The organism is Holdemania sp. Marseille-P2844, from assembly GCF_900120005.1.
Classification (GTDB): domain Bacteria; phylum Bacillota_I; class Bacilli_A; order Erysipelotrichales; family Erysipelotrichaceae; genus Holdemania.
The window spans coordinates 230,686-288,356 of record NZ_LT635453.1; the positions used below are offsets into that span (position 1 = coordinate 230,686).

The following is a 57,671-nucleotide window of genomic DNA, read 5'->3' on the forward strand; positions in this document are numbered from 1 at the left end:
GGCGCCGAAACTGACTCCGGAAGAACGGAAAATGTTGAATAAATCGTTCTACTTCTCCTTAGGCACCAATATGGCAAGCAGTAAGGTTTCCCAGCAGTCCAAGTGCTTCGCGATGGCGATGGCGCCGGGATTGGAAATGTTCTATGACGATCCCGAAGACCGCCGTAAGGCTTTCTACCGCCACGCCGGCGAATTCTTCAATACCCATCAGGTATTCTTGGGTTTGTTGGTCGGCATCGCGCTGGCGATGGAAAAGCAGCAGGCTGAACATCCGGAAGACGATATTACGGAAACCATTTCCACGCTGAAAGCGTCCCTGATGGGACCGACTGCCGGCATCGGCGACAGCTTCTTCTTCAACTGCTACCGCGTCATCATCGCCGGTCTGTGTATTGGATTATCCGCCAACGGCAGTCTGCTGGGCGTCATTCTGTTCGTCCTGTTGTACGGCTGCCTGCTGCTGGTCTACAAATATATCTTCTTAACGGCCGGCTACCGCTACGGCACCAGCCTGATCACGGAAGCCTTTGAACGCGGCATCGTTCCGTTAATTACGGAAGCAGCGGGCATCCTGGGTGCGATCATGGTCGGCGCGCTGATCGCGCAGAACGTTTCGATCAAAATTGCGCTGCAGCCGGTGATCGGCGGTGCGACGATCGACTTCCAGGGCATGCTGGACTCGATTATGCCGGGCCTGCTCTCCCTGTTATTGTGGGGCTGGAGCTTCTCCCAGGTCCAGAAGGGCTGGTCGCCGACGAAATTGATCTTCATGATCATGGGCGCCTGCGTCGTGCTCGCTTTCTTCGGCATCCTCTAAAAAACCAAAGGCTGTCACGCAAATTCCAACCCGTGACAGCCTTTTTTAAAGCACATGGAAAATCCCGACGACATCCTTATAGGAGCGGTCATACAGAGTGTTGATAAACAGCTCGTTCTGATGGATGAACTGCTTCAGCAGGTAGGAAATGATCTGAACGTTCTCTTTGCTTCCATTGCCCTGTTGATAAAAGATGTAGACGCTCGCTTTCGCCCGTTCCCACAGCATCGGCTTCTTGTTGACGAACACCTCGAAGACCGGCTGCGCGATCCGCAGCGCCAGCGGCGTGATCAGGATGATATTCTTTTCCTTCTCATAGCTGATGAAGCTGCTGCGCATCTTTAAATCATGGATGAAATGTTCATAATCGCCTATTTCATTCTGATACAGCTTGTAGATTGCGTCATAGACCTGCATCTGCGAGGTGAAGCTGCATTTGTGGAAGTTCTTTTCACGGAACAAGGTCCGCGCTTTCGCGTTGAAGCGCTGAATCAGAAATGTGGAAAGAGAATTGAGATCCGACTGGATGTGATTCAGGTTGCAGTCGATCAAGGCTCCGGCGTAATTCTCCGGCAGGATGTGTCTGTTGACGTCTGTAAGCAGCGCGTCATAAGCGTCAAGCTCATGATTGAACAATTCCGTATATTCCAACACGTCAATGGATTGGATATAGCGCCCATACTGCATGCGTATTCGATCGGACAGATTTTCGCTGTAATACCGACCATGCCGGGAAACGACCGCAAATTTCATTTTGTTATAATAAGTGTTATTTTTAAATAGCGCGGAATTGAAGATGTAATAGGCATCCACTAAATCGACCTCCTGCAGATACACGCCGTGTTTCACCTTGTAAAACAAAGCGAACAGCGAGCTGATATCCGCGGATAACAGGCCGATTTTTGTCGAACCGGGAAGCTTCTCGGAATCGGAAGTGAAATCAAACTCTTTTTTCAAATTCAAGCCGTACAGATAACAGGCAAAATCCCGATAAAAAATCGTGTCGAATATGCCGTCGACTTCGTAATATTTGGCAATAAAATCGACAACCTCCTGGACTTCCTCCTGAATTGCGTGCCGGTCTGCGTCAGGAATCCAATCCGGCTGTCTTATCGTCATACAACAGGCGATCAGCGCGGCAAAAGATAAAATGTCAGTTTCGCTTACGCCTTCCTGAAAATAAACTGGAAGCTGAGCGTAGATTGCCTGGGCAGCTGGATAAACCGGCAGCGAATGCAGCCGCTGGATCTGGGAGGGGGGTCAAGTGAAGATCTTTGCTGAAAGGGGAGCGGGTTCTGGCAAGCAGAAGATACTGCGCCAGTTTGATAAAGTGGATGTTTGGAATGGTGATCGCCTGTTGAGCGCTGAAATAACGCAGCACGCAATCGCGGACTGCCGTGGGATAGTCGGTATGATTGAGAAACAGCGCGTTGAAAATACTGGTGCGGACAAGCTGCGGATTTTCATGAACGAAGACCTTATGCATAAAAATCAGGCAGATTCGTTTCGACCATTCGGTACCTTCAATATATAACCCGTAATTGCGTTTGTTTTTCAAGTCGAGATGGAATTGATCGAGGATCAGCTGTGTCGAATCCAGCGTGCGCAGCACGGTGCTTTTGGAACAATATAAACTGTTCATCAGTGAGTCAATCGTCGTATAGGATGAAGCTGTTAACAGCTTCATCGCAATCGTATATGCGGTAGAAAATTCAGAGTAGTTCAAGTAGCGAAACTGGCGGAATTCTTTCAGGATCTGCGCTAAAAATGGCTGTGCCTGTTCCGGCCGGACCATCGTTAAACAATAACCGGAGGCAATCTTGGTGTCGATGAAGCAGCCATGTCCGCGGAGATAATCGTTGATCAAATCAATTTCCTTGCGGATCGTGTTGATCGAAACGTTGCATATTTTACTGAGTTCTTCGCTGCTGATGTAATCATGACAGGCCGCGATTTGCTGCAAAAGTGTTTTTCCAAGTTCGTTTAGCATCATTATTTCTCCTGAACTTCATTATAAAGGATTTTCAGGATTATTGCATGTGCATGGTGAGCAGACGGGTTATTATGGCCGTTTCGTGGTTTCGTTTGTTTCCGATTCTCCTGATCGTATTTCCAAGAACGCAGGGATCAGGAAGTGAATTTTTGAACAGCTGCAGGCTCTGCAAAATAAAAATGACGAGGCATATCGCAAATGGATTCATGTCCGGAGCGCGGCGCTTTTTCTCAAACTTCAATTTGATCCTGCTGCTGTAAAGTCTGACAAGGATGGATCTAAGCCATTTAGACAATGAAGCAAAATAGTCTTTTTACAAACAACGCCGTAAAATTTTACTGCGCCCATCGAAGAAACATTGCAGATCTTACTTCCTTTCACTCACCGCTGGCATCATTGCCGCAAAAGAAGAGGTGTTGTAAGATTTTATCTTCTGATTGTTATAACATTGTTTTCCCCGAGGCATGTTACTATAACACATTCCGGATGAGTTTGGCAGAGGAAAGTCAGGAAGAAAGCAGGGACTTAAAATAAAACAAAAATCATAGGTCCAAGTGAGGAAAATGATTTTCGAGGCTGTGCTTAAAGCGCTAAATAACGGATTGTGCAGGGAGATCAAGGAAGTTATAATAAGTTTAGATGAAGAATCTGGGCATGGGAGAAACAGCTGATGATTGATATCCGGGACAGAACCGCTTGTCCAACTTTGGAAGAAATTGGAGAGTACGTCAAGAATCCCCTATTTATTCAATTTTGCGAAGACATTAAAAACAGATATAAGGGCAAAGAAAAAATAGAATTTAGTTCCTGCAGTTGGAAATTCGGTTGGAATGTTAAGTGGAGAAAGGCGGGAAAGAATCTATGTACGATCTATCCTGAAAAAGGATATTTTTCCGTTTTAATCGTTATTGGACAAAAAGAGAAAGAAGCGGTTGAGGCTGTTCTGGAAGAATGTACCGCAGAATTAAGAGAGCTTTATTATCAGACGCAAATGGGGAATGGACAAAAATGGCTGATGATCGATTTAGAGGAGAAATCAAAAATGTATGCCGATATATTTCATTTGCTTGATATTCGCAAAGGCAGATGATTTCGGTTCAGTTGGACCAGCCCTGCATCTGGGAATTGAAATATAAATGGAAAAGAGGCAGATGAAAAGGCTGTCGAAAAGTATGGGGCAATTATATCGGCGGCACAGACGACAGTTTGACTTTGCTGGATTATCTCATTGGAAAGCAGAAAGATGAAATTTCATTAAGTGAAATCTTGGCGGATACAGGTCTGGATTAGCTGAATTGGAACTTCCAAATTACGGAATGGCCGCTTGAATTGAAAGACGAAGACGGTCTGGAACATGAATTTGATTTTTCGATCAGCCTTATAACCGATCTGGCCGCTCTTTTGTTGGAGTGTCAGGTTAATGGCAATGTGCCTTTAGGGCTAATTCAAAACAATGCGGATGACTGTACAATTCGAATTATTTCCACTTCCAAGGAAAAAGCTTGTATGAACAAAACACTGGCTGATTTGTCGAAGGACCCGCTGGCTCATGATCTCTATGAAATGGTTCCAGAGGAAGAAATGAAGGAAATAGCTCGCGACTGCGAAAATCTGCGTAAGGAATTATTTGGGTAAGCGGCCAGTCAGAATGAAAGGATGAAGAAAAGATCTGATTGAAGAACTTGCCGAGGTTTTGATGGATTTTAACGATGTTCTTCGATGTTATGGTATCTCTTCGGAAGAATTAAATCGGCTTATATCACAAAGTTTGAAAAAAATATGAAGCGTGGGTAAGCAAACCTCAGAAAAGAGAACCGGGCTCTCTAAAAGCAAGGTAACTGCTACACTACGGCATAGAAAGGAATGGAATTCGATGAAGACTGAAGAAGAATCCGGATGGGTTGAGAAAATTAACAAGATCTCAGGAAAAGAAGCTTTCATTCAATTTCTTGAAGACCTGTCTTTAGATTATCAACAACATCTTGAAGCATGGGAAAATACGACAATCCCTGACTATTTGCAACAAATGGCAAGCTGGATAGAAGACGATTCAGCCAGTCCCACCAAGAATATAGTCTGGGCGGAAGTGGATTTTCAGGTTTTGGCTAAAATTCTCTATATGGGAAAGCTCTATGAATAAAAGCTTTGCCCGGATTTCATCCTTCTCAATACGTTGGTTTCAAAAACATAATCAATTTGAAGCTGACGGACTGCAGCGAATCAATTCATTCGCTGTTTTTTATGGAAAAGAATGCGGCGAAGCGCTCAGTGTTCCGGAGGTCTTTTCTAGTTCAAAGCTCAGCTCATTGTTGAGTCGGAAAAGCAAAAGGAACGTTTTAAAATTGAGTTCAGTGGAAATCAGTTTCCGGATGTTTTAGCAGAAACCCAAACATGAACGCTTATCCGGATCCCATAAAAAAAGCGCCGCCGTTTATGGCTTTGCGCTTTACGAATTCAGTTCAGGCATGCTTTGCATTATAATCAAGACACCAGTTGATCGCATCCGCTGCGGATTCTACGATGTGCCCGGCGATGCGCTGCAGCTTGGGACTGCCGCTTTGCATCGCGAAGGTATGTCCCGCCCCGGCAAACATTTCCGCATCGTTCTGAGCGTCGCCGATCACCGCGATTTCCTCCGCTTTCAGCTTATATGCGGTCTTCAGATAGTCGATAAAGACACCTTTATGCGCCGCTCCGTTTCCAATTTCCAGAAGCTGTTTTCCGCTCTGAGTGACAAAGCATTGTCCCTGCAGCCGTTCACGCAGCCGCAGAAGGGCCGCAAGACAGACTTCCGGCGAAGGCAGCGTCAGCGACAGCTTGCCGGCGAGAATCCCGCGGTCATCGTTGAGGAACTCATCCAGTGTAAAATCCATGACCTGACCGATTCCAAGCTCAGCGCATTCCTTTCGGTAACGCTGCGCCGTTGGATGAAGAGGATCCGCAAAGATCCGTTCGGAATTCATGCCCTGAACCTGAATCATAGTCCATTGCGGAAACTCGCCGTCAAGGATGGCGACGATTTCGCGAAGCTGGCGGACCTGCAGCGGATCAGTGACGACGAACTGTCCCTGATCATAACAAACGGCGCCGTTAAATCCCGCGGCCCGGATGGCGCGAAACCCATATTTTTCTAACAAATGAATACCGTAGCCGATCATCCGTCCGCTGGCAACGCAAAACTCGATCCCCTGACGCTGAAGTGCTTTCAGCGCCGCTTCATTGGCCGGACATAAATCAAAGACCGTTTCTCCATGCCCTTCAAATAATGTGCCGTCAAGATCGCTGACAATCCATTTAATCATAATCGCTCCTTCTCCCCCCCCCTGTTTTTTTTCTCTTTGCTTCTTATTTTACTCTGAAATCGGGCCTGAACGGAAGTTGAGATTTCCGCTTATCCGTCGCCGTTTCCGCTTCAGTATGCAGCTTATTCATCTTCATCATCATACTGCGGGAACTGATAATCGTTCATGCAGACGACCGCTTCTCTGCCGACGTCGGCCAGCGCTTTGATCTCAGCCTCCGTTGCATTTTCATCCAGGCAGGTCAGCTGCAGCAACATGGGAAAATTCATTCCGGTAAACAGATAAGTGTTCGGCCGGGAAAGGTAGGGCAGAGCCAGCTGATTGACGCTGCCGCCCAGAATATCGGTGCACAGGATGACCTGATCGTCGTCGTTAACACTTGCCCAGAACGATTCCAGTTCCGCCTTGGGATCACAATCGTCAACATAAGCACTGATCGCTGTGATCTGGTCGATATTGGCTGTGAAAATACTTAAGGTGTTCAGGAGGCCCTTCGCCATCCCGCCGTGACTTAAGAGTACAATTTTACGCATCATTCTTCCTTCTTTCTTTCATTTTTTCAGTTTTATGAGCTGAAGCCCGCAAGGCAGCGCAGCCGCAGCTCGCCGATGCCGGTTTGGGGTCTGGATCCGATGAAGACCGATGATCGGAAATGAATGAAAATCATTTACCGGAAGCTGCTTCCCAGCGTCAGCACCGCGAAATGATATTCCAGAATTACATCCATCAGATGCTCATAATCCGGATTTTTAACCAGTTCGTCGATCACAAGCCGGTCGTGAAACACCGTTTCCAACAGATGCGGCACGTATTCATTTTCAAACCGTTCCGCATCCTTCGCGACCTGTCCGCGATCCCAATACACGATGATCTGCGCTTTATGCAGGCTGTGATTCCAGGGGATCGGCCGTTTCAGGACAAAGACGCCGATGATGACGTTGGCGGTGTGAGAATGCAGGCCGCTGAGAATGACGACGTTATCCCGCGGCTGTGACGCCATGATCTCCTCGCAGGTACGCAAGTCCTCTTCTAACGCCTGAGGGCTGTCCAACAGAACCGGCTTCAGCGATTCACTGATTTTTTTCAGACAGGCGTCCTCGCTGGCCGCCTCTACCCCGGTAAAGATCAACTCTGGCCGCAGATCACTGCGAATCTTGAAATTGCTGTGATGATTGCCGTTGACGAATAAGGAACGGATCTTGCGCTTGGTGCTTTCATCAAAGAACAGATCCAGCTGGAAAACCGTCAGCGACTTGGGAAGAAACGTTAATTCTTCAGGACTGTAAGAGGTAAATAACAATTCATACAGGCTTAAGTCAGCGTCTTTTAATTCATACAATTCCAAAACGTCGATCTGTTCCATGAACCGGCCGAAATTGCGCATCAATCGTTCCGCGATTCCGCGGCCGACACTTTTGTCGATGTTGGATACGCAGCAGGCGCGGATCTTTTTAAACTTCCATGGGAAGCGGCCGAAGACCGGGTGGATTACCAGCGCCAGCCGCGTGATTTCCTCCGCGCTGATTTCGATTTCATACTTCTCATGCAGATACACCATCGCCTGCATCGCCATTTTCCGCGACATCAGCGAGCTTTCCACCTGCACCTCGCTGGCAAACTGCGTCGTGCGCAGATGATAGCGGGAACGGGTAAACAAACCGTCAAGGTGCAGCGCGATGTCGTCGACCAGCTTGATATCCTTGTTGATCGAGCTGAACTGATTGGTCTGCGCCAGATGCTGAACGAGATCGAATGCGATATCCTTGCTTTCCAGAAACCCGTCGCGAAACATTTCGTCCGGACTCAGCGCGATCCGGAAACCGACGAAACCGATTGCCAGTAAAATGATATCTTCACGGATAAAGGTGCATTGAAGTAATTCGGCGCACTGGTTCAGCACCAGCTTGGCGACGTAATACGAATTCCGGTTCGTGAACCGGATAATGGTCGATTCAGGATAGTCCAGCGGATGACCGTTCTTGCTGCGGACGGCGGAGATCAGAATCAGCCGGCTCAGGGAAGCCAGACTGGAGACCGACAGGTTGTAGCTGATGAACATTTCCTGCAGCGACCGGATGATCCGCTCAATCCGCTGCTGAATCTGCGGATCAAATCGGTAAAGCCGGCCATATTCTTCCGGTTGGGCCAGGTGCAGTGAGGTCGTGGAATAATTGCCGTATTCATAATTCAGGCACAGCCGGAGATCATGTTCCCGGCCGCTGATTTTCATTCCGTGGCGGCTTTTGGAAACGATCTTTAAATCGAACAGCTTCAGGATTTCACGAGCCCGGTTCAGAATCTGTTTGACACTGGTCAGGTTCATGAAAAGCAGATCTTCCAGCTCCTCAATGCGGGTGTAATCCTGCCGGCAGAGCAGCGTGCGGATAATGAAATGCGCGCGGTCAACCTGAATCGGATTGAGGATATGCTGCGAAGGGCGAACGGATGTGTTCTGCATAAACTGCTCGAAGCGTTCCCGATCTTCAATGATCAGCCAGTACCCGCTGCCCGTTTTGGAGGCGATCGCCGCACCCTGATCGCTCAGCGCAAGATTCAGCTGGCTGAGGTTTTTACGGATTGTCTTGCTGGAAACGCCCAGACTGTTGGCAAGAAATTGGGAACTGACGGGTTCCTTAGTCCGGTTCAGCCGGTCGAGCAGCTGTATTTGAATCGGAAGCAGTTTTTCCTTCATCCGTTCACCTCCTGTTGTTCAATCAATCCAGTTCAAGGACTTCCAGCTGCGCATGCGCTGCGGCCCAGGTCTTTATGGCATCCAGGGCGGCCGGGTCGTAGACCAGAAAATCAACGTAACTATGCGCGTTGCCCAGCGCGGCGTTGATCAACATCCCGCTTTGTCCCTCGCTCAATATCCGGCTGACTTCTTTTTCCACCTGTTCCCGATGCGCGATCTTTTCCTTTTTCGCCAGCGCAGGCGCCTCGTTGACGACAACGCTGCAATAGCCTGCCTGACACGCACGGACAAGGTTTGTTGATCCTTGTTTTTCAGTCGCTTCGCCTTCTTCGTTTAACAGCGGCAGGCAGAAGCTGATGCCTTCGATGATATCCTGCCGCAGCTGCAGCTTCTTTGTCCGGCGGGTGTAATTCTCAGCGATAAAGACGATATCGCGAGGATCAATCCAGCCACGTTTTTCCCATTCTTCATGCAGCACGGCTTCCAATTCGAGCAGCGACACCCGTTTTTTCCCCCGGCTTGTCAGCTTCCCGACCCCGTCCAGAAACTGAAGGGAGCCAAGATAAGCTTCGACCACAATTTCCCCCAACGCGTCAGAAAGCATCATATATAATATCATGAAGCAGTCTTCCTCACGGAGGTCTTTAAATTTCGGATGTTTTTCGACTTTGAGGTTCAGCCGGTGACGCTTGTTGTCCAGCGTGGGGATAACCTGAATTTCTTCTGGTCTCCAGGTCCGGCCGTTGTATGTGAAATTGCCTTTGAGCGCCGGGTGGCTGGCGTCGAAACACCAGCGGGATTTCAGACTGTCAGGCAGCCGGGAACAAAAATAATAGGCCAGAATCCTGCGCACCGGATCCAGCGTCGTTGTCAGTTCCAGATGAATTTCCCGGCTGTTCTGCGGTTGGAACAATCGGAATGCAAAGCCGGGCAGCACCCGTTCCATCATTTGCAGCAGCTCCGGGTTCACCTCTTCAAATCGCCCCTGGCCGATCAGGCGTTCAAAGCGGTCATGCTTCTGGACGAATTCGTCCATAAATTGTGCAACGTTTTCTTTTAATCGAATCATCGGGTTCTCCTTTAAGAAAGGAAGCACGCAAGAGTCCTGCGTGCTTCCTGTTCATCCTGATTTTGCGGCTCAGGCAAGAATGCCGATCGCCGAAAGAACGATGGCGGCCACCAGCACGATGACGATCATCTTGCCGGACGTCATGCTCTTGCGGCCTAACCCCCAGTAGATCAGGGCGACGGTGACCACGTTGCCGAAATGCGGAATGATCGAATCCAACAGATCGTTGACCGGCTGGACGACTTCGCCATAGCTCATCGTAATGCCGAATTTGACGTTGACGGTCGAAGCGACCAGCGCGCCGACAACGGACAGGCCGAGTACAGACGCCGCTTCCGTGATGTGCTGCAGCTGCGCGCTGCGGGTGGTGACGAAGGTAACGCCTTGTTCATAGGCGACGAAGAACAATTTGTAGAAGGCAAACCAGATGACCAGCTGAATCACTTCGGCGATGACCCAGCCGACAATGCTGCCTTCCAACGCCATATACGCGGCAATCGCGCCCAGGATTGTCATAAACATGATCCAGATGATCGCATCGCCGATGCCGGCCAGCGGTCCCATCAGCGCGGTCCGCATTTCAACGGCCTGTTTGGTTGCGTCCGGATCCTTCGTGGATTCGATCGCGATGCATGCGCCGAGGATGATGTTGCCCATCCACGGATGTGTATTATAGAATTTGAAATGATCCTTGTACTTTTCCGCTAACAGATCGGCGTCGCCGTCATAGATCTTTTCCATCGCCGGATGGATGGAGTAGACCCAGCCGCCCGACTGCATCGTTTCATAGTTAAACGGCGACTGACGTGTGAAAATATAACGGTTTAAGCAGCGCCGGAGATCTTTTTTGGTTAATACATTACTCATCGTAGTTCCCTCCGTTTCCGGCCGCTGCGGCGGTATTGCCCTTTTCCAAGCCTTTATAGACCATGTAGGCGGCGACGAACGCGAACATTGAAATCGCGACCATCGACAGTCCCAGGTAGGAGGCGGCGGCGAAGCCGAAGATCATAAAGACGCCGTATTCGCGGATCGGCAGATATTTCATCAGGATCGCGAAGCCCACGGCCGGAAGCATCCCGGCGGCGGTATTCAGGCCCTTGGTCAGCCAGACTGGCATGTTCGCCAACAGGGTGGTAATAATCCCGGAGCCGACGGTCATAACCAGTAAGATCGGCAGCGTGTAGAGCGTAGCGCGGAAAATATTCCAGCCGTGCGCCCAGATACCCATTTTATCGAACTGGTGTTTTTCAACGCAGTCCATCTGTTTGTGAATGAAGAAGGAACCGCACATTTTCGCAAGGATATCAAACTGCGTGCCTAAGGTCGCAACCGGAATTCCGGTCGCCAGGCCCGCTTCGACCCCGCCGCCGGTCGCAATCGCGAAGACGGTACCGACGACAGTACCCATCGCGTAATCCGGAACGGAGGATCCGCCGTAACCGCCGACCCCCAGACCCATTAAGCATAACGTGCCGCCGACGGTCAGGCCGGTCGCAACGTCGCCCATGATCAAGCCGGTAACGAAGCCATGCAGAACCGCCACGCCGTAGCTGAAAAGCTGAACGCTCATTCCGATCACGGTGAATCCCCACATCCACGCGCAGACCAGAATGATTTGAATTGGAGTAAACATTTCTCTCATCCTTTCTTAATCCAGTTTATTGATTGAGTTGTAAATGAAACCGAGATAAATTGAAGCTAAGAGTCCAGAACTTCCTTGCAGACTTTTACCGGATCGTCGGTGCGGAATTGACAGGTGATCTGAATTCCGGCATCGCGCATTTCGCGAAGCATCGCTTTTTCTTCGGCGTTGACCCGCACGGTTTTGTCAAGGATCAATGTTTCCCCGGTATTCTGGGTGACGTTGCCGAGATTGACCCGGGCAAATTGGACGCCGGCCTTATATAAGGCGTAAACATCCTGAATTTCACGACCGACAATAAACACGCGCTGATCGGCGTAATTGCCGTTTTTAATGTTGCCCGCGGCTTTTTCCGGAGCTAAGACCGACAGGCTGACGCCGGCCGGCACGGACATTTTCAGCGTGCTGCGAATCACCTGATTGTTGGAAGCATCTTCATTCACAACCATGACCCGGGTGCAGTGATTCTCTGGAATCCACATGGTAGCGACGATACCGTGAACCATCCGGTCGTCGACACGGACGTCTACAATACCGCTGCTCTGTAGATATTCGTTCATAAATAATCTCCTTTCGTATCAATCAAATATGCATATTTATCTGATAGGTTAATTATAAACGCTTACATTTTCTAATTATAGGATATCAAGTTCCACTAGGATTTAGCCTTTTCCAAGCTTGTTTTTAAGCGTCTGATGCCAAATAATGGAAAACATTTCCATTCGGACAGAAAAGTTCCGCACCGTTGTGATCTTGGACTGATCAAGCGGCAAATTGCGGGAAAACGGATGGCGGAATGTGTCGTTTCCCTGAAAAGGGGGAAGCGGGATATCGTTCCTTTTTGTCGAAGTTGTCGGGAAAGTCAGTCCGCGCACTTTGTCATGGATGTTCAGAGACCATGAAAATCTGAGGGTGAGCGTATCGGGATATCCATGCGCTATCCGTTCATCGCAAGCCGCAAGAAGCTGCAAAGGCGGAAGACTGCGATTTTGCGGCAGAAACAAGCTCACGGCAGCACTGCGCGGTCGATTCGGTTTCATGGATAACAGGGTCAGAAGCACAAGGGGAAATCCCTCCAGCAGTGTTTCAAAAAGGATGACGGCGGCGATCAAACGGGCTAGTCTTTGGAAGAGACTTACAAAGAGACTCTTACAAAGAGACTTATAAAGAGACTTACAAAGAGACTTACAAAGACACTAAAAAGGCGCAGGAATGGAATCGGGATCAACGAAAACGGCAAGATCCAGAACAAAAAAGTTCCGGAAGGACACCGGGATGGGATCCTTTCAGAACTTGATTGTCAGGAAGCGTCAGGGAAAAAGAAATCAGAACAGATTCTGGATCAGTCTGGCGACGTATTCCTCGGCCTGTCCGCGCAGAAGTCGGGTGGAGATGCCGTCGTGACCACCGTTAAACTCGCTCGCTTCAACGACATAGGTGCTGCAGCCATTGGCGTAACCCCAGACTAAGCAGAGTTTGGCGTTGGAGCTGCGCTTGATCTGACGGCCGAAGGCGCTGGCCAGCTCACAGGGAACGATCACCAGCTCCAGATCACCTAACCGCAGGATTGTACTGTTGAGGCAGACGTGCACATGATCCTGAGCCAACTTGCGCCGGGTACCGGAAATTTCCGAAAGCAGCCATTTGCGGGCGTCGAATTCCGTGGCGAAAGAAAGCTGCCGCTCAAGCTTTGCCAGCGCCTCCGTCAGCGCTTCTTTATCAGTATCATAGTCGACTTCAAAGCCGACTTCATGGTATCGGACCGGCGTCAGGCACAGGGAGGCGCCGTCATGGAAACCAGCGATATGCGCCGCAATCCCGGAGGTCACGCGCTTCAGTTCGTTAAAATCATTGCCATGCCGGTACAGCCGGTTGGACAGATCGCCCGCATTGCCGTTGCTCATGAGCGGAACGACGCCCAGATACGGCGCTAATTCCCGCCGGACATTCCCCAGCATATCGGCGCTTAATCGGGTTTCCAGCGGATTCATGATGGTGGAGTGGCACGACATGTTGACGAAGGCCGCGACGGTCTTGCCGTTTTCATCGCGGAATTCCAGAACGGTGATGACTTCGTCGCCCGGTTTATCCAACCCGTTGCGGTTGCCATAGAATCCTTTAACTTCACCCTGACGCACGACGACATCGCTAAAGGGCACGAAGTGTTTCGCGGCGTCCAGCACCGCTTCAATCGTTTTATCCAGCACTTCGTCTTCATATTGAGCTTCCGCTTCGGTTTTGGTTCCCGTCATTGCGGAAAGTCCGAAATAAGGCCCAGTGTGGGTATGGGTGACGCTGAAGATGGTCAGGGCCGGATCAATACCCAATAATTCATGGACGGTCGCCTGAACACGGCGGGCAAAGTCAAAGCCGACGCCGATCACATCGGCATTGATGAAGCAACATTTTGTATCTTCAAGATTGAGAAGCAGGACATGAACTTCCAATTCATCGTGGACGCCGGTGGAACTTTCCGTCCGCATTGCGTGGCCGGCGATTGGCACAGAGCCGGCAGGGGTGATGGCGCGGGAACTTTTTGCGACTTCTAACATGATTTTTTTTCCTCCTTGAACTAACGGAGATCTCCGTTGGTTTTTCTGATTGGAACTCTGATGATGACTTCGCCGGTCAATCGTAACTCTGCCGATCAGGGGCAATTATTTTTTATAACCGGGATTTTATGAATCAATTCTTATCGGGAGCGTCAGCGAAGGGCTTCTCAACAGAGCTGAAGGATTGCGGAACATTTCTGTTTTGTAAGAAATAATGGTATGAAGGCGCAGCGATCAGCGCAGGGCCGCGATTTCATTGAGAATTTCAGCGACGATTTCCTCAGTTGTGCCTTCCGGGATGGATCCCGCAGCGCTTTCAAATGATCGCCCATATTCGGCGCGGTCGACCAGATAACCGACGGAATAATTGGAATATCCCCAGACGATCGGACACACGGCGGCCATCGCCTGTTTCATTTCCAAACCGAAGCGAGAAAACAGCTCGGCCGGGATCGTCAGGATAAATAAATCATTCATTTTATATAACGTGTATTCCAAGTCGAAATCCGTTTCCTCTTCCCCTGTCTGATGGCAAAGAACCGCCAGACTGGAGGTATAAACTTTCTTTTCATCGAAGGTCTTCGCTTCGGCAATTCTTTTTTCCACCTCCGCGATCAAGGCTTTCTGCTTCTGCGGATCTTTTCTGAACGTGCGTTGGAATCGCCCAGTTCGCATCGTTACCGGCGCGAGGTTCAGCGACGTTCGCTCCGGATGGGCGTCCCATTGCGCCATGATCGCCTCGCTGATTCGCTGCAATTCATGAAAATCGTTACCCTGGCGGTATAACCGGTTGGACATATCGCCGGCCGCGCCCTGCATCACTAAAGGATACACGCCCCAGCGCTGCTGCAGAGAACGCGCCAGACTGCCGGCCAGATCGCCGCTGACAAAACAATTCTGCGGTCCTAACACCGTCGGATGGCAGGTGAAGCTGAGAATGCCGCCGACAATCCGCTCGCCAGATCGGAATTCAATCGTCGTCAGGTTTTTATCCGCCGGCTTGTCCTTACCGTTGCGGTTGCCGTAACACCCTTCAATCTGGAGGGTGGACGCATAAGCCTGAACTTCCTCAAAGCCCTTTTCAAAGCATTGGGCAACTGCTTTGAGAATCTGAGACTGGACGAATTCCATATATCCGGGAATCCCGGCTTTTTCCGTTCCGAAAAACGGGGAGACCGAATCATATTCCGGTCCGGAATGGGTGTGGGTGAAGCTGATCGTGATCGCTTCTTTCGCCACGGAATACTGATGGGAAAGCTCGGCGCGAAGGTGATCACTGGCGGTTTTGCTGAAGCCGGCCAGATCGACGGTGACCCAGATCAGGGTCGTTTCTTCGATCTTTAAGACGAGGGCGGTAGCCCAGAGATCGTCCGCGACGCCGGTGGCTTTTTCTGTTCGGATCGCATGGCCGAGAAGATAACATGGGAAAAACGGACCTTCCGGCGTGATGCGGGTGCGGCTGCTGCTGATCTGCATTTCTTTTCCTCCTTTAACCAGGCAAAACAGCGGCGCTGCAGCTTCTGTTTTAATCCTGTTTGTTATCCAAATTATAAGCATTTTAAAAATCGGATGAAATACACTTTAATTCCAGAAGCTTACGGACCTGAAGCGATGGTCTTGTTCTGAAATGGGAAGGAGTATCGGATGAAAACGCCAGATTTCGGCGGACTTTCTAACGAATGGATGAGTTCTGAAAACGAACATCGTTGAAATCAAATCAGGAAAATGCCGTACTCCCCTTCGATTCCTTTCAGGGGATGATGAAAATTTCTAATTTCATGGTCATGATGAATTACTTATTGAAATTTTAGTCGAACAGATCCTTGTTAAAATAAGCCTGTTTATGGGAGGTGTTTCATTTGTGACACAAGTGATAAAAAAAGGCCAAGTCGGAATGAACCTGACGGAAGGTTCCATTCTGCGCTGCCTGTTGATTTTTGCGATTCCGATCGTGCTGACCAATCTGGTCCAGCAGCTGTATTCGATGGTCGATCTGGCGGTCATCGGTCAGTATGTCGGCACGCTGGGAACGATCGGCGTCAATACCGGCGGCGAGATCGCCGATCTGGTTGCGCCGGTTGCGATGGGGTTTTCCACAGCGGGGCAGATTTACATTTCCCAGCTGTTCGGGGCTGGGGAAGAGGGGAAGATCAAGAAAACCGTCGGTACGTTGCTGAGCTTCATGATTCTCATTTCAATCGTGCTGGCAATCGTGGCGATTTTCTTTCATACACCGATTCTGAATCTGATCAACTGTCCGAAGGAAGCGATGGATCAGGCGAGCGCCTACATGGTGATCACGGCAATCGGATTTCCGTTTATCTTCGGTTATTATGCCGTCTGCGGAATCTTGCGGGGGATGGGTGAATCCAAGCGTCCGCTGATTTTCATTATCGTAGCGGCGGCGATCAATATCATTCTGGATCTTGTACTGGTCGCGGGCTTCCACATGGAAGCGGCCGGGACGGCCATCGCGACCGTGCTAGCCCAGATCGGATCGTTCGGCGCGGCGTTGATTTTCATGCTCAGAAACCGGGAAAAGTTTGATTTTGAAGCCAAGCTGTCCTATTTTAAACTGGATGGCGAAGTCATGAAAATTATTATTAAGCTCGGTATTCCGCAAGTAGTGCGCAGTCTGTTAGTCCGGTTCTCCATGTTGTGGGTCAATTCGACGGCCAATTCCTACGGCGTCATCGTTTCCAGCACTAACTCCATCGGCAACAAGCTGCAGAAGTTCCTGGAAGTCTTCGTTCAGGGCGTCGATACCGCATCCGCTTCAATGGTGGGGCAGAATCTGGGGGCGCATCAGGTGGAAAGGGCTGGCAAAACGACGATCTATACGCTGGGCTGCACGTTAGTCTGCGCGACGGTGACCAGTCTGTTATGCCTGTTCTGTCCAAAGGTGATCTTCGGTCTGTTTACTAAGGATCCGCTAGTGCTGGATCTGGGCGTGACCTTCTTACGCATCTTCATCCTGCATTTCTTCGTTTCCGCGGTGATCGGAGCGTTTCAGGCCATGGTTACCGGCTGCGGTTTCGTCGAGCTGGGATTTGCGATCGGTATCCTTGACGGCGTTGTCTGCAAGATCGGTCTCAGCCTGATCTTCGTCAATCTCTTCCAGATGGATTATCAGGGCTTGTGGTGGGGCGTCGCCTGTTCGCGGATTATTCCATGTCTGATCTGTATCGGCTATTACTGCAGCGGGAAGTGGAAAACCCGGAAACTGCTGACATCCGGTTCCTGAAGGGAACGATCAAGCGGTCAATCCGGGATCGGCGAATGAACCTCCCTTTCTAAACCGATCCCGGTTCCGACTGACTTGACAGGCAAAGGAATTGAAGAAGAATTCTAGAAGAAAAAAGGAAAATCAGAGAAAAATATGGAAGGCGCGGTCTGTAACAAAACAGCCCGCCTTTTTTCCTGGCTTTTAGAATTCGGCGGAGGCGGGATGAGGTTAGCGGCGTTAATCTTAACTTTTCCTGTTCGCAAGTGTCAGATCCTACAAGAAAAAAGGAAGGAAACGGCGTACAATAAAGCCAGAAGAAAAAAGGGGGAAGTCCATGCCATCGACACAGGAACAGCGGCATGTCTACTATGACCGCGATTTGGAAATCGAAGCGTACAATCTGGGCGGGATTGTTCAGAAGTTTCCCAATCATTTTCATGAATTTTATGTCCTTGGTTTTATCGAAGGGGGAAAACGGCATCTGTGGTGCCGGGGCGAGGAATATGACGTGAGTGCCGGGGATCTGATTCTGTTCAATCCGCGGGATAACCATTACTGCGCGCCGATCAACGGCGAGATTCTGGATTACCGGGCAGTGAACATCAATCCGGACGTTATGCGCAAAGCCGTCAGGGAAATTACCGGACACGATCAGCTGCCGCGGTTTACGCGGAATGTCGTGCCGCAAAGTGAAATCGCCGCACTGATCGGGGATTTGTACGACGCAATCTTAAGCCGTGCGCCGAAGCTGAAAAAAGCCGAAGCTTTTTACTTTCTGATCGAACAGGTGCTGCAGGAGTGTGCGGTGGATTATGATCAAAGTCCAATTCCGCAGCCCAATCCGCTGATTCAGGCGTTATGCCAATATATTGAGGAACACTTTGCGGAGAATATCACACTGGAAGAACTGGCCGCTCGGGCCGGGTTTGGCAAGTCGTATCTGCTGCGCTGTTTTACCCAGCAGATTGGCGTGTCTCCGTACCGCTATTTGCAGACCATCCGGATTGATCGGGCAAAGAAACTGTTGGAACAAGGCGCAGCGCCGGTGGAGGCGGCAGGAATGACGGGATTTGCGGACCAGAGTCACTTCACTAATTATTTTAAAGAGTTTATCGGTCTGACACCGAAGCAGTATCAGCGGATTTTTACCCCGCCGCAGGAAAGCGCAAAAACGGATGAGGAATAACAAATCGCTGCGGTCAGGTCAGGCTGCGGCGCTGGTGACAATTTTAATCTGGGGCACGACGTTCATTTCCACTAAGGTCCTGCTGAACACGCTCTCCCCGGTGGAAATTCTGTTTTTACGGTTTGGCATCGGCTATCTGGCTTTGTGGCTGGCCGCTCCGCGAAGGCTGCGGTTAACAGAGGGGCGGCAGGAAGGCTTATTCGCATTGGCTGGACTGTGCGGCGTTACCTTGTATTATGGCTTTGAAAATCTGGCGCTGAGCGCAACCCGGGCATCGAACGTCGGCGTGATCATTTCCATCGCACCCTTCTTCACCGTTCTGTTCAGCAGTGCTTTCTTAAAAGAGAAACGGCCGGGCCTGCGGTTTTTTCTGGGCTTTGTGATCGCGATGGCGGGCATCATGTTGATCAGCTTCCATCAGGATGCGGTTGAGCTTCATCCTTTAGGCGATGGGCTGGCGGTGATCGCCGCGATGATCTGGGCGGTCTATTGCTTGTTAAGCCGGCGAATTTCCGAGCTGGGCTATAACGTGCTGTTAGCGACGCGAAGAACCTTTTTTTATGGCTTACTCTTCATGCTTCCGTTAGTTTACACACAATTCCCAATCCGGATCCAGACGATTCTCAGCCCGGAGGTCCTGTTCAATTTAGTCTTTTTAGGGCTGGGCGCTTCCGCGCTGTGCTTTGTCACCTGGAATCTGGCAGTCGGGATTTTGGGCTCGGTGAAGACCAGCGTTACCATTTATATCGTCCCGGTGATCACCGCGGTGGCTTCGGCTCTGGTTCTTCATGAACCGCTGACGGCGAAGGTGATCCTGGGGCTGGCTTTAACGCTGGGCGGCCTGGTGCTGTCGCAGAATACCAATCAGGAAAAGGAGAAAGAAGAAAACTATGGAACACTCGAATGAAAAATGCGTGATGGTGATCAATGCAGAATTGCCCTTGGGCTTAATCGCAAACACTGCCGGAATTTTAGGCGTCACCTTAGGCAAGCTGGCGCCGCAGATCGTCGGCGAAGATGTTGTCGATCAAAGCGGAAATTCCCATCGGGGCGTCGTCGCAATCCCGATTCCGATTCTCAGCGTATCCAGGGAGAAGCTGAAAATGATTCGTGAACAGCTGTATCAGCCGGAGTTCTCCGACCTGATCGTCGTCGATTTCTCCGACGTCGCCCAGAGCTGCAAGAACTATCCGGAATACATTGAAAAGGCCGCGGCGGTAACCGAAGAAGAGATCACATACTTTGGCATCGGAATTTACGGTTCGAAAAAACGCGTCAACAAGCTGACGGGCGATCTGCCGCTGCTGCGCTGAGCCGCGTTTTGTCACAATCAGAAATGGGGCTGCTGGCAAGGAACGGGGAAATAACCGGGCCTTGCCTTTTTCTATCCGTTTTTTCGCAAGGACCAAAGAAGCTCCGGCTGAAATCATGAATAATCCAGGAAATCACAAGACATTTTAATGCTTTTGCGTCCGCTTCGTGGTATATTATTGATGTGAAAACAGGAGGAAATATCATGAACAGAAAACCTTTAGTTCTTGTTGTCATGGACGGCGTCGGATTAACCGATAAGGACAACGGCAATGCGGTCAAGCATGCCTACACTCCAAACCTGGACGCCTTGATGGCAACCTGCCCAAATACGAAAATCAAAGCGCACGGGACCGCGGTCGGTCTGCCGAGCGACGCCGATATGGGAAACTCTGAAGTCGGTCATAACGCGTTAGGCTGCGGCCAGATTTACAGCCAGGGCGCGAAGCTGGTCAACGAGTCGATTGAAACCGGCGCGATCTATACTTCGGATACCTGGAAAGAACTGATCGCCAACGCCAAGGGTCACACGCTGCATTTCTTAGGTCTGTTGTCGGACGGCAACGTCCATTCGCATATTGATCATCTGAAGGCGATGATCCGCGAAGCGAAGAAGGAAGGCGTGGAACGGGTCCGCCTGCACGTCCTGCTGGACGGCCGCGATGTTCCGGAAACCTCGGCGTTAATCTATGTTGAAGAAATTGAAAACCTGTTGGCGGAGCTGAGCGACGGCACCTTCGATGCGAAGATTGCCAGCGGCGGCGGACGCATGGTCATTACGATGGACCGTTACGAAGCCAACTGGAATATGGTCGAAAAGGGCTGGCATATCCATGTCCTGGGCGAAGGCCGTCAGTTTGCTTCGACCAAGGAAGCGATTGAAACCTATCGCGATGAGCTGCATTGTTCCGATCAGGATCTGCCGGGCTTTGTCATCGCAGAAAATGGCCAGCCGGTCGGTACAATCGAAGATGGCGACAGCGTGATCCTGTTCAACTTCCGCGGCGACCGTGCGATTGAAATCTCCAAAGCGTTTGAAATGGCGAACTTCGACGCGTTTGACCGCGTGCGCTTCCCGAAGGTGGTTTACGCAGGCATGCTTCAGTATGACGGCGATCTGCACATCCCGGAAAAATTCCTGGTTACCCCGCCGCACATCACCAACACGTTATCTGAATATCTGGTAAAGAAAGGCATTCGTTCCTACGCGATCTCGGAAACGCAGAAATTCGGTCACGTCACGTATTTCTGGAATGGCAACCGTTCTGAGAAATTCGATGAAAAGCTGGAAACCTGGGTTGAAATCCCTTCCGACGTCGTTCCATTTGAGCAGCGGCCTTGGATGAAGGGCGCGGAAATCAGTGACGAATTGATCAAAGCGATTGAATCCGGCGACTATGACTTCTACCGCGTTAATTATCCGAACGGCGACATGGTAGGGCATACGGGCAACTATGAAGCGACGATCATCGGTATGGAAACCGTCGATCTGTGCCTGAAGCGGCTGATGGATGCCTGCGATAAAGCCGGGGCGATCATGATCGTTACCGCCGACCACGGCAATGCCGACGAGATGGAAGAAAAGAAGAAGAATCCGGAAGACAAGGCGAAACCGAAGACTTCGCATACGCTCAATCCGGTTCCGTTCATCATCCGCGGGGCGGACGTCGAATTGAAAGACGGCGAGTTCGGCTTAAGCAACGTTGCGGCAACGGCAGTCGAGCTGATGGGTCTGGAAGTTCCGGAAGGCTGGAACGAAAGCATGCTGGCAAAGAAATAAAAAAGTGTTCCGCAAAATAAACAATCCCTCTGAGTTGTGGTATCATAAACTCAGAGGTTTTCTTTTTATTGAAGATGCCGGGGCCATGCCTGAGGATTTAGAACGTCTTTGGCTTCATTTCACAAGAAAACCATTCTCATTCTCTGCGGCGACCATCAAAAAGGAGGACAACTATGCGAAAAGGATTATCATTCATCTTGGCCTGCGGGCTGCTGCTATGCGCCGGCTGTACGCCGGCTGCGGAAAAACGAACATTCAGCGAAGACGGGAAGAGCGCCGTCGCTTATCAGGAAACATTGTTGGAAACTCAGAACCAACAGACCGAACAAATCGCCGCGCAGGCGGTGGGCGGAACTCTGGACAATCCTGTTGTTCTCGTCAATCCCTATGGATTAAGTCCGCTGAGCGCGTTGATTCAATTCGATACCGAAACCGCGGAACCGGTCACGGTCATTGTCAAAGGCAAACAGGCGCAGGCGGATCTGAGCTGGACTTATGAACCATCAACCGCGCATTGCCTGCCGATCATCGGTTTGTATCCGCAGCAGAAAACGACGGTTCAGCTGATCGTCGATGATCAGGTGAAGGAGCTGGAGATTGAAGGTCAGGCGCTGCCGGAGGATGCTTTCAGGGCGGAGGTGACGGTTGCCGATCAGAACCCGCAGCCGAATCAGCTGATCTTTACAACCCCTTCCAGCACCGGTTATGCCACCGGGTATGACAGTCAGGGCGAGATCCGCTGGATTTTAAATGTGATGATGTTATGGGATCTGAATTTACTGGAAGACGGCCGGATTACGCTGAGCACCAACCGCCTGCTGGACAGTCCATATTACACGACAGGATTTCTGACGATGGATTTGCTGGGGCATATCGACGCGGAATACAGTGTGCCGGGCGGGTATCATCATGATCTGGATCAGCTGCCTGACGGTAATTTCCTGATCGCTTCCGATGACTTCAGCGGATCGACCGTGGAGGATGTGATCGTTGAGATTGATCGGCAAACTGGGGCCGTAGTGAAATCCTTTGATTTGAAAACAATTCTGCCGCAGGATCAGGGAAAGAGCTTGAACTGGACGGCAAAGGACTGGTTCCACAATAACAGCGTCGATTATAACCCGGCGCAGAATACGCTGACGGTGTCCGGCAGGCATCAGGACGCTGTGGCTGTGATCGACTACGACACTCAGAAATTGATCGCGATCATCGGCTCGCCAGAGGGATGGTCGGAAGAAATGCAGGATTATTTTCTGACGCCGGAAGGCGGGGACTTTGAATGGCAGTGGGCGCAGCATGCCGCGACCTGGCTGGACGATCAGCACATTATGATGTTTGACAACGGGATGTACCGGTCGAAGACCGAAGAGAACGCGGTCAAAGCGGAGGATAATTATTCCCGGCTGGTCGTTTATGCGGTGGATCTGGAAGGCAAGACGATCCGGCAGGTCAGGGAATATGGCAAGGAGCGGGGATATGCTTATTATTCCCCCTATATCAGCGACGTTGATTTCCTGGGAAATGACCGGTGGCTGGTGACTTCGGGCGGAATTTCCTGGCTGGATGGCAAGATCAACAATATGCCGGGATCATTGACAGCTTTCGATCAGATGGAGGCGTATGTAACCGTGATCGACGGAGATCAGGAACAGTTTGAGATGAAAATCCCGGCGAATATCTACCGGGCTGAGATGATCGACGTTTCCAAGACGACGATGACACCGCTGGAATCCGGAAGATTATTAGGAAGTCTGGGTGTCACGGCATATCAAACGGAAGATGATCTGGATGCCAGACTGAAATTCAGCGAAGCTCGGCCGATTGATGAGAAACTGGCGGAAAAGCTGACGCTGACACATGAACAAGACCGCCTGATGGTGACGGCGACGTTAAATAAACATGATAATCTTGATCTCATTTTAGCGAATGAGGAAGGGCTGAGGATTTATCCGGTACAGACGGACACCCAGCCGGGAATGTGCGTGGCGGTTTTCAACCAGCCGAAATCGCCGGATGTCTCAACGTTAATTCAGACGATCAGCGCGGAAGGGCTGGATGGGACGTGGCATGTGTACTACCGGCTCAATAATCAGCTGATCGACGCGCGGCAGGTCTATCGGAATTGATTAAGGGAGAAATCGAAAAACAGAAACAGACTGGCTGGACTGAAGTCCTTTGAAGTGTAATCATTAAAAAATCGGGAATGAAGAAGTTCCCGATTTTTTTGGCCTTTTTTTATTTTTCCTGACGGTAACACTGATAGCGGAATGAATACTGATCCGCATGATAATAGGTTTCCGTATATTCAAACGGGGTGTTGTCCGTCAGATAGGAAATATGCGTGCTCAGGACTACGTCCCGCTTTTCAGCCATTTCCAGAGCTTTTTGAATTTCCCTGCTTGGCATGACGACGCTGATTGTCGTATCATTATAAGCCAGCTGTAAATTTAATTTTTCTTCCAGATACTGATAAAGTGATTTTTCCAGATAGGTAATATCCAGATAGGGCACTTTAAGAACAGAAATGTAATTGTAGCTGACGGCCATCGGCTTGCCATCTCCTAAGCGCAATCGAATAAAATAATGGATAAAATCATTCTCTTTCAGACCAAGCTTCTCCATGATCTCGGGAACCTCTTTAGCGCAGATCACGGAATAATGAAGCAATTTTGCTTCCGTTTTAATACCGACACGCCGATGTTCTTCAGAAAAGGAAAGCATCTCCGGAATTTTCCGCTCGATCCGCGGTCCTCGTACAAAACTCCCCTTGCCTGGAATTCGTTCAATGTATTCCTGATCGGAAAGGTGAGTCAGCGCTTTATTCACGGTCATGCGGCTGACGTTAAACTGGGCGCACAGCTCGTTTTCAGAAGGAAGCTTATCTCCACGATGCACTTTTCCGTGTTTAATCTGTTTTATGATATAATCTTCGATCTTCTGATATTGAAGCTGTTTTTTCGCCATGGTGTCCCTCAACTCTCTATTTGAAATTATTTTACCATAAATATCCAGCAAATCATCATTCTTCCGCACAATTACGAAGCGACGAATTTGCTTCCTGCTTTTTTATGGAAAAGCGGATCTGCGGCGAGGAAGGGATTGATGCCCAGCCGGTAGGGAATTCGTGATGAAATAATCTGCAGCGGCAGGATATACTCCAGAACATGAAAGTCCGGATCGTCAATCATTGGCAGCAGACAGTCTTTTTCCGTTGTCATCGACGAGTGCTGGTCAGGACCGATGATAAATTGATGGGAAGTCGTTTCCCGGATCACAGAATGGATTTGGACCAGTCTGTCTTTTTCATAAGGATCCGGACTGGCCAGATAGATCAGGCGGGTCTCTTTCTGAACGGAATTATAAATCCCATGACAGAACTCTTCCAGTTCATAGCCGACAATCCCGAAGCGGAGAGTTTCCAACATTTTCAGCGCGCCTTCTAAAACATTGGCATAGTTATTTCCATAACCTAAAACCAGGATTCGCCGGCCTTCAATCAATTCTTCCTGAATTGCATCTACCCAGGCGGTCGCTGCCGGGATAATTGCGTCATAATTTACAATCACAGTTTTCAGCCGTGTGAGCAGATCATTGACTTCCGCGTGGCTGATCCGGTTCAAGCACAACGCACCTTCAATTCCAAGCAGCCATAAAATTAAAACAGTAGCGGTATATCCCTTGGTTTTGGCGATGCTCAGCTCCGCGCCGCATTCCATAAGCAGATGCACATCGGAAAGCTGGAAGATCAGACTTTTGGGATTTTCGCTTAAACCGGCGGTCATGCATTGATGTGTCTTCGCTTTTTCCAGGGCGTCGGCGGTAGAGTAGCTGTTTCCACCCTGGGAAATTCCCAGAACCAGCGTATTTTTTGAATAGATCTTCTGCTGGGTTGTAAATAGAGAAGGCAATTCTGCCCGAACCCGGATCTGAAGCAGATTTTCCATAACCCGCCGGGCTGCCAGCGCCGCGTGATAAGAAGTTCCTGATCCGCACAGAACAAGCTCATCCACGTTTTTTTCATGAAGCATTGTGCAGAATGGACGGGTGATCGTTTTTCGTTTCTGGAGAATATTCAATAACACGTCTTTTTCTTCCAGAATATAATCGTACATCGTAATCTCGGTCATCGTATTTCCTCCTGCTTCAACATGGGAATACCGGAAACAAATGTCTGAAGAATCTGATAATCCTCGTCATAAACCGTAAGATCCGCCTGATAACCGGTTTTGATCAGACCTAAATGATCGTCCAGCTTTAACATCCGCGCCGGATTGATCGTCGCCGCGTTGATGGCGCAGGCTTCGCTGAGCTTTCCCAGAGTTTGAAGATTGCGGACCGACTGAATCATCGTGATGCAGGAACCGGCCAGCCGGCCGTCTGAAAGCCGACCGACGCCGTCTTCTCCGATTGTGACCTTGCGGTCGACGGACTCATAATAGCCCGGTTTTAATCCTTTATAACGAGAGGAATCAGTAATGACAACCAGACGGTCACTGCCTTTGCATCGGCCAATGATATTGATAACGGAGGGATGGACGTGAATGCCGTCGGCGATGACCTCAGAGTACAAAGCATCGCAGGATAATGCGGCTCCCGGCAATCCCGGTTTGCGATGATGCAGCGGATTCATACTGTTGAAGCAATGGACGACAGACGAGGCGCCCTCCTCGACGGCCTGCATCATTTCCTCATAGCTGACGCCGGAGAAGCCAACCGCAACTTCCAGACCAAGCTCTGCGCAATGTTTTAATACCTGATGCCCTTCATCTTTTTCCACAGCGAGGCCCACGCGGAGAATGTGGCCGCCGGAGGCTTCCATGAAACGGTCAAATTGTGCAATCTCCGGTTTTTGGATCAAGTATTTATCATAGGCGCCGGGATATTCGTGAGAGGTATAGGGACCCTGCAGGAAAATACCCGGGATGTGAGCGCCGTCTTCATTTTTTTCCTCAATGACGGTGCGGATGGCCTGAAGCGCCTGAATAATTCGAGGTTCTGAACGGGTTACTGTACCTGGCAGAAAAGAAGTAACCCCTTCCTGCGGCAAATATCGCTGCCAGACCCGAAGGGTTTCCGGGTCTCCGTCAGAAGCGTCGCCGCCCGCGTAACCGTGGGTATGCACATCAATTAAACCGGGGATAATCCGGGCATTCTCATAGAATTGAGAATTTTCCAGGATGCCATTGTGAATTTCTGTGATTTTTCCATCTTCCAGTTTTAAGGTGGCAGGAATAAATTGCTCGTCAATCCAGACGCGCTGACTGCTGATAAAGGTCATGAACGATTCTCCTTTCTGCTGAGGCGAAGAGCTCAGCACTTGACTGCTTATCTGATAAACAAATTATATACCACTGCATTTTAAAATGGAATAAAAATATATACAAGTTTATAAAAATGTATTTCATAACTGCAAATTTTATTTATAATGAAATCATAACAAACCTGATGAAGTAAGGAAAAGTAATCATTTTTTAATGAATAATACTTCATCGAGAAAACAGGACGTTAATAAATAGAAAGGAGGATCGGGGCTGTTCAGTATTACGACAAGAAGCAATCCATCATAATGAAAGGGGCAGACTTATGACAATCTTCCAGATTTTGTTACTTACTCTGTGGGCAGGCTTATCGCAGGTTGATCAGATGACGTTCAATCTGCTGCCCAGCGGTATTATCCCGACGGCAATTTTTACCGGACTTGTGGTTGGAAAACCAGAATTGGGGCTGCTTGTCGGCGGCACGCTGCAATCCTATGCCTTGGGCTTGGGGATGTTCGGCGGTGCTTCCATACCGAATTACCCGGTTACGGCGATTATCGTTGTTGCTTTATCAGCTTCGGCGGCGGATGTGCCGGCAACGATCGCTTTGATCGGCATTCCAGTCGCGACGCTGACGGTTCAAATTGACGTTTTCGGACGTTTCTTAAACACATTCTTTCAACACCGCGCGGATAAATACGCAGCGCTGGGAAATTCCCGGCAAGTCGCATACAGTAATTATTTGGGTGTTTTAAGCTGGTCTTTATCGCGAATGATTCCGGTCTTTGTCGCCTTGTGCTTAGGTCCAACTTTCGTCGATATGTTAAATGCGATCATGCCGCCATGGCTCAGCTCCGGGCTGTCGATCGCCGCGGGTATGTTCCCGGCTGTCGGATTCGCAATCTTATTGAAATACCTGCCGATTCGCTCTAATCTTCATTTCCTGATCCTGGGCTTTGCGTTAACGGCGTGGGCGGGAATGCCGACGCTGGCCGTAGCGACGTTTGGCGCAGCGGCCGCGATCGCTGTTTATTATCAGACGGGAAAGACCGATAAATCCAATGCAGGGGGTGAAGTCGATGAGTAAGCAGTTCACAAAAAAAGAAATCCGCAGGTTATCCTATCGCTGGTCATGGAATCGTTCATTAGCCTGGAACTATGAAAAAATGATGACAGCCGGCTATATGACGACGATGCTTCCGGTTATTGACAAGCTATATCAGGATGATCCGGAAGGCCGGAAGAAAGCCTTTGAAACGCACAGTGTGTTCTTCAACTGCGAACCTAATCTGACCAATATCATTCTGGGAATGGATATCGCAATCGAAGAAGAAATGGGCGCGGAAGGGCTGGAAACTGTCGCGGGGATTAAAGCCAGCTTAATGGGGCCGTTTGCGGGGATCGGAGATACGTTGTTTACCAGCGTCTTAGCGACAATCTTCGGTTCAATCGCGGTTACGACCGCTCTGGACGGCAGCTATTTTGGAATTGTATTGTGGGAGATCTGGTTATTCTTCGTGATGTTCGGGTTACGGCCTTATCTGATGCAGCTGGGTTATACGCAAGGCATTAAGCTGGTCACAACGCTCAGTGGAAAATTGAATCAGATTACGCAGGCTGCCAGCGTTTTGGGAATTATGGTAGTCGGCTCGATGGTCGCTTCCTTAGTAAAAGTCAAATTTGGTACCTTGACGATCATGGGGACGGAATTTGATCTGCAAACTAAATTATTCGATGCGATCATGCCGAAGTTCGGCGCAGTGCTGGTTGTCGCTTTGTGCTATTGGATTTTAGGCAAGATCGGGATGAAATCTTCACGGCTGATCCTGATGATTATGGCGCTTGCCATTCTCTGTTCCTTCCTTGGCATTTTGGTGCCTTAAAATGAAAATTATCGTCAACGCTGATGACATGGGGTATACCTGCGGCGTAACAGAAGGAATTATCGAAGGATATGAAAAAGGAATCGTTACTTCAACCACCGTCATGTGCAATATGCCGAATGCTGCGCAGGCAGCTCAACGATTACGATCAGTTCCGGGTCTTGGAACCGGCGTTCATTTAACGCTGACCTGCGGCCGTCCGCTGACGAGAGCGAAAACGTTGACGGATCAGCATGGTGATTTCCTGAAAAACACGCAGTTTTATAAAGTTTATGTCGATCCCGCTGAGGTGGAAGCCGAATTTCGGGCCCAGATTGAGAAGTTTATGGAGTTATTTGGCCGCCAGCCGACGCATCTGGATTGCCATCAGGGCTGCTATGACGGACAGACATTGACAATGGCCCGTGTCGGAGGCATCGGCGAGGAACACAATACCGAGGAAATTCTGGCCGTGACGCTGGATCTGGCTAAAGAATATCACCTTCCGCTGCGGCGTCATTGCGAATACCTGTGGCTGAGCTCTTACCATGGCGAACAGGCAACGCCTGAGCATTTCATAAAAATGCTGGACGAGCACGCCGATGCCGAAAAACTGGAGTTTATGGTTCATCCGGGATGGTGCGATTTAGAACTTTATCAGAAAAGCTCGTATAGTTTGGAACGAGTTCAGGAACTGGCCGGACTTTGCGATCTCAGACTGAAAGAAGCGCTGCAGGTGCGAAATATTGAATTAGTTCATTTTTGATATTTATAAGCAGGCGTTTGTGCTTAACACACAACGCCTTTTTTTGGCTTAATTTGTAAAGTTTCAGACTAAAACAAGGCAGGAAGAGTTTTGATTTTCATGAATATTGGAGTGGAAATTCAGACGGCAAAAACAGGGAAATCAGATTGATAAAAGGACGCATTTGAGTTATAATGAAATTGTAAAATTAACTCAGAAAAGTATTTTTAATTTTTTTAATTATTTTAGGAGGCTTTTTCCGATTTTCCGCAATATTAATGATAGGAGGTTTCCTATTATGCAGAAAATCGATCGGCTCAGAACTTTAAACAGACAGGAAATTCAAAAAATCAGATTTGTGTACACTCCCACCCATCCCGTCTTAGCGGCTTTGGATTATCGCAATAACGATCTGTTTCGTTGTACTTTTGGCTCGGAGGACGAACTCTCCCCAAAAATTTTGACCGCTTTTTTATCCGATCTGCTTGACTTTCAGATTACATGGCTGCGGTTTCGGAATACGGAACCGGTTAAGACGAGTGAAAAAGAGAAAGGCATTCGCTTTGATCTGTTAGTAGAGATTTACGATGATCAGGGGAGAATGATGCTGGTAAATCTGGAAATGCAGAATTACCGCATGAAGGATTCCTTATCTCTGCGTTCTCAGGTTTATTTGTCACGGATAGTCAGTGATGAGGTTGTTGCCGGGGAGGATTATGAATTCTGTCCGGTTATTCAGATTATGATCGTTAACCGGCTGCCCAACATGAAAAAGCATTCTCATTTTACTCATCAGAGCCGATATTTCGTGATTGAAGATCACATCATGATGCCGGATGAGCGCTGCCGGATCCTCTGGGTAGAGATGGATTATCTAAGTGAGCTGGCGAAGAAACCAATCGAAGAGTGGCGGATGGCAGAAAAGATTCTTTATATGACACGGTACAGTTTAGATGCCGAAAAACAGGAAATCATTCGGGAGTTAAAAGAAAAAGAGGAGGTCATACAAATGATGGAAGAAAAGAAGATGGAGTTTTTGAGGAACACAAGTTTGTCTATCGCATTGATGAGGACACGATTTGATGAAATTGACGAACAGAAGATTTATGAAAAAGGGCAGCGGTTAGGGAAGAAGATCGGGGAATGCATTGGAGAGCGCATAGGCAGACAGCAAGGGGAACGCGTTGGCGAGCTTAATGGGCAGAGAATGATGCTTCGACAGATGTTGAGCTTCCAGATTTCGATCGGAGAAAAAGAAACAGATTTGCTTCAACAGTTAAATGGTGATGAGTTGCTGATATTATCAGAGCGGTATGAGATGATAAAAACGCCGGACGATCTGGCAGAACAGGTTCATCAGATTGTAAATCAGAGAACAAACTCAACCCCACAGCCTAAGCTGGCGGCCACGGTTTAAAACTATCTTCAGAGGTGATTCCAATGATCAGAATGACAGAAGAACAGCGGATGGAGTTTTTGAGAAGTACAAGCTTGGACATCGCATTGATGAGGACACGGTTTGATGAAATTGATGAACAGAAGATTTACGAAAAAGGGCAGCGGTTAGGGAAGAAGATCGGGGAATGCATTGGAGAGCGCATAGGCAGACAGCAAGGGGAACGTAAAGGGGAAGCAAGACAAAGAATGATGCTTCGACAGGTGCTGAGTATCCGGATTCCGATGGGTGAAGAAGAAACGGCGCTGCTTCAGCAGTTAAATGGTGATGAGTTGCTGATATTATCGGAGCGGTATGAGATGATCAAGACATCCGAAGATCTGGCAGAACAGGTTCGTCAGATTGTAAGCCAAAGAAGAGAGCGAAAAATCAATTTAAACGAGTTTCCAGAGTCGGAAGCTTATAGAGAAATCGGAGAAATACTTTAAAAATTTTATTTTGTCTGTACCGTTATATTTCATAACTTAAACAATAGCGGTAAAGCAGGCAAGATGTATCGTATTCATGAGGACATACCGTTTAGATATGTGGGTTGGTATTCAATTTTTGATACCCCGTTAAAAAACACAGTCTGGTTCAGTTCAACAGTTCAACTGAATGAGAGGCTCTTCGATAAGATCTTAAATATCCGGACTAAAGCAGACATAGTTTTTTCACAAAAACTTTAATAAGATTTAAGAGTTGCCAGGATTGAATCATGATATACTCCTATCATGAACCGGAAAGAAGGGATACTGTGTTTAAAAATAAAAATGGAGAACTTCGTTCCGGCTGGAAAATCGCAGGAATGCTGGGAACGGTTTTCGGCGTTTTGTTTCTTCTTATGTTTCTCATTCAGTTTGGATTTGTGTTTATCATGACCACAACCGGGAATCTGGATCCGACGACTGCGGCCGCGACGCCGCTGGCTTTTCAGACAGCAGCGATCATCAACAGTTCCATGATGTTCTTACAGACGATCGTTATGATCACGATTCCGATTCTGTTATGGACGAAGGTGCTGAAAAAGGATAAGGCGTCGCTGGGACTTCCGCCGCTGGCGAAGCAGAGAAGGACAATGAGACAAGGACTGGCGATGGGCGCTGGCTCCATGACGTTAGTTTTTCTGCTTCTCATAGTCACGGACAGCGCACAGGTTTTGACTTGGATTCCCCAAGGCTCACCTTCGCTGCTGATCATGTTCTTCCTGTATATTCTGATTGGCTATTCGGAAGAAATCATCTGCCGCGGCTATATTCAGGGCGTTATGCGGCAGACACACAATCCAGGGCTGATCATTTTGGTGCCTTCCCTGATCTTTTCGCTGCTTCACTCAGCGAATCAGGGGATCGGGTGGCTTCCCTATCTCAATCTCTTTCTGATCGGCTTGTTTCTGTCGCTGATCACACTTTCCAGCGGCAACCTGTATTCGGCCATCGGTTTTCATATTTTCTGGAATTTCTTCCAGGGACCAATTTACGGCTTTTCTGTCAGCGGCGGTCAGGAAAGCGGTCTGCTGACAACCTATATGAAAGGCAATTCCCTGCTTAATGGCGGAACCTTCGGACCAGAAGGCGGGTTGATCGTAACGGCGGTCATGTTATTCATGATTGGCGCCTGGTATTGGCGGACAAAAGAACAGCTGCCGGAAATGATTGCCATGTTGAAAACTGAGGAGAATTCCGTCGCAAAACCGGTTTTCGTTAATGACGACACAAAATTCAGGCCATCGGGAATGAATACAGAGGAAAAGGCCAACGCAGAATCCATCCACATCAGTCAGGCTGAAACGCCGATCCGGTAAAAGCCTGAAGTAAAACGCGTTCACCCCTGAACTGACAGGATGAACGCGTTTATTTTAAATAAATCTGAACTTTGTAATCTGATTCCGGTTTAGTCTGCCGTTTTGGAGTCCGCTAACAGCCGGATTTCACTGCGGTATAAGAACAGGATGTAAACGAAGGTGATCGCCATATTCACGACGTTGCTGACAAGCGACAGGACGCTGGACCAATCGGATACAAACAGCAGTAAGACGGAAAACAGAATATTGAGCCCATAGCTGATAATCATCAATTTCCAGGTTGTTTCCCCATGCTTGACCAGCGCTTCTTCCTGCAGTTCACCCAGGAATTTCGTCGTTCCCTTGATGATGAAGAAATTCTGAAGAAATCCAAACACGGCGGCGACGACAGACAGGATCAGCGCCACGATCATAAAGGTTTGAGCCGCGCCGAGATTTCCATCGGCATACAGGCTGGAAAAGTAAACTGTCGCCATAGACAGAACCAGACTGCAGCCCAAGCTGCACAGAACCATGATAAAAGCCCGGTTATATAAAGCATCCGCTTTGCGGATTTTGACAATACCGACTAAAATGGTAATTCCGGCGATCAAGCTGATGAGATTTCCCACATTGGGCAAACTGACGAACAGCGCGATGACCTGACCGATGAAAATCAATTTCAGGGCTTTTCCGGCTGTGAAAAAACGTTCTTCTAACATAAAATGCTCCTCTCTGCGTGAATTTGCATGAAATTGCGATTGTACAACGGGAATTCTACCATAGAAAAGGGCGCAGGACAAGGCGGGGACCGGAATTGGGGTAGCGGCAAAAGGGATAAGCGGCAGAATTCAGGAAAGAATAGCGGATAAGGGAGGATTTGCGCAATGTACTTTAATTATCATGCCAAAGCGATGCGTCTGATCCGTCAGGGACATTGCACCCATTTTGAACTGGTCGAGCGATGGAATCAGATTGCTCCGGCGCTGGTGCTCTACTTTGACAACGAACCGCCGATGCCAATCCGTGAAGAGCGCTGGGCAGATTATTTTGAATTGATCGACGAAATTCATAACAAGACCATAAAGGAAGGGGAATAATCCTTTACTCTGGTTGGGAAATCCGCTAAACTAGAAGCGATTGAGAGGGTGATGACATGACGCAGATCAAAGCGGTTGTGTTCGATATGGACGGGGTTCTGATCGATTCGGAACAGTATTATCAGGATAGACTGATGGAATATTTCAGAGCGATGAAGGTGGATCTGCCGCCGCAGCGATTAAATCTGCTGGTCGGCGCGAATGGCAAGATGAACCTGTGGCCGAAAATTCTGGAAGGCATTGAACTGCCGCAGCCGTATGACGAATTCATGGTCGGGATGCGGGAATATCGCCATGCGCAGCGAATTGAAGATTATCAGGCGCTGTTGTTTCCGGGAGTGGAAGAGACGTTGAAAGCGTTGAAGGCGCAGGGAAAGAAACTGGCGCTGGCGTCTTCCAGTTCGTTTGCCATGATTGAGAAGATGTTGTCGGACACCGGTCTGTATCCTTATTTTGAACTGGTCACCTCCGGCGGAATGTTTAAAGAATCGAAGCCGAATCCGGAAATCTATCTGTTCACGGCGGAGAAATTGAAATTGGATCCGCGGCAATGCGTCGTTGTGGAGGATTCGCCGTATGGGATCCAGGCGGGCGTCTCGGCAGGAATGACGGTAATTGCCCGGCAGGGCGAACGATTCCCGATGGATCAGTCGAAAGCCCATTATTTTGTAAAACAACTGCCGGAAATACTGGCAATTCTGGCTCAGCTGGGCTGAATCGGCAAAAACAAATCAGGAAGTCAAGGCGATCGCCAACAGATCCTGATAGCCGCATGATTCCTGATTTTATTTCTATCCCTTTCGAAGTTTATCTGGAATTCAAGTCACAACCAGGCATAATGAGTCTTAAATCCAAGCGTAAAGCTTGAATATTACGTTTGATCCTGACTCATAGGCGTCAGCCGTGAAGGGCTGTGGATTTTGAAAAATCATCAAAAAAAACTGAAATCTGTTCCGGGCGATGCTTCTGGACAGATTTTTATTTGTGAAAAAACAAGTTTGTAAGCGCTTCACATTTTCTCTTGACTGGTCTGACCAGATCCTGCTATGATGGAAGAGTCGAAAAGGAAATCTCTGGAAAGAGATCGTCGAAAGAGAGGAACAAGGATGAAAAAACTGATGATTTTAGTCCTGGCTGCCGTGTTAGCCACCACGGCGGCAGGCTGCAGCGCAAACAACTCGTCATCCGCCGGCCAGCCTTCGGCGCAGACGAATGAAACGCGCGGCGTTACGCTGAGCGAAGGCGTCAGCGTTAAAGGCGTTCAGGCAGATGTCACCTATCCGCTGGAGGGATTGGACGACACGCTGGCGATGAACAATCTGACAACAATCAAAACGTATGCCGGACAAGGCCAGGTTTCCGTGACGCCGAAGGGAGCGGAAAGCTTCGATCTGTTCATCAACGGAACAGCCGTCGATCACAGCGAATTTGCGGGGAAAGCCTTCACGGTCGATTTCTCGGCTCTGGCAACCAACGAGATCAACACGATTCAGGTAACCAACATTCTTCCGGAAACCGCAAGCGTCAATATTAAAGTTGACTATCCGACGGTGATCGAAGGGACACCGGAGGAAGTCGGCTTCAGCAGCGAGAAGCTCAGCTTTATTGACGATCTGCTGAACAAGGAAGTGGAATATGGATTCCCGGGTGGTCAGCTGGTCATCATCAAAGACGGAAAGATGATCAAAAACACGGCTTACGGCTATGCCAATTCCTACAATCAGGATGGAACGCGGATTGAAAATCCGGTGCCAAGCACTCCGGAAACCTTATATGATTTAGCGTCCAACACCAAAATGTACGCGACCAACTATGCGCTGCAAATGCTGGTCAGCGAAGGCAAGGTCAACATTACCGATACGATTCAAAGCTATTTCCCGGAATTCAAGGATGAAGCAGGCGCTGCCATCCGGGGCAAGGACACGATGACTCTCCAGAACATTCTGGAACATCAGGCCGGATTCCCGGCCGATCCGCAGTATCATAACGATACCTACGACAAGGATGATGGAATTGTCAACGGCGTCAACGATCTGTATTCAGTGGAAAAAGCCACGACCAGGGAAATGATACTGAAGACTCCGCTGCAGTATGAGCCGGGAAGCAAGACCGTATACTCTGATGTCGACTACATGCTTCTGGGACTGATCGTCGAACAGGTTACCGGCATGGATCTCGATGTCTTTGTCGAAGAAAATATCTACAAGCCGCTGGGCCTCGATCACATCGTCTTCAATCCGCTGCAGAAGGGATTTGAAAAAGACCAGTGCGCGGCAACCGAGCTGAACGGCAATTCCCGCGACGGCGCGATTTCGTTTACGGTTAACCGTACCGATACGATTCAGGGCGAAGTCCATGATGAAAAAGCTTTCTATGCGATGAACGGTGTTTCCGGTCATGCCGGTCTGTTTGCCGACGCGCAGGATCTGGCGCGCTTAGCGCAGGTCATGCTGAACCAGGGCGGTTATGGCGATGTCAAGCTGTTCTCGAAACAGACGATTGATCAATTCACCAAGCCGAAGTTCACAAGCCAGACCTATGGATTAGGCTGGCGGCGCATGGGCGATCATGGTTACAGCTGGTATTTCGGACCACAGGCCGGAGCTTCAACGTATGGTCATACCGGTTGGACAGGTACACTGAGTTTAATCGACCCGGAAAATGATATGATCGTCATCTGGCTGTCCAACAAGATCAACAGTCCGGTTGTCGATCCGACGGTCAATCCGAATTATTTCTATGGCAACCATTTCATCGGCGGAACCCTGGGCGGTGTGGCGACGCTTGCTTATGACGCACTGAATCCGACATCCATGGACAGCATCGATTCCCTGTTGGCGCAGATGGTTGCGAACAAGCTGACATTGATCGAAACTGACGAAGGCTATCAGAACGCGGCGGACGAACAATCGCTGCAAGCCTTGATGGATCTGCTGGTCAGCCGTGTGGAAAAGACCGGCTCGGCCGCCGTGAAGAGTCAGGCCGAACGGCTGGTTGAAAAACTGAGCGATGAAGCGGCGAAAACGGCGCTGAACGAACGGCTGGCTGCGGTGAAATAAACAATCTCGATTCATCAAAATCAGGATTTCACGCAAACTGTTGGAATGCAGAAATCTGCGGCAGGGAGCCTGCTTTCAGGCGCAGGGTGCTGAAAGGGCAGAGCTTGCCAAAAAAGAATCAGGATCAGGAAAAGGTTCTTCCTCAGCTTAGGGCAGACCTGAAATTTTCATGCAAAGAAGCAGGGGGTATGAAGCGTTATCAAAACTTCGTACCCCTGTCTTTTTATCTTTCCTCAAGTTTAAGAAAGAACACGGGAAAAGGAGCGGATTGAATTTCGCTTCTTTTTGCTTTTGTGCAGATGAAAAATTGAAGTCTTCATTGAACCCGCTCTAACTCGCCTCTTCGCTCCATCGTGCGGTAATCATTTTTCAGCCATTCCCCTTCCCCTATTTACCTGTTTCTTCATCAGAAACAGGAAAATGAGAGATAAAAAGCGGACTGCCCGGGCGTTATGTACACCGTCAGGCAATCCGCTGTTTTCGTAAGCAGCATTAGAGATAAAACGGAAATCTTTGAGCGAAAATCTTATTCTCTGCTCATCGGTTTCCAAGATCCGGCTCAGGGATGGGATAAAGTTTCGGCCTTTTCCGTTAATTGATCCTGAAAATAACCGCTGCCAAACAGCCGCTCATATTGCAGGGTCTGATAATCCTCAAGGACAGCGGTGAAATCCGTAGATTCCCAATGACTGTACGCATTTCCCTGCGAATCCATATAGCCCGCAAAGGTAACGACCGGCAGCGATGTGCGCAGAGTCTGTAAATACTGACCATAAGCATCCGTTTCCAATCCGGCATAGTCTAACAGAAGCGACGATAGAAAATTAAGACTGATTTCCGGCAGCGCTGTTTCCGGCAGGGGGTAATTAGCCCAGAGGACAAACGGAACCCGAAATTTGTTCATATACTCTTCCATGGATAATGTGCCGTCTTCCACGCCATAAGCTTTGTTCAGAAATGCCGGTTCCACGGAAGGCTGGTGATCGCCGAACATCAGAATCAGCACCGGTTCATCCTGTCGGCTGAAATATTCAGTCAGCCGCAGAAACTGGTCTTCCGTTTTGTGAACGAGCGTCAGATACTGTTCGGCCATCGGATAAACGCCCGGCTGATCCATCAGGCGAATTTCCGCCGGATAGTCCTTGACAGTGTACGCGCCATGATTCTGAATGGTGACGTTAAACAGAAATAACGGTTTGTCGGGATCACGATGTTCATAGTCCCACACAATCTGATCAAAATCTGTTTCATCGCTGACATAGCCATGTTCTGTGATGATCGGAACGTCCAGTTCGTCCGCGCTTTTAAATGAGTCGAAGCCCAGCCGCGGATAAGCCTGATCCCGCTGCCAGGAACTCCGCTCGCCCGGATGAAACGCCGCCGTTTGATAGCCGAGCTGTTTCAGCTGGGAAGCCAGAGAAAAGGAATCCTTTAAAATATATTGTTGATAAGGGATGCTTCCAGAGGGCAGAAAGGCCATCGAATTTCCGGTGAGAAACTCAAATTCACTGGCGCTGGTACCCGCGCCGAAAACGGAAGCATAGGCGTGGGAGAACCGGGCGTTATCCAGCTTGGAAATACCGTCGATGACGCTTTCGCTGAGCTGAAGATTGCCGAATTCTTCAAAATCTGCCCACGATTCATTCATGATTGCGATGATATGCGGTTTCTGATTCAAAGTCAGAGCCGGCTCCTTTGCAAAGACGGAGCTTAAGATCTGATCCAGCTTTTCTCTGGAGGTATCGGAAGGAACTTCAACGTTCATGAATTCGGTATTGCGCAGGAAGGTAGCGAGGATTCCGCTTTTCTGATAAGCGCCGCGCTGATCCCAGACATCTGTCTGAACGTTGAAGCGGGCCAGGTTTTTCGGAGAGGTGAAGACCGCGCAAAGCAGCGCCAGCGTCAGGCAGAGAAGCCGCAGCGGCAGGGGAAAGCGTCGGCAGAGCGCATGGGGCAGTACGTCAAATCTGCGGAAATGAAGGAGAACGATCAACGCTCCGATCAAAACTACCGCAGCGATGATCATGGGCCCGGTCGGCGTAAAATCATAGGTGGAAGAGACGGCCAGCGCCGTGTTCAGCGCCGTCAGGTCCCAGGGCAGAACCGGCGTGCCGCGGAAGACGGAGACGAAATAATTGATCGCGCCTAAAAGCGCGCAGGCCGTGTGGATCATAACGCTGGCGGCGGCCGGTTTGCGGATCAGGGCGCAAAGCAGATAATAAAGCACGCCGACGCAGATCGCGTTGGCCAGAAAGGCGGACGCGGAAATTTGCCACGGATCGCCGCAGTAGACATACTGCATCAGAAAGACGGCGGTAAAGGGCGTCGCGCTCATCAGGCACAAGCCTCCGATCCGAAGCCGATGCTTATTTATATTTTTTAACACGTGGTTCAAGGTGTTTATCCCCCTTTCATGTTCGCTTTCACAGAACGAACAACTTGGCTTATTTTAAACGAGTTCCCCGGAAAGATCAAGAAAGCCCGGGGAATTCACTAAAAATTCCCATATTTAAAAGGCTGCTTGCGATTGGCGTAGGGGGGAAAACCGCTGAATTCAGCAAGCGGATAGCGGCCGAGAACAAGGAAATATGAAATGGTTAAACAGCGATCAGAATCAATCGGCGAGTTTAACTGCTGCAGGATTTGCGGAGATAGGGAAGCAAATTCGGGAAAGCGGAAAGAAGCGAAGCTTGACAACAAGCCGGACACCCTTCTTATCGTGCCTGCTCTCTGGGATATGGCGGGCTTCAATGAGTTTGTCAATCAGAGGGAAAAATTGAGTTCAGGCAACGATGCAAGGCAGCGATCCTCTCTGGAAAGCTGCAATATTGATCCCAAAAATACGGCGCCCATTCTCTGCGGACGTTTCCCGCCGTCTTGCATTCATTGTGATTTCGCCTTACAATATCTCTCATAACCAGCTTGAATAAGGGGGAATTCAGGATGAAGCGGGAAAACTGGGCGTTTTTAAAACGGGTAATTTTACTCTCGCTGCCGGTCATGATCCAGCAGCTTTTAACGAATATGCTGAACCTGTGCGATACGATGATGATCGGCGGGATCGGGGAGAATGCGATCAGCGCGGTGGCGATCGTCAACAAAGTCTTTTTTGTTTATCAGCTGATTTTATTCGGATTAAGCAATGGGATCGGAATCTTCATCTCGCAATACATGGGGGCGCGGCAGGAGGATCAGATTACCGATCTGTATAATTTTGGACTTGGCTTGTGCTGTGTGATGGGGATTCTGGTGACCGGAATTCTGGTCATTTTCCCGCAGCCGATTCTCGGTTTATTCGTTCAGAATCCGCTGGTGCTGGCAGATGCGGAAGCGTATTTAGGCGTGCTGCTGTGGACGCTGCTGCCGTTTGCCTGCACGTCGATGATCAGCGTGGCGTGCCGCGTCATGGGCCGGCCGGCGATTCCGATGGTGTCCGGCGTGATTTCCTGCCTTGTCAACATTGTTTTAAACGCGCTGCTGATTTATGGTTTATTCCACTTTCCGCGCTGGGGAGTGATCGGCGCAGCGGCCGCAACGATGATCGCGCGGTTTTTGGAAGCGGCTTATTTGTTCTATGCCTCCCGCAAATATCTGCCAACGCTGAAGCTGCGGTTAAAAAATCATCTGCCCTCTTCGATGCGTTGGACGGTTATCCGCAAGGCGCTGCCGCTGATGGGAAACGAATTGATCTGGTCGCTGGGGCTGAACATGATCTTTATTAATTACAGCTTTATCGCGGAACAGTACATTCCGGCGATCACGGTGGTCGACAACATCAGCAATCTGGTCTACGTTGCCTTCAGCGGCTGTTCGGTGGCGGTCGGGGTGATCATCGGTCAGGCGTTAGGTTCAGGGAAGCTGGACCAGGCAAAGCAGGATGCAAAGAAAATGATCGGCTTTGCGCTGACGGTGTATCTGGCAGGAGGTCTGATTTTAGTGGCGATCCATCGCTGGGCGCCGGTCTGGTTCTCGCTGAGTCCGGCGAATGTTTCGATGGCGGCGGTTTTAATTCTGGCGAAGGCGTTTCTGGCCTGGACGCAGGGCTACGCGAACACGGTTTATTATATTCTGCGGGCGGGCGGCGACACGAAGTCGGTGCTGATCATCGACGGCCTGTTTACCTGGTTTGGCCCGGTGCTGCTGAGCTTTCTTGTCGCGCGGGTATTCCGGGTTTCGTTGTTTCCCGCTTACTGCATCGTCGAAGGCGCGGGTTTAGTCAAAGTTTGCCTGGCCACGGGTTTTCTGAAAAAAGGCAACTGGCTGAAAAACTTAACGGACAGTTCGTCAGAAAGAATTCAGGCCGGGCAGGCGTAATCTTTCTATAATAAAGCAAGGCAGACGCGTGATACAGGATTGTGAGGAACAGATTGACGGAAAATAATCAATGAATTTGAACAACGAATCAAAGAAATAAAGGAGTTAAAAAAAGCATCTCTTCCTGCCGCGAATAAGCGCTCCCGGAACAGCGGGACGCAAAATTGCCGCGGGAGCATCAGGACAGATATGCTTTTTATTTCGTTTTAACAGGGAAAAAATCGTTTAATCATATTGATTAAAATAATGGCGTCAATAAGAGCGCGATCAGTAAGGCGGGAAGCAGATTAGCGACCCGAATTTTAGTGTTAAACATCAGATTGACGCCGACGCAGAAGATTAACATGGAACCGGTCATGGCCAGATTGGCGATCATCCCATCCGTCAGCACCGGGGCGATCAGCCGCGCCAGGAAAGTGATCGAGCCTTGGAACAAAACGAGCGGAATGACGGAAAAGACCGCGCCTTTACCCAAAGCCGAAGTAAAGATCATGATGATCAGACAATCCAGCACTGCTTTAGTGATCAACAGCGACGGGTTGGCGGACAAGCCGTCCTGCAGCGCGCCGACAATCGCCATCGCTCCGACGCAGATCGTCAGCGAAGCGGTGAGGAACGCCTCCATAAACTGATCGTCCTGATCGCTGCCGGTTTTCTTTTTCAGCCAGCTTCCGAATTGCTCAAACCGGAATTCAAGGTTAATTCCTTCGCCCACCAGCGCGCCGGCAGCCAGGCTGATCACCGACAACATTGTGCCCTGTACGCTGACAGCACTATTTTGAATCACCAACATTTTTTCCAGGGCTCCGGAAATTCCGATAAAGATCGAAGACAAGCCCAGCGCCTGCATTAACGTGTCCTGAAACCGCTGCGGCAGACCTTTACGGAAGATCAGACCCAGCAGCCCGCCGCCGATGACCGCCAATCCGTTTATCAATGTCCCTAAACCTGGTATCATTGTTATCCCTCTCTCTGTTTACCGGCTTCTTGTTTTCCCTCGCACGTTGCGCTCAGAGGCTTTAATCGGCGCAGTGAGAAACAGTGGAATTCCATCGCTGAGATAGTGAAGAAAACCGCAGTCTATCGCATTCCCGCACCTATTTCTTGAATTCCCCATAAGTTTTATAGATTTTTTCTTCATTGTTCATGACGGTCTGACTTGGCTGATAATCCGTATCACCGTAAATATTCGCATGCAGATGACGCACCATATCACTGTAACTGCGCACCAGATAACCACCCAGTCCCGGACAGCGCATGATATCGTCATATTCGCCGCTCGGTTCTTTATACGTTTCAATTCTGGTCAGATCGAAGCTCAACAATGAAACGAGATATTTTTTGATCTCGGAATTCGTCAGGTTCGTCGTGATATAGGGAAGCATGTCGTTGACGATCTCCATCAATTCCAGAATATTCTTATGCTTCAGTTTGGCGATGATCGCGTTAATCACGTTGTTCTGGCGGTCCATCCGCACGAAATCACTGTCGATGTAGCGCTGCCGGCAGTACATCATCGCGTCGTAGCCATTGAGCGTATTGGTTCCCGTCTGCACGCTGTGCTTCGTTTTTCCTGTCAGCGCCCCGACTTCCCTGGCCGTCAGATCAATGTCGACGCCGCCGATCAGATCGACAAGCCTTTCCACCGCGTTAAAACTGAATGTCACATACTGCGTGATGTCCAGGTCCAAGTTGTAATTCAGGGTCTGAACGGCCAGCGTTGCGCCGCCGAACCAGTAAGCCCAGTTGAAATGTCCGTATTTTTGATGATCGCCGGGAATCCAGACGACGACATCCCGTTCCACGGACGTAATTTTTAATTTTTTGTTATCAAAATCAAGCGATACAATTTTCATCGCGTCGCTGCGGTCCTCGTCGGTGCCCGTCGGCCCCTGGCTGTTATCCGCGCCAAACAAAGCGATATTCACCAGCTTCCGTTCTTTCACCGCTTCGCTGACTTCCGGCGCGATCGCTGCCGTTTCGCTCTCGATGGTTTCGCCATGTTCCATTTTGTTAAGCATCGCATCCATCGCCCAGTTGGCCGCGCCATAGCCGCAGCCGCCGGTCAACAGGATGACGGCGATGATAATGCATCCTGTTTTTACCCCTTTTTTCAATTCCTTCACCTCTGCGATAATAAACGAGTTCATTCCTTTATCTTTTTCATTATACCAGTTTGAAGCCAAAGCGAAATGATAAAAGCAGAAAACCGGCGACGCAGGAACATCTCAGCAGCTATTTTGTAAATATAATTCAACTCATCCCTGAAAATAATAAACAGGAATGAAACGCAGGGATAACCACACAGATTTTTTGAATAACAGGTTAAATCCGCAGGCAGCGATCGGGATGAAGCCGGTTGACGAAGGGGCAAAATCAACTGGAGTTATGATTTTAATCTTTCGGTTTGTGAATCTGGTTTTTTCTTTCCGGCAAGAATGTATAAAATCACTGCCAGAATAATGATCAGGCAGCCGAGGATCTTCGCCGTCGTTAATTCTTCGTGCAATAACAATGCGCCGCAGATCACGCTGCCGATCGGTTCAAACAGGCAGAAAATCGAAGCGGTTGAGGAACCCAGAGCTTCAATACCTTTTTGAAGCAGGACTACCGCCAGAAACGAGGTCATCATGGCGATCACAATCATCGTCAGATAGGAAATGACCGGCTGTTGATAATGCAGACCATCGGTAAACGTTCCGACGAGAAAGAGATCGGCGGCCGCAAACAAAGCCAGCCAGAATGAACAAAGAAATGGATTCATCCGGGATAATCCTTTCTTTTCCAGCAAGACCAGATAAAATGCATAGGTCATTCCTGAAGCCAGCGCTATCGCGACGCCCGTCAGGTTTTTCAGATTGCCGAAGTCCATGAAAAACAAGGTGCCGGTCAAGGCCAGGATTAACGCCAGAACTTTAATTTTGCCCAATTTCTCGTGATAGAAAAAACGGCAGAACAAAGCGACGAACAGTGGGTAGAAAAAATGCAGCGTGGTGCCGGCGCCGACGCCGATATAGGAATAACTGCTGTATAAAAGCAGCGGCGTAAGACAGGATCCCATTGTTGCAACGAACAACAGGGCGAGAAACTGATCCCGCGGCAGCTTAACCGAAACCCGGCTGCGCCGCATCAGAACGAACAAAACCGGAAGCACAAACAAATTACGGAACATGACCATGGTCAGCGGATTATTACCCCAATCATAAGTCCAACTGACGAAAACCGGCGAGATGGCAAACAAGAGAGCGGAGAGGATCGTTAAAACGATGCCTGTCGTTTTCATGACGCATTCCTTCTTCCTTTTCTCCTTTTATTATAAACCTCTGGAAAGTCAGGTGAAGCAAGATGATTGCACGAATATTGAGGAAGTCGATTTTCATCTTGATTTTTCCATGAAATCTCTCTATAACTAAATCAGAGCCTGAAAAGGAATTCCGTCAGGACGCTCCAAAGTCATGGAGACGGGAAACGGAAAACAGGGGGGAATAATGAAACTGATTGAACAAACCAATTCACAAAAACGGGTTTTTACCGGACGGCTGATTCATGTGCGGCATGATGAAGTTACCTTGCCCGACGGGACGGAAACGATCCGTGAGGTCGTTGAACATCCCGGCGGCGTGGCGATCGCAGCGCTGACCGATCAGAATGAGCTGCTTCTCGTCGATCAATTCCGCTATGCCCAACAGCGGATCATGCGCGAAGTCCCGGCAGGCAAACGAGAACCTGGCGAGGATCCGTTAGTCACCGCGAAGCGGGAGCTGCAGGAAGAAACCGGCTATACCGCTGAAACCTTTGAGTTTATGGGCGAGATGGTGCCGACCGGCGCGTATCTGGAAGAAACAATACAGATGTATTGGGCAAAGGGACTGACCTTTGTCGGTACGCATCTGGATGAAGATGAATTCCTGAACTGCGTAAAGGTGCCGTTGAAGGACGTCGTCGATCAGGTGATGCGCGGTGAGATTATCGACGGGAAAACGATCGCGATGACGCTGAAATTACAAGCTTTATTGGAGGAAGAACAATGATGAATTTCGACTGTTTTGATCAACCGTTTTCATCCAACCGCTATCCGGTGATGGCGCGCAGAGGGATGGTCTGTACCGGTTCCGCGCTGGCGTCGGCAGCCGGCTTGGAAATGCTGCGGCAAGGCGGCAATGCGATCGACGCGGCGGTGGCGACGGCGGCTGCCCTGACGGTCGTGGAACCGACGGCCAACGGACTGGGCAGCGACGCGTTTGCGATCGTCTGGCATAAAGGAGAATTGATCGGGCTGAATTCTTCCGGCTTTGCACCGCAGGCGATCAGTGCTGAACAGGTCAAAGCTCAGGGTCATTCGACGATGCCGACCTTCGGCTGGACGCCGGTCACGGTGCCGGGCGCGGTCAAAGCCTGGAAAAGCCTGAACGAGCGCTTTGGAAAGCTGACGCTGGCGCAATGCCTGGCCCCGGCGATCCGCTATGCCCAAGAAGGCTATCCATGTTCCCCGGTTTTAGCGCATTACTGGCAGGCGGCTTTTGACAAGTACAAAAAAGAATTTGCCGGGAAACCGGAGTTTGACGAATGGTTTGCGACGTTCGCTCCGCAGGGACAAGCGCCGCAGGCGGGGGATGTGATCACCTTGAAAAATCATGCGGAAACATTAAAAGAAATCGGCCGCACGCAGGCGGACAGCTTTTACCATGGCCCGCTTGCCGATCAGATCGACGCCTGCAGCCGCAAATATGGCGGGTACCTCCGCAAAGCGGATCTGGAAGCGTTTGAAAATGAATGGGTCACTCCGATCCGGCTGAATTACCGCGGCTATGAAATCTGTGAAATTCCGCCGAATGGGCAGGGGATCGTCGCCCTGATGGCGCTGAATATTCTGAAAGAATTCCAATTTCATGAGAAGCTGCACGTGGAAACGGTTCACCGTCAGCTGGAAGCAATGAAGATGGCGTTCAAGGATGGCTTGTTCTATATTACAGATCCGAAGGCAATGAAGGTGAAAACGGAACACCTGCTTGATCCGCAGCTGGGGCGTCTGCGCGCCGCTCAGATCACGGACATTGCGCAGGATCCACAGGTCAGCGAGCTGCCGCAGAGCGGAACGGTGTATTTATGCACGGCGGATGAGGAAGGCAACATGGTGTCCTATATTCAGAGTAATTATATGGGCTTCGGCAGCGGCATCGTCGTTGAGGGCACCGGCATTTCCTTGCAGAACCGGGGTCATGATTTCTCGCTGGATGACAAGCATGCCAATTATTTAGAGCCGCGCAAGCGGACGTATCACACGATCATTCCGGGATTTTTGATGAAAGAGGGGAAAGCAGTCGGACCGTTCGGCGTCATGGGCGGCTATATGCAGCCGCAGGGGCATGTCCAGGTGGCGATGAACCTGATCGACTTTCATCTCAATCCGCAGATGGCGCTGGATGCGCCGCGCTGGCTGTGGGAACGGGACAACCGGATTCTCGTTGAACCGCACTTCCCGACCGCTTTAGCGAAGGCGCTGCAGAAGCGGGGACACCGGATTGAGGTTTGTCTGGATCCCGGCGTTTTCGGCAGGGGACAGATGATTCTCAGAATGGAGAACGGCACGTTGATCGGCGGGACAGAATCCCGTACCGATAGCAACATTGCCTGTTTCTGACAATGGCTTCGACATTGGAATTTGTCAGGTATGTGTGCGATCAGCTGGCTTTGGCCGGCACAATTACCTGGAAACGAATGTTCGGGGAGGTTGGCCTGTATTGCGATCAGGTGTTCTTTGCGGTGATCTGCGACGATCAGCTGTTTATTAAAATCACGCCGGAGGTGGCGGCCAGGATGCCGGATTGTCCAAAAGCGCCGGCTTATCCGGGCGCGAAGGAAAGTTTTTTGATGGAAGATCTGGATGACCGGGAAAGACTGGCACAGATCGTCCGAGCGACCTGTGACGCTTTGTCCAAGCCAAAGACGCGGCGGCCGAAAACCGCAAAATCCGAATGATGTCTAAAAATGATGTCTAAGATAGAACGGCAGGTTATGCTCTGTTCTATCTTTTTTTCTTTTTTTCCTGAATCCGGCAGTCAGTAAGCGGGGATGAACCTGTCGTCGCCGGCAGCGGTGGGTTAAAGAAGAAATTTCGGCAGAATTCGTCTTATTGGAAATCCGGTTTTGCGGTTTTGTCGTAATCGTCCGGGCTTGCGTGAGCGTCGTGCAATGCTCCTGCTGAACGGTATTGGAAGATGCGAAATTCCCATCGGGAGATAAACCGCGGAATAACTTTGACTTCTTCGCAGCACCAGACAGTACCGAAAGTAAAATAAAAGGGGACAGGGAAGCTGTGCTTTAAAAGAAAAACGAGGGAAATCCAAAACGGGAATCCCTCGCTTTCCATCCAGATAACGGATGTTCAAATCCTTAATGTTACAAGCCGTTAAGGACGATAACGTTCTTCATTATAAGCGTGCGTCAGTTTTTTGAACTGATCGTCCGGTTCTTCGTCCTGAACTTCCTGCCAATATTCCCATGGCGTCGCAGAAGGGGCGAACGGATGTCCTTTCCGAATTCGCTCGTCAACCGCTTCTTTATATTGTTTTCTTACGGGCGAAAGTGCTTCCGGATGCAGCCAGGAATGCAGACGCTGACGCAGTGTCGGCCGGGGTTCCAGCGCGGAGGCCGCGATTTTCTCACTGCGGAAGTTGCCTTCCAGAGAAGGGTAATGCGTTTTCCGGATTAAACGAATGAACCAGCGAAGTAAGAGAAAAAGCAGAAGCCCGGCGGCGATGATGAGGATCAAAGTCAGAATTCCATTGAAAAGCGGCGAAGTCGTCATTGCGGATTCTGGGTTCTGCGTGATCGTTGCTTCGCTCTGGGGCGGCTGCATCGTGACTTCTGTTCCTGTTTGATGCGCCAGAATCCAGCGGATCAGACTTTGCAGCGACAGGATGATCGCCGAGAAGACAAACGCGAAAATTTCGATCAGACGGCTTAAAATCCAGGTCAGCACCTGGCCTGCTCCCTCAGCGGCGGCAAGAATCAAAGCGCTCAGCGGCCCGATCGCCAACGTGGCCGCAAGCTGAATTCCAGCCATCCTGAGCAACAGTTTTTCCTGATCGGGATCGAGCTGGTACAGGGATGCCGGATCAGCCGGATTGAATAGTTGAGACTGCACGCGCAGGCATAACGCCGCCAGTGCCAGCAGCAATGAGCTGCGGATCAGGTCCGGACTGGCGCTGACCGTATTGATGAGGATCAGGATTAAGCCGCCGATCCCCAACCGTCCCCAGGAACAATCCCGGAAATTTTCCAGCGTCAGGATCAGGCCGGTTTCCAGAATCAGTCCGACGGCGGTTAACGCAATCGCCGGAATATTTTTCTGCAAGGGAAGCAGAAGCGCAAAGATCACGATGTTCAGCCACAACAGGCCAGAGCGCAGCGCTGGTTTTTTCTTGTTGGAAAGCAGCGACAGGCCCCATTGCAGGATGAAGAACAGGACACATCCCGGCAGGAAAAGCATTCCGGACAGAAACGCCTGCGCCAAGACAAGCATGATCCACAATCCGCACAGAACCTGTTGGAAGGCGATCAGATAAGGAAAGCACCGTTTCATTCTGTTCCCTCCTTCCGCAGCGGCAGCGCCTGACAACGCGCCGGCAGTGTCCTGGGATCGGGCAGCGTCCAGCAGACCAGCGTGACGGCCGTGCCCTGGGCGCAGAGTTTCATCACCCATTCGCGGATGGCGTCCGTCAATGAATTGAGAATGAACAGGCAATGATGCGAGGCATCCAACAGCTGTGGATATCGCTGAAATAACCGCGTCGGTTCACCCAGCGGATAGGGTGCGGCACAAGCTAACAGATCCAGACAGCTGACCGTATGGTTCAGACTGGTATCGCACGCCGAGGTATCCGCGACGGTAAAGCGCACGACGGCATTGGTGACCAGCGCTGCAGACAGCTGTTGGCGCTGGCTCTGGTCCAGTACGGCGGCCGCGAACTGCACCGCGCTTTCCATAAATTCTGTATCATCCGCAAACAGATTCTGAATCGACTGCAGGATTAAGAAAATCGAAAATGCCGGATCGGAGGTATGATCGTATTCTTTGACATAAAACGATTGATACCGCGCCGTCGCCCGCCAGTCGATATCGCGGAAGCTGTCCTGCGGCTGATAGGGACGCACGCCGGTATAAAAGATCGAATCCGGATAGAGCCAGCGGCGTACTGACTGCTGCCCCTGAAGACCGCACGGACGGGCATCCAGCGCCGCCGGGAATTGTCGCAGGGGATGGACGACGCATAAACGCGGCGCAGCCTGCGGACCGTCCAGCTGGGTCAGATTCAGATAATCGGAAAGCGTTGTTGCGGCCCGGAATTCGCCAGCCCCACGCTGCTTCGCAGTGAATTGCAGCGTGCGGGTTTTCTTCTGGCGTCCACTCAGCGTCGTATGCAGGACAAACGCATTCGTCGCGCTTTCGCCGGTCAGGGACAGATCGGTTTCCTCGCATTCCAGAATCGCGGGAAAAGTGATCCGCACCGCGGCATGCGGCACGCTCATCCGCTTTTTATTCTCCAGAATCACCGTCAGCGTCAGCGTCTGTCCCGGTTCCAGCCGGCTGACGTCGCTGAGCAGCGTGACCGTTAACTCCCGAGCGCCGCGGCGTTCAAAATCATAGCGTCCCAGCTGGGCGAGAATCAGACCGAGGACGAAGATGAACAACAATGTCATGAGGAATCAACCCTGAAACTTTTCAACCGGAACCGGGATCTCTTCCAGAATCTGCGCCAGCACGGCTTCCGCCTGCCGGTCCGATCCGAGGCTTAATCCGCCCAGAATCAAACGATGCGCCAGCACCGGCTGGGCACAGGCTTTCAAATCATCCGGCAGCACATAATCGCGCCCCTGGATCGCGGCCGTTGCTTTCGCGCAGCGCACCCACGCCAGCGCTCCGCGGGGACTGACGCCTAATTGAATCCGCTCATGCGCCCGCGTTCTGCCTACGACCTGCAGCGCATACGCCAACAGCTCATCATGGATCTGAACTGCGTCGACCTCACTGCGCAATGTAAGCAGCTGTTTTCCGTCGAGCACCGGCGAGAGCTGCGGCGCGGCCGCCTGTGCGCTGAGATTTTTCAGCATTCGCTGTTCCTCCTGCGGCGAAGGATAGCCGGGATGAATGCGAATCATAAACCGGTCGATCTGCGCTTCCGGCAGCGGGAAGGTTCCCTGATTTTCAATCGGGTTCTGTGTTGCGATGACAAAGAACGGCTCTGGCAGCGGATAGGTTGTACCCTCCACGCTGATCTGGTGTTCTTCCATCGCTTCCAATAAGCTTGACTGGGTGCGCGGGGCGGCGCGGTTGATCTCATCCGCCAGCACAAGCTGGGTAAATAACGGACCCGGCCGGAACTCAAATTCCCCTTTGGCCTGATTGTAGAACTGAATGCCGATCAAATCGGACGGCATCAGATCCGGGGTAAACTGAACCCGTTTAAACGAGAGGTTCAGCGATTGGGCGACTGCTTTGGCCAGCGTCGTCTTTCCGGTGCCGGGCACGTCTTCTAACAGAATGTGGCCTCCGGCTAATAAACTCATCATGATCAGGTCGCAGCTCTGTTCGCTGCCGACCATGATCTGTTCGATATTCTTCTTTAATAAGGATGCGGCTTCCTGACATTTCATGGATATTCCTCCTGCGATTTTATTTATTTTATCACGAATTGCGTCTCGTATTTGAAAAGTCCTCTGAAAATTGTCTGGGAAAATGATTGAAATTTGTAAAATTGAAATATTTCAATGAAATTAGACAAAAAGTCCCAAACTGTTCACCGCTCCTTCATTGAATCTGAAAGCATTCAATGAGATAATAAAGCCAATCGGAAATTGGTGTTTCCTGTCGCAGGAAAGGACTGATGACCAATAAGGAAGACAGGAGGCGGATGAAATGTATGAACGCATGCTGGACGGCGGGCATCGTCCCTCCACTCTGGAAATTCAAAATACGCTGGGCATGAAAGCTTGTGCTTATCTGAACCTGTTGGAAACACGGCTTGCGGATCTTTACGATCTGCGCAAAGAATTCCGCTTCCCTTTTGGCAACGATTACGGTTGGGGTGTGAAGTACAGTCACAAGGCTGTTCACTTAGTTTACGTCTTTTTTGAACAGGGAGCGTTCACCGTGATGCTTCAGATCGGCGACGCGCGCGTGCCGTTGATGAAAGAGAGCCTGTCCTCATGGAGTGAAAAGGCGCGGACTCTGTGGGAAAACCGGTATCCGTGCGGGGAGGAAGGCGGCTGGATCCGTTATCGAATTCTGGAACAAGAGGAAATTGAGGAAATAATCCGGCTGATCATGATAAAAAAAGCGCCGCCGAAAAAACGGTGAAATACCATTGGAAACCAACGATAGAAAGGGGCTGACTTATGCGAAAAGGCAATCGTTTATTACTGATTTTGACCGGCATACTGGGATTGTGCGCCGTGGTGCTGCTGCTTCTGGTCAGCGTGTTCCGGGTGGAAAGCCTGACGATTATCGAACAGAATACCGAATTGATCTATCAGAGCAGTTCGGCGGAAATGATGGGCTTTGAATTCAGTTATTTAAGCGCTCAGGACGAACCGAAAACCGTCGCAACGATGCGCTTTGTCGCCAGGGATTTTCCGGTCTATGTGATCGGGCGCACGACGCAGAGCTTCGGTCCGTTTGAAGTGACGACGGTGCAGGCGGTCATCGCGCCGATGGACACGGAGTGGCCGGAAAGCGGCGGGCTGGACTTGTCCGACGCGATCCTGACGTTCACCGACGGCAGTGAGGAACAGATCCGGCTGGGCAAGCTGAAGCTGGTGCCGAAAGAAAAAAATGAAGGTCCGTATGAAATTACGGAAATGACGTCCAAGGATGACGGAAGCTTTACGATTCGGTTAAACGCGACGAAAATGCTGCATTTTGCCAGTATTTCCAGTACGACCACGGAAAATGTGCTGGATGTGCTGGAACTGATTATCAACGACAAGCCGGTGGAGGAATGGAAAGGGTTGCTTGTGCCGCAGGGCGAGATCGTGATTCAGGGCAGCTTTAAGGACAAAACGGTCGATCCGCTGCAATCCATGCGGCTCAGCCCGACGATGGTTCTGGAAGATGAAAAAGGCAATCCGTTCGATCTTCAGTTTTCCACCCAGCGCAAGCGGCAGGAAGGGTTTAACGTCTTCAACCTGTTGTCGACCACGCGGAAGGGAGGCAGCGAATGAAAAAGGGAATGCTTCTGATTTTCTGGGGCCTGATGTTTCTGACCCTGACGATCGTAAAACTGCCTTGGGAAGGGCTGGTTTGGGGTTTTAATATGATCGGCTACGGCTTGTGCGCAGCAGGCATGCTGATGAGCTTCAGAGCCAGCGAAATCCGCGCGTTTCTGATCTCCGGCGTCGGTCTTTTAGGCGCGATGATCTGCTGTCTGTTGTCGTTGGCGGCCAGTCTGCCGCTGCGGTACAGCGGCATTCTGATGCTGGTATGCAGGATCTTTGAACTGTTCGGCTTTGCGAAAATGTTTGAAGGGTGCTGGCGGCAGTTCCGCCGTCGGCGGCTGCGGGAAAAAGCGAAGGAAACGGATCTCCGCATGAAAATCTACATGCTGGCGTTCACGTTATGCGCCATCGCCGAGGCGGCCTGTTGGTTCATCGGCGCGGCCTGGGCCTCGCAGATCGTCCAGCTGATCATCCGGCTGGTTTACGGCATGTTGATGGCGTGCGTTATGCTGTATTCGGAAAGCGACTCGCTGCTGCCGCGCGAGGAAGAATCGAGAATTTGAATTTGATCAGAAAACCGGTTCGCCGGTTTTTTGTCCTTTTGGCGAGTGAAAATTGAAAAAATGATAAAACGGAATCGCACGATTAGGGAAGTGTGTTTTCAGATGTGAAGAAAGAGCTTCTGATTTCATTCGGATGATTCGATTTTATAAAAGAAGCGTTAGCAAGTTGATTAGACAGTTTATCTTACAAATATCAATATGATTTTTTCCAGAATCCTACTTAACCAGACGATTGGGAAAACAATCGTTTTCTTCCTCTTTATAAGTTCATAAAATCTGTTATAATAGTAAACGTTTTGAGAGAAGACATGTCAGTCGCAATCCCCTGACAATAAACAAAACACGAAAGGAATTCAATAAGATAATGAAAAACAAAACTTTAGTTCGTTTTTGTATCAGCGCGGTGATCGCCGCGTTGTACGCCGCCGTTTCTCTGGCGTTAGCGCCGCTTTCATTCGGACCGGTTCAGATCCGGATCGCGGAAGCGATGACGCTGCTTCCGGTTTTATTCCCGGAGGCGATTGCCGGCGTGACGCTGGGCTGTTTTCTGACTAACTTGATCGGCGCGATCATGGGCGTCAATTTGTTAGGCTTTTTTGATGTGCTGGCGGGGACGCTGGCGACTTTCCTGGCCGCTCTTCTGACCTGGAAGTTCCGCAAGCTCTGCGTCAAAGGACTGCCGCTCGTTTCAGCGCTGATGCCGGTGCTGTTCAACGCCGTGATCGTGGGCGCGGAATTGGCGTATGTTCTCTATCCAACCGCTTTGGTTACCGGCTTTATGATCAATGCGCTGGAAGTCGGTTTTGGCGAGCTGATCGCCTGCTTCGTTCTGGGCTTGCCGTTAGTCAAAGCGCTGGATAAAGCGCAGGTGGCCAGGCGCTTCGGATTATAAAGGTAAGATCGACTCTGTTGAAAAGACCTCTCAAGACAGACTGCTAAAGGGATTTCGGACGCTTTCGGGCGTCTTTTTTTGTACCATTCCTGATAACCACTTTTTAATTCTTCTAATTTCATGAAAGACCTTGCCTTCCTTCCCCTCTATCCTTTACAATGAGGGGAAAGAAGGAATGTAAGAATTACGGGGGGGAAAGAATGGGCCGGGAAAGAAGGCAAAGGAAGAAACAACATCATTGGACAAGAACGCTCACAGTCATGATGATCGGGATTTTGCTTTGCGGCTGCAGCGTGAAGCCGACATCGGATGTGCCGATGCCTTCGTTGGTGCCAACGCCGACAGCGAATGAAGAAACTCTATTACGGCAGTTCCTGAATGATAAAGGTGTGATGGATCGCCTGAATGCAGCCTGGTATGATTTTAGTCATCAATATGAACTGGACATCACTGAAGCGGCATGGGTCTTTACAGATACATTGGGTCAAGGAGATATTGTCGTCAATCTAATTAATTCTGAAATCACTTTTGGTTTTCCTGATGTGACGATCGAATACAAAAAGAAAGATCGCGTTATTAAAACAGCAGTATTTTCAGCGCAGCTTATGATGAATTTGAAGAGCTCTGATTCTGTTTGGCAATCGGAAATCGTTACAGAAGACCATCAGCGGTTCCTCATTCAATTCGACCCGCAAACTTTGGAGCTTCAAGACGCAGAATTGAATTCTAAGACGTTAGGGAAGAAAATGAATTTTGCACCATCGCTTTATGGTCAGTGTTTGAGTTATTTTAAACGATATTGGAATCAATCGCTGACTCAGCGCACTCTGATTCAACAAATGGTGGCAGTCGCTGCTGAAATTAAACCAGGAATGAATCTGAATGAACTGGCAGAAAACTTTGCTATACTTTATGATCAGCATGTTGATATTCTGGAACCTGGGGCGATCACGCCGGATATCACGCTGGAAGTGGAAATGAATTTTAATGATAAGGATACGCTATATCTGAAGGATACGACAAAGCTTGAGAAAACATTGTACCTGTTCACCGCGATGGATCAGGGCTTCGACGATCCCTCTGCGATTGATTGGGAAGCGCTGGCGCCAACCTTGATGAGCGCGATTCCTGACTATGGCTGCGATGGCCGATATTGCAGGAATGCCGAAGGACAGGTGCGGTTTGCGGACTTCGCGATCCGCGAGGGCTATGGCTCGCTGGTTACCCAGCCAGACATGAACAAGGCGGCAAAGGTGCTGAGCGGGCAGGATTATGTTTATGACGATTATGATAACCGGAAGTTAAGCAGCGGTGTCGTTTACAGCCAAAGTGTGAACAGCTATGTCGCCTATTCCCGCGAAGGCGACTGGCTGCCAGCCAGTCCCGGTGTGATCGTTTTGGATCAAAAGCAATCAGATAATCGAATCACCGTGGATTTTGTGACCTATGTGCCTCATTGGGATAACAAGCTGATTGTAGAAGGGATTCCGATCGAAGCCGAAAATGGATTGAACAATGCCAATCAAAAGATTATTCAGACGGTGAAAGACAATCTCGACCGCATGCCGCACTGGACTGCGGAGCTGGAAGATACCGGTGATGATCAGTTTTACCACCTGCTTTGGGCTGTCCGGTATTAAGCGCAGGGAAAAAAGAGAGCGTTAACAAAAGAAAACTATCCGTTTATCCGGGCGGATAGTTCTTTTCTATGGAGAAATTCAGCGTTCTATCCCGCCTGCGCAGGAAGGGAAAGGTTGTAGCGTAACTACGGTTAACCGTGATATAATAGCACAGGAGATCAAGGGTGAGCGTATATGAAAAAAGGTTATTTTATTACATTTGAAGGCCCGGACGGCAGCGGGAAAACCACAGTCAGCACGGCGGTGGCGAAGCGGCTGCAGGAAATGGGCGTTGATTCCCTATATACCCGGGAACCGGGAGGGATTGAGATTGCGGAGCAAATCCGCCGCGTGATTCTCGATCCTGCCAACACGGCAATGGATAGCAAGACCGAAGCGCTGCTTTACGCCGCGGCCCGGCGGCAACATTTGATCGAAAAAGTACTGCCGGCCTTAGCCGAAGGCAAGGTCGTAATCTGCGACCGCTTCGTCGACAGCTCGCTGGCTTATCAAGGCGTCGGCCGGTATTTGGGGATCGAAGAAGTTTTGTCGATCAACGAGTTTGCGATCGAAGGCCATTGGCCGGATAAAACCTTGTATCTCGACCTGGCTCCTCAACAGGGGCTGGACCGGATCGCCAGCCGGCAGGACAAAGACCGGCTCGATCAGGAAAAGATTGATTTCCATCTGCGCGTCTGTGAAGGCTATCGCCAGGTGCGTCGGCGGTTTGCCGAACGGATGATCGTGATCGACGCCTCCCAGCCGGTTGAGCAGGTGATTGACGATTGTGTGAAAACGATTGGAGCGCTGATCCAACGTGAAGTTCGCTGAACGCTTACAGGCTCAGCAGCCGGTCGTTTATCAGACGCTGAAACACGCGTTAATGCAGAAGAAACTGGCGCATGCGTTTCTGTTTGTCGGGCAGAAGGGAACGCCGCGTCTGGAAACGGCGCTTCTGTTAGCGCAAAGCCGGATCTGTCAGCACGTTCACGACGGATTCGCCTGTGAAGAATGCATCGACTGCCAGCGGATTGCGGAGGGCAACTATGCCGATCTGATTCTTTTGGACGGCGCGTCCAAGTCGATTAAAAAAGAGGAAATTCGCTCGCTGCAGGAACGTTTCAATAAAACCGGACTGGAGCGCAGCGGACAGAAAGTCTATATTCTCAACAACGCGGAGAACACGACGCCCGAAGCACTTAACAGCCTGTTGAAGTTTCTGGAAGAGCCGCAAGGCTCTGATACTCTCGCGATTCTGATTGTGGAAAATCAGGACCGGATTCTGCCGACGATCGTCTCCCGCTGCCAGACGCTGACCTTTCGGCCGCTGACGCAGCGTCAGATACATCAGATCGCATTGGAAGAACAGCTTGACGAAACCGACGGCTATCTGTTGTCGCACATGATCCGCGACGTCGATCAGATCAAACAGACGGCTGAGGATGAAGCGTACCAGAATGGAATGCTGATGATGCGCCGGTTTATCCGTGAATTCCCATTGCGTGAAGAAGAAGTGCTGGTGTGGATGCAGACCGAGTATCTGGGAAGCAAGGATAAGGAGAAGGACAAACGAACCTTCGGTTATTTTATCGACTGTCTGCTTCAATTTCTCCGCGACGCCGCGGTAGGGCATACGGAAGGCCCGGCCTGGATGGCGGAGGAAATAGGAAACTGGAATCAGCGTCCGCTGCGGCTGGATCGGCTGATTATCGTTTTGCTTGAATGCCGGGACAAGCTGTCCCGTAGTTATAATCTGCCATTGTTGGCGGATCAGTTAATTTATCAAATGAAGGAGGGAATGAAAGATGAGTGAAAATCAGGAAGCTGTAAAAACGGAAGAATCCAAACCGGCTCCGGCTTACCGCTATGTCGTCTCCGTGCGGTTTAAGAATTCGCGTAAGGCGTACAGCTTTGGCGCGAACGATGAAACGCTGGAATATGGCGATTATGTCGTCGTGGAAACTATCCGGGGCGTCGAGATGGGCGAGATCATCAGCAACCTGCGCGACGTGTCGATGCACACCCAGAATACGCCGCTCAAGCCGGTGCTGCGCAAAGCGACCCGGCATGACCGCGAGATGTATGCCGAAAATAAAGATCTGGCCAAAGAAGCGCTGGCCCGCTGTCAGGAAGCAGTGGCCCGGCTCAAGCTGGATATGAATCTGATCAGCTGCGAATACACGCTGGATCGAAGCAAGATCATCTTCGTCTATGTCGCCGACGAGCGTGTCGATTTCCGCGAGCTGTTAAA

Annotated in this window: 54 protein-coding genes and 1 pseudogene (2 of these 55 only partly in view); 32 read left to right on the forward strand and 23 right to left on the reverse strand. The window is 50.0% G+C overall.

What is annotated here, in order from left to right; translation table 11 throughout:
* Positions 1–817, forward strand: partial view of a PTS system mannose/fructose/sorbose family transporter subunit IID gene (locus BQ7364_RS13695; RefSeq protein ID WP_072685237.1) — the 3' portion only. It extends 8 nt beyond the left edge of the window; 817 of the gene's 825 nt are visible here — the last part of the coding sequence; the start codon falls outside the window, past its left edge; it ends in the stop codon at positions 815–817.
* A gap of 45 nt (positions 818–862) precedes the next feature.
* On the opposite strand, the gene BQ7364_RS18420 is transcribed toward BQ7364_RS13695, so the two are convergent.
* Both BQ7364_RS18420 and BQ7364_RS18425 read right to left on the reverse strand, forming a co-directional pair.
* A complete protein-coding gene (locus tag BQ7364_RS18420; protein WP_072685238.1) occupies positions 863–1,936 on the reverse strand; it encodes a hypothetical protein in 1,074 nt (357 codons plus the stop codon).
* A 34-nt stretch (positions 1,937–1,970) separates the two neighbouring features.
* Entirely contained in the window at positions 1,971–2,807 is an 837-nt protein-coding gene (locus tag BQ7364_RS18425) for a helix-turn-helix domain-containing protein (protein ID WP_072685239.1), read from the reverse strand.
* A 673-nt stretch (positions 2,808–3,480) separates the two neighbouring features.
* Between BQ7364_RS18425 and BQ7364_RS13710 the strand changes: the two genes are divergently transcribed.
* The 3 genes and pseudogenes from BQ7364_RS13710 (at position 3,481) to BQ7364_RS13720 (ending at position 4,950) form a co-directional block, all read left to right on the forward strand.
* Entirely contained in the window at positions 3,481–3,900 is a 420-nt protein-coding gene (locus tag BQ7364_RS13710; protein ID WP_072685240.1) for a DUF3788 domain-containing protein, read from the forward strand.
* Positions 3,901–3,989: 89 nt separating this feature from the next.
* Positions 3,990–4,445 (forward strand): annotated as a pseudogene (locus BQ7364_RS13715) (imm68 putative immunity domain-containing protein); the annotation flags it as partial.
* Between the two features lie 238 nt (positions 4,446–4,683).
* Positions 4,684–4,950, forward strand: coding sequence for a DUF7660 family protein (locus BQ7364_RS13720; protein ID WP_083538611.1), 267 nt, complete (start codon positions 4,684–4,686; stop codon positions 4,948–4,950).
* 319 nt (positions 4,951–5,269) lie between these two features.
* On the opposite strand, the gene BQ7364_RS13725 is transcribed toward BQ7364_RS13720, so the two are convergent.
* From BQ7364_RS13725 to BQ7364_RS13770, 10 genes are all read right to left on the reverse strand, one after another.
* Positions 5,270–6,112: an HAD hydrolase family protein gene (locus BQ7364_RS13725; protein ID WP_072685241.1), complete on the reverse strand. Its 843-nt coding sequence runs from the start codon at positions 6,110–6,112 to the stop codon at positions 5,270–5,272.
* 122 nt (positions 6,113–6,234) lie between these two features.
* The gene (locus BQ7364_RS13730; RefSeq protein ID WP_072685242.1) at positions 6,235–6,645 is read right to left on the reverse strand and encodes a PTS sugar transporter subunit IIA; all 411 of its coding nucleotides are present in this window, start codon (positions 6,643–6,645) and stop codon (positions 6,235–6,237) included.
* A 134-nt stretch (positions 6,646–6,779) separates the two neighbouring features.
* Entirely contained in the window at positions 6,780–8,804 is a 2,025-nt protein-coding gene (locus BQ7364_RS13735) for a BglG family transcription antiterminator (RefSeq protein ID WP_072685243.1), read from the reverse strand.
* Between the two features lie 22 nt (positions 8,805–8,826).
* Positions 8,827–9,873 carry a hypothetical protein gene (locus BQ7364_RS13740; protein WP_072685244.1) on the reverse strand — a complete coding sequence of 349 codons (1,047 nt, stop codon included), beginning with the start codon at positions 9,871–9,873 and terminating at the stop codon, positions 8,827–8,829.
* A gap of 69 nt (positions 9,874–9,942) precedes the next feature.
* Positions 9,943–10,740 (reverse strand): PTS system mannose/fructose/sorbose family transporter subunit IID, encoded by a 798-nt coding sequence (locus BQ7364_RS13745; RefSeq protein ID WP_072685245.1) that lies wholly within the window; start codon positions 10,738–10,740, stop codon positions 9,943–9,945.
* Entirely contained in the window at positions 10,733–11,509 is a 777-nt protein-coding gene (locus tag BQ7364_RS13750) for a PTS mannose/fructose/sorbose/N-acetylgalactosamine transporter subunit IIC (protein WP_072685246.1), read from the reverse strand. Before BQ7364_RS13750 ends, BQ7364_RS13745 begins: the two co-directional genes overlap by 8 nt.
* Positions 11,510–11,574: 65 nt before the next feature.
* On the reverse strand, positions 11,575–12,078 hold the full coding sequence (locus BQ7364_RS13755; RefSeq protein ID WP_072685247.1) for a PTS sugar transporter subunit IIB: 504 nt from the start codon (positions 12,076–12,078) through the stop codon (positions 11,575–11,577).
* Positions 12,079–12,180: 102 nt separating this feature from the next.
* Positions 12,181–12,630: a hypothetical protein gene (locus tag BQ7364_RS13760; protein WP_072685248.1), complete on the reverse strand. Its 450-nt coding sequence runs from the start codon at positions 12,628–12,630 to the stop codon at positions 12,181–12,183.
* 213 nt (positions 12,631–12,843) lie between these two features.
* Positions 12,844–14,070: a hypothetical protein gene (locus BQ7364_RS13765; protein WP_072685249.1), complete on the reverse strand. Its 1,227-nt coding sequence runs from the start codon at positions 14,068–14,070 to the stop codon at positions 12,844–12,846.
* Positions 14,071–14,304: 234 nt separating this feature from the next.
* Positions 14,305–15,546 carry a neutral/alkaline non-lysosomal ceramidase N-terminal domain-containing protein gene (locus BQ7364_RS13770; RefSeq protein WP_072685250.1) on the reverse strand — a complete coding sequence of 414 codons (1,242 nt, stop codon included), beginning with the start codon at positions 15,544–15,546 and terminating at the stop codon, positions 14,305–14,307.
* 385 nt (positions 15,547–15,931) lie between these two features.
* On the opposite strand from BQ7364_RS13770, the gene BQ7364_RS13775 reads away from it, so the two are divergent.
* The 6 genes from BQ7364_RS13775 (at position 15,932) to BQ7364_RS13800 (ending at position 23,699) form a co-directional block, all read left to right on the forward strand.
* The gene (locus tag BQ7364_RS13775; protein WP_072685251.1) at positions 15,932–17,314 is read left to right on the forward strand and encodes an MATE family efflux transporter; all 1,383 of its coding nucleotides are present in this window, start codon (positions 15,932–15,934) and stop codon (positions 17,312–17,314) included.
* 316 nt (positions 17,315–17,630) lie between these two features.
* Positions 17,631–18,482 carry an AraC family ligand binding domain-containing protein gene (locus tag BQ7364_RS13780; protein ID WP_072685252.1) on the forward strand — a complete coding sequence of 284 codons (852 nt, stop codon included), beginning with the start codon at positions 17,631–17,633 and terminating at the stop codon, positions 18,480–18,482.
* Positions 18,472–19,389 (forward strand): DMT family transporter, encoded by a 918-nt coding sequence (locus BQ7364_RS13785; RefSeq protein WP_072685253.1) that lies wholly within the window; start codon positions 18,472–18,474, stop codon positions 19,387–19,389. Before BQ7364_RS13780 ends, BQ7364_RS13785 begins: the two co-directional genes overlap by 11 nt.
* Positions 19,373–19,795, forward strand: a complete 423-nt coding sequence (locus BQ7364_RS13790; protein WP_072685254.1) for a DUF2000 domain-containing protein — start codon at positions 19,373–19,375, stop codon at positions 19,793–19,795. The genes BQ7364_RS13785 and BQ7364_RS13790 overlap by 17 nt, the downstream gene beginning before the upstream one ends.
* A gap of 203 nt (positions 19,796–19,998) precedes the next feature.
* A complete protein-coding gene (gene gpmI, locus BQ7364_RS13795; protein ID WP_072685255.1) occupies positions 19,999–21,573 on the forward strand; it encodes a 2,3-bisphosphoglycerate-independent phosphoglycerate mutase in 1,575 nt (524 codons plus the stop codon).
* A gap of 173 nt (positions 21,574–21,746) precedes the next feature.
* On the forward strand, positions 21,747–23,699 hold the full coding sequence (locus tag BQ7364_RS13800) for an aryl-sulfate sulfotransferase (RefSeq protein WP_072685256.1): 1,953 nt from the start codon (positions 21,747–21,749) through the stop codon (positions 23,697–23,699).
* A 109-nt stretch (positions 23,700–23,808) separates the two neighbouring features.
* Here the strand turns inward: BQ7364_RS13800 and BQ7364_RS13805 are convergent, their stop codons facing one another.
* From BQ7364_RS13805 to nagA, 3 genes are all read right to left on the reverse strand, one after another.
* Entirely contained in the window at positions 23,809–24,537 is a 729-nt protein-coding gene (locus BQ7364_RS13805; protein WP_072685257.1) for a GntR family transcriptional regulator, read from the reverse strand.
* A 71-nt stretch (positions 24,538–24,608) separates the two neighbouring features.
* A complete protein-coding gene (locus tag BQ7364_RS13810) occupies positions 24,609–25,700 on the reverse strand; it encodes an SIS domain-containing protein (protein ID WP_072685258.1) in 1,092 nt (363 codons plus the stop codon).
* Entirely contained in the window at positions 25,697–26,851 is a 1,155-nt protein-coding gene (nagA, locus tag BQ7364_RS13815) for an N-acetylglucosamine-6-phosphate deacetylase (protein ID WP_072685259.1), read from the reverse strand. The genes BQ7364_RS13810 and nagA overlap by 4 nt, the downstream gene beginning before the upstream one ends.
* A 305-nt stretch (positions 26,852–27,156) precedes the next feature.
* Between nagA and BQ7364_RS13820 the strand changes: the two genes are divergently transcribed.
* From BQ7364_RS13820 to BQ7364_RS13845, 6 genes are all read left to right on the forward strand, one after another.
* Positions 27,157–27,918, forward strand: a complete 762-nt coding sequence (locus tag BQ7364_RS13820; RefSeq protein WP_072685260.1) for a PTS mannose/fructose/sorbose/N-acetylgalactosamine transporter subunit IIC — start codon at positions 27,157–27,159, stop codon at positions 27,916–27,918.
* Positions 27,911–28,714: a PTS system mannose/fructose/sorbose family transporter subunit IID gene (locus tag BQ7364_RS13825; protein WP_072685261.1), complete on the forward strand. Its 804-nt coding sequence runs from the start codon at positions 27,911–27,913 to the stop codon at positions 28,712–28,714. The genes BQ7364_RS13820 and BQ7364_RS13825 overlap by 8 nt, the downstream gene beginning before the upstream one ends.
* 1 nt (position 28,715) lies before the next feature.
* On the forward strand, positions 28,716–29,459 hold the full coding sequence (locus BQ7364_RS13830) for a carbohydrate deacetylase (protein ID WP_072685262.1): 744 nt from the start codon (positions 28,716–28,718) through the stop codon (positions 29,457–29,459).
* Positions 29,460–29,736: 277 nt separating this feature from the next.
* On the forward strand, positions 29,737–30,855 hold the full coding sequence (locus tag BQ7364_RS13835) for a hypothetical protein (protein ID WP_072685263.1): 1,119 nt from the start codon (positions 29,737–29,739) through the stop codon (positions 30,853–30,855).
* Between the two features lie 32 nt (positions 30,856–30,887).
* Positions 30,888–31,322 carry a hypothetical protein gene (locus tag BQ7364_RS13840; RefSeq protein ID WP_139248645.1) on the forward strand — a complete coding sequence of 145 codons (435 nt, stop codon included), beginning with the start codon at positions 30,888–30,890 and terminating at the stop codon, positions 31,320–31,322.
* A gap of 428 nt (positions 31,323–31,750) precedes the next feature.
* Positions 31,751–32,677 (forward strand): CPBP family intramembrane glutamic endopeptidase, encoded by a 927-nt coding sequence (locus BQ7364_RS13845; protein WP_234973190.1) that lies wholly within the window; start codon positions 31,751–31,753, stop codon positions 32,675–32,677.
* A gap of 89 nt (positions 32,678–32,766) precedes the next feature.
* On the opposite strand, the gene BQ7364_RS13850 is transcribed toward BQ7364_RS13845, so the two are convergent.
* Positions 32,767–33,378, reverse strand: a complete 612-nt coding sequence (locus BQ7364_RS13850; protein ID WP_072685266.1) for a hypothetical protein — start codon at positions 33,376–33,378, stop codon at positions 32,767–32,769.
* Positions 33,379–33,543: 165 nt separating this feature from the next.
* Between BQ7364_RS13850 and BQ7364_RS13855 the strand changes: the two genes are divergently transcribed.
* The 3 genes from BQ7364_RS13855 (at position 33,544) to pbp4b (ending at position 36,815) form a co-directional block, all read left to right on the forward strand.
* The gene (locus BQ7364_RS13855) at positions 33,544–33,756 is read left to right on the forward strand and encodes a thermostable hemolysin delta-VPH (RefSeq protein WP_072685267.1); all 213 of its coding nucleotides are present in this window, start codon (positions 33,544–33,546) and stop codon (positions 33,754–33,756) included.
* Positions 33,757–33,812: 56 nt separating this feature from the next.
* Positions 33,813–34,472, forward strand: coding sequence for an HAD family hydrolase (locus tag BQ7364_RS13860; RefSeq protein WP_072685268.1), 660 nt, complete (start codon positions 33,813–33,815; stop codon positions 34,470–34,472).
* Positions 34,473–34,862: 390 nt separating this feature from the next.
* Positions 34,863–36,815, forward strand: a complete 1,953-nt coding sequence (gene pbp4b, locus BQ7364_RS13865) for a penicillin binding protein PBP4B (RefSeq protein WP_159432817.1) — start codon at positions 34,863–34,865, stop codon at positions 36,813–36,815.
* A gap of 559 nt (positions 36,816–37,374) precedes the next feature.
* Here the strand turns inward: pbp4b and BQ7364_RS13870 are convergent.
* The gene (locus BQ7364_RS13870; protein WP_072685269.1) at positions 37,375–39,150 is read right to left on the reverse strand and encodes an LTA synthase family protein; all 1,776 of its coding nucleotides are present in this window, start codon (positions 39,148–39,150) and stop codon (positions 37,375–37,377) included.
* Positions 39,151–39,408: 258 nt separating this feature from the next.
* Between BQ7364_RS13870 and BQ7364_RS13875 the strand changes: the two genes are divergently transcribed.
* Positions 39,409–39,732 (forward strand): hypothetical protein, encoded by a 324-nt coding sequence (locus BQ7364_RS13875; protein WP_072685270.1) that lies wholly within the window; start codon positions 39,409–39,411, stop codon positions 39,730–39,732.
* Between the two features lie 26 nt (positions 39,733–39,758).
* Entirely contained in the window at positions 39,759–41,129 is a 1,371-nt protein-coding gene (locus BQ7364_RS13880) for an MATE family efflux transporter (RefSeq protein ID WP_072685271.1), read from the forward strand.
* A 238-nt stretch (positions 41,130–41,367) separates the two neighbouring features.
* On the opposite strand, the gene BQ7364_RS13885 is transcribed toward BQ7364_RS13880, so the two are convergent.
* The 3 genes from BQ7364_RS13885 to BQ7364_RS13895 form a co-directional block, all read right to left on the reverse strand.
* The gene (locus BQ7364_RS13885) at positions 41,368–42,087 is read right to left on the reverse strand and encodes a DUF554 domain-containing protein (RefSeq protein WP_234973191.1); all 720 of its coding nucleotides are present in this window, start codon (positions 42,085–42,087) and stop codon (positions 41,368–41,370) included.
* Positions 42,088–42,226: 139 nt separating this feature from the next.
* The gene (locus BQ7364_RS13890; RefSeq protein ID WP_072685272.1) at positions 42,227–43,279 is read right to left on the reverse strand and encodes an LCP family protein; all 1,053 of its coding nucleotides are present in this window, start codon (positions 43,277–43,279) and stop codon (positions 42,227–42,229) included.
* 236 nt (positions 43,280–43,515) lie between these two features.
* Positions 43,516–44,412: a DMT family transporter gene (locus BQ7364_RS13895; protein WP_072685273.1), complete on the reverse strand. Its 897-nt coding sequence runs from the start codon at positions 44,410–44,412 to the stop codon at positions 43,516–43,518.
* Positions 44,413–44,617: 205 nt separating this feature from the next.
* Here BQ7364_RS13895 and BQ7364_RS13900 point away from each other — a divergent pair, with 205 nt between their 5' ends.
* Genes BQ7364_RS13900 through BQ7364_RS13910 form a run of 3 tightly spaced genes read left to right on the forward strand, consistent with a single transcriptional unit; the run spans position 44,618 to position 47,108 of the window.
* Positions 44,618–45,160 carry an NUDIX domain-containing protein gene (locus tag BQ7364_RS13900; RefSeq protein WP_072685274.1) on the forward strand — a complete coding sequence of 181 codons (543 nt, stop codon included), beginning with the start codon at positions 44,618–44,620 and terminating at the stop codon, positions 45,158–45,160.
* Positions 45,157–46,770, forward strand: coding sequence for a gamma-glutamyltransferase family protein (locus BQ7364_RS13905; RefSeq protein WP_072685275.1), 1,614 nt, complete (start codon positions 45,157–45,159; stop codon positions 46,768–46,770). Before BQ7364_RS13900 ends, BQ7364_RS13905 begins: the two co-directional genes overlap by 4 nt.
* A 2-nt stretch (positions 46,771–46,772) precedes the next feature.
* Positions 46,773–47,108 carry a TfoX/Sxy family protein gene (locus BQ7364_RS13910; RefSeq protein WP_072685276.1) on the forward strand — a complete coding sequence of 112 codons (336 nt, stop codon included), beginning with the start codon at positions 46,773–46,775 and terminating at the stop codon, positions 47,106–47,108.
* A 430-nt stretch (positions 47,109–47,538) separates the two neighbouring features.
* Here BQ7364_RS13910 and BQ7364_RS13915 read toward each other — a convergent pair whose 3' ends face one another.
* From BQ7364_RS13915 to BQ7364_RS13925, 3 genes are read right to left on the reverse strand one after another with little or no spacing between them, the layout of a single operon-like run.
* Positions 47,539–48,714, reverse strand: coding sequence for a DUF4129 domain-containing protein (locus BQ7364_RS13915; RefSeq protein ID WP_072685277.1), 1,176 nt, complete (start codon positions 48,712–48,714; stop codon positions 47,539–47,541).
* Complete coding sequence (locus BQ7364_RS13920; RefSeq protein ID WP_072685278.1) at positions 48,711–49,832, reverse strand: DUF58 domain-containing protein; 1,122 nt, start codon at positions 49,830–49,832, stop codon at positions 48,711–48,713. Before BQ7364_RS13920 ends, BQ7364_RS13915 begins: the two co-directional genes overlap by 4 nt.
* A 6-nt stretch (positions 49,833–49,838) precedes the next feature.
* Entirely contained in the window at positions 49,839–50,894 is a 1,056-nt protein-coding gene (locus BQ7364_RS13925) for an AAA family ATPase (protein WP_369802558.1), read from the reverse strand.
* Positions 50,895–51,048: 154 nt separating this feature from the next.
* Between BQ7364_RS13925 and BQ7364_RS13930 the strand changes: the two genes are divergently transcribed.
* The 8 genes from BQ7364_RS13930 to ricT form a co-directional block, all read left to right on the forward strand.
* Positions 51,049–51,489, forward strand: a complete 441-nt coding sequence (locus BQ7364_RS13930) for a DUF3788 family protein (RefSeq protein WP_072685280.1) — start codon at positions 51,049–51,051, stop codon at positions 51,487–51,489.
* A 38-nt stretch (positions 51,490–51,527) separates the two neighbouring features.
* Positions 51,528–52,352 (forward strand): hypothetical protein, encoded by an 825-nt coding sequence (locus BQ7364_RS13935; protein WP_072685281.1) that lies wholly within the window; start codon positions 51,528–51,530, stop codon positions 52,350–52,352.
* Positions 52,349–52,909, forward strand: a complete 561-nt coding sequence (locus BQ7364_RS13940; RefSeq protein WP_072685282.1) for a hypothetical protein — start codon at positions 52,349–52,351, stop codon at positions 52,907–52,909. Before BQ7364_RS13935 ends, BQ7364_RS13940 begins: the two co-directional genes overlap by 4 nt.
* Positions 52,910–53,273: 364 nt before the next feature.
* Positions 53,274–53,801 (forward strand): QueT transporter family protein, encoded by a 528-nt coding sequence (locus tag BQ7364_RS13945; RefSeq protein ID WP_072685283.1) that lies wholly within the window; start codon positions 53,274–53,276, stop codon positions 53,799–53,801.
* Positions 53,802–54,001: 200 nt separating this feature from the next.
* Positions 54,002–55,441, forward strand: a complete 1,440-nt coding sequence (locus BQ7364_RS13950; protein WP_139248646.1) for a hypothetical protein — start codon at positions 54,002–54,004, stop codon at positions 55,439–55,441.
* Positions 55,442–55,615: 174 nt separating this feature from the next.
* Complete coding sequence (gene tmk / locus BQ7364_RS13955; RefSeq protein WP_072685285.1) at positions 55,616–56,251, forward strand: dTMP kinase; 636 nt, start codon at positions 55,616–55,618, stop codon at positions 56,249–56,251.
* Positions 56,238–57,233 (forward strand): hypothetical protein, encoded by a 996-nt coding sequence (locus BQ7364_RS13960; RefSeq protein WP_072685286.1) that lies wholly within the window; start codon positions 56,238–56,240, stop codon positions 57,231–57,233. Before tmk ends, BQ7364_RS13960 begins: the two co-directional genes overlap by 14 nt.
* On the forward strand, positions 57,226–57,671 hold the 5' portion of the coding sequence (ricT, locus tag BQ7364_RS13965) for a PSP1 domain-containing protein (RefSeq protein ID WP_072685287.1). Its footprint extends 898 nt past the window's final position; the window shows 446 of its 1,344 coding nt (coding positions 1–446); the start codon lies at positions 57,226–57,228; its stop codon lies off the right edge, out of view. The genes BQ7364_RS13960 and ricT overlap by 8 nt, the downstream gene beginning before the upstream one ends.

Coding starts and splice junctions, on each gene's coding strand:
- BQ7364_RS13950 (WP_139248646.1), top strand. CDS start 54,002: ATGGGCCGGGAAAGAAGGCAAAGGAAGAAACAACATCATTGGACAAGA.
- BQ7364_RS13885 (WP_234973191.1), bottom strand. CDS start 42,087: ATGATACCAGGTTTAGGGACATTGATAAACGGATTGGCGGTCATCGGC.
- BQ7364_RS13730 (WP_072685242.1), bottom strand. CDS start 6,645: ATGCGTAAAATTGTACTCTTAAGTCACGGCGGGATGGCGAAGGGCCTC.
- BQ7364_RS13915 (WP_072685277.1), bottom strand. CDS start 48,714: ATGAAACGGTGCTTTCCTTATCTGATCGCCTTCCAACAGGTTCTGTGC.
- BQ7364_RS13870 (WP_072685269.1), bottom strand. CDS start 39,150: ATGAGCGCGACGCCCTTTACCGCCGTCTTTCTGATGCAGTATGTCTAC.
- BQ7364_RS13895 (WP_072685273.1), bottom strand. CDS start 44,412: ATGAAAACGACAGGCATCGTTTTAACGATCCTCTCCGCTCTCTTGTTT.
- BQ7364_RS13845 (WP_234973190.1), top strand. CDS start 31,751: ATGACCACAACCGGGAATCTGGATCCGACGACTGCGGCCGCGACGCCG.
- BQ7364_RS18420 (WP_072685238.1), bottom strand. CDS start 1,936: ATGACGATAAGACAGCCGGATTGGATTCCTGACGCAGACCGGCACGCA.
- BQ7364_RS13735 (WP_072685243.1), bottom strand. CDS start 8,804: ATGAAGGAAAAACTGCTTCCGATTCAAATACAGCTGCTCGACCGGCTG.
- BQ7364_RS13780 (WP_072685252.1), top strand. CDS start 17,631: ATGCCATCGACACAGGAACAGCGGCATGTCTACTATGACCGCGATTTG.
- BQ7364_RS13945 (WP_072685283.1), top strand. CDS start 53,274: ATGAAAAACAAAACTTTAGTTCGTTTTTGTATCAGCGCGGTGATCGCC.
- BQ7364_RS13840 (WP_139248645.1), top strand. CDS start 30,888: ATGACAGAAGAACAGCGGATGGAGTTTTTGAGAAGTACAAGCTTGGAC.
- BQ7364_RS13785 (WP_072685253.1), top strand. CDS start 18,472: ATGAGGAATAACAAATCGCTGCGGTCAGGTCAGGCTGCGGCGCTGGTG.
- BQ7364_RS13750 (WP_072685246.1), bottom strand. CDS start 11,509: ATGTTTACTCCAATTCAAATCATTCTGGTCTGCGCGTGGATGTGGGGA.
- BQ7364_RS13765 (WP_072685249.1), bottom strand. CDS start 14,070: ATGTTAGAAGTCGCAAAAAGTTCCCGCGCCATCACCCCTGCCGGCTCT.
- BQ7364_RS13860 (WP_072685268.1), top strand. CDS start 33,813: ATGACGCAGATCAAAGCGGTTGTGTTCGATATGGACGGGGTTCTGATC.
- pbp4b (WP_159432817.1), top strand. CDS start 34,863: ATGAAAAAACTGATGATTTTAGTCCTGGCTGCCGTGTTAGCCACCACG.
- BQ7364_RS18425 (WP_072685239.1), bottom strand. CDS start 2,807: ATGCTAAACGAACTTGGAAAAACACTTTTGCAGCAAATCGCGGCCTGT.
- BQ7364_RS13825 (WP_072685261.1), top strand. CDS start 27,911: ATGAGTAAGCAGTTCACAAAAAAAGAAATCCGCAGGTTATCCTATCGC.
- BQ7364_RS13790 (WP_072685254.1), top strand. CDS start 19,373: ATGGAACACTCGAATGAAAAATGCGTGATGGTGATCAATGCAGAATTG.
- BQ7364_RS13905 (WP_072685275.1), top strand. CDS start 45,157: ATGATGAATTTCGACTGTTTTGATCAACCGTTTTCATCCAACCGCTAT.
- BQ7364_RS13830 (WP_072685262.1), top strand. CDS start 28,716: ATGAAAATTATCGTCAACGCTGATGACATGGGGTATACCTGCGGCGTA.
- BQ7364_RS13820 (WP_072685260.1), top strand. CDS start 27,157: ATGACAATCTTCCAGATTTTGTTACTTACTCTGTGGGCAGGCTTATCG.
- BQ7364_RS13850 (WP_072685266.1), bottom strand. CDS start 33,378: ATGTTAGAAGAACGTTTTTTCACAGCCGGAAAAGCCCTGAAATTGATT.
- BQ7364_RS13725 (WP_072685241.1), bottom strand. CDS start 6,112: ATGATTAAATGGATTGTCAGCGATCTTGACGGCACATTATTTGAAGGG.
- BQ7364_RS13800 (WP_072685256.1), top strand. CDS start 21,747: ATGCGAAAAGGATTATCATTCATCTTGGCCTGCGGGCTGCTGCTATGC.
- BQ7364_RS13805 (WP_072685257.1), bottom strand. CDS start 24,537: ATGGCGAAAAAACAGCTTCAATATCAGAAGATCGAAGATTATATCATA.
- BQ7364_RS13755 (WP_072685247.1), bottom strand. CDS start 12,078: ATGAACGAATATCTACAGAGCAGCGGTATTGTAGACGTCCGTGTCGAC.
- BQ7364_RS13920 (WP_072685278.1), bottom strand. CDS start 49,832: ATGACATTGTTGTTCATCTTCGTCCTCGGTCTGATTCTCGCCCAGCTG.
- BQ7364_RS13745 (WP_072685245.1), bottom strand. CDS start 10,740: ATGAGTAATGTATTAACCAAAAAAGATCTCCGGCGCTGCTTAAACCGT.
- BQ7364_RS13940 (WP_072685282.1), top strand. CDS start 52,349: ATGAAAAAGGGAATGCTTCTGATTTTCTGGGGCCTGATGTTTCTGACC.
- BQ7364_RS13900 (WP_072685274.1), top strand. CDS start 44,618: ATGAAACTGATTGAACAAACCAATTCACAAAAACGGGTTTTTACCGGA.
- BQ7364_RS13855 (WP_072685267.1), top strand. CDS start 33,544: ATGTACTTTAATTATCATGCCAAAGCGATGCGTCTGATCCGTCAGGGA.
- tmk (WP_072685285.1), top strand. CDS start 55,616: ATGAAAAAAGGTTATTTTATTACATTTGAAGGCCCGGACGGCAGCGGG.
- BQ7364_RS13835 (WP_072685263.1), top strand. CDS start 29,737: ATGCAGAAAATCGATCGGCTCAGAACTTTAAACAGACAGGAAATTCAA.
- BQ7364_RS13770 (WP_072685250.1), bottom strand. CDS start 15,546: ATGCAGATCAGCAGCAGCCGCACCCGCATCACGCCGGAAGGTCCGTTT.
- nagA (WP_072685259.1), bottom strand. CDS start 26,851: ATGACCTTTATCAGCAGTCAGCGCGTCTGGATTGACGAGCAATTTATT.
- BQ7364_RS13935 (WP_072685281.1), top strand. CDS start 51,528: ATGCGAAAAGGCAATCGTTTATTACTGATTTTGACCGGCATACTGGGA.
- BQ7364_RS13710 (WP_072685240.1), top strand. CDS start 3,481: ATGATTGATATCCGGGACAGAACCGCTTGTCCAACTTTGGAAGAAATT.
- BQ7364_RS13720 (WP_083538611.1), top strand. CDS start 4,684: ATGAAGACTGAAGAAGAATCCGGATGGGTTGAGAAAATTAACAAGATC.
- BQ7364_RS13740 (WP_072685244.1), bottom strand. CDS start 9,873: ATGATTCGATTAAAAGAAAACGTTGCACAATTTATGGACGAATTCGTC.
- BQ7364_RS13930 (WP_072685280.1), top strand. CDS start 51,049: ATGTATGAACGCATGCTGGACGGCGGGCATCGTCCCTCCACTCTGGAA.
- BQ7364_RS13880 (WP_072685271.1), top strand. CDS start 39,759: ATGAAGCGGGAAAACTGGGCGTTTTTAAAACGGGTAATTTTACTCTCG.
- BQ7364_RS13810 (WP_072685258.1), bottom strand. CDS start 25,700: ATGACCGAGATTACGATGTACGATTATATTCTGGAAGAAAAAGACGTG.
- gpmI (WP_072685255.1), top strand. CDS start 19,999: ATGAACAGAAAACCTTTAGTTCTTGTTGTCATGGACGGCGTCGGATTA.
- BQ7364_RS13890 (WP_072685272.1), bottom strand. CDS start 43,279: ATGAACTCGTTTATTATCGCAGAGGTGAAGGAATTGAAAAAAGGGGTA.
- BQ7364_RS13910 (WP_072685276.1), top strand. CDS start 46,773: ATGGCTTCGACATTGGAATTTGTCAGGTATGTGTGCGATCAGCTGGCT.
- BQ7364_RS13875 (WP_072685270.1), top strand. CDS start 39,409: ATGGTTAAACAGCGATCAGAATCAATCGGCGAGTTTAACTGCTGCAGG.